This is a genomic window from Pseudomonas sp. PvP089, assembly GCF_017875165.1.
Taxonomy (GTDB): domain Bacteria; phylum Pseudomonadota; class Gammaproteobacteria; order Pseudomonadales; family Pseudomonadaceae; genus Aquipseudomonas; species Aquipseudomonas fortuita.
Window position 1 is genome coordinate 4269392 of sequence record NZ_JAGGME010000001.1, and the last position, 56184, is coordinate 4325575.

55 protein-coding genes and 1 tRNA gene (2 of these 56 only partly in view) are annotated in these 56184 nt (G+C 60.9%); 17 read left to right on the forward strand and 39 right to left on the reverse strand.

The features are described from left to right. Window positions 1-79 carry the 3' end of a 6-carboxytetrahydropterin synthase QueD gene (queD, locus tag J3A71_RS19475; protein WP_012271598.1) on the forward strand. The gene continues 278 nt to the left of window position 1, outside the view, so 79 of the gene's 357 nt are visible here — the last part of the coding sequence; its start codon lies beyond the left edge, outside the window; the stop codon is at window positions 77-79. 10 nt (window positions 80-89) lie between these two features. Here queD and J3A71_RS19480 read toward each other — a convergent pair whose 3' ends face one another. Continuing rightward, complete coding sequence (locus J3A71_RS19480) at window positions 90-572, reverse strand: DUF1289 domain-containing protein (protein ID WP_161775554.1); 483 nt, start codon at window positions 570-572, stop codon at window positions 90-92. A gap of 406 nt (window positions 573-978) precedes the next feature. Here J3A71_RS19480 and acnB point away from each other — a divergent pair, with 406 nt between their 5' ends. Further along, window positions 979-3588: a bifunctional aconitate hydratase 2/2-methylisocitrate dehydratase gene (gene acnB / locus J3A71_RS19485; protein WP_016485917.1), complete on the forward strand. Its 2610-nt coding sequence runs from the start codon at window positions 979-981 to the stop codon at window positions 3586-3588. A gap of 74 nt (window positions 3589-3662) precedes the next feature. Here the strand turns inward: acnB and prpD are convergent, their stop codons facing one another. The 6 genes from prpD to J3A71_RS19515 all read right to left on the reverse strand — a co-directional run bounded on the left by prpD (window position 3663) and on the right by J3A71_RS19515 (window position 12132). Then, window positions 3663-5147 (reverse strand): 2-methylcitrate dehydratase, encoded by a 1485-nt coding sequence (prpD, locus tag J3A71_RS19490; protein ID WP_016485916.1) that lies wholly within the window; start codon window positions 5145-5147, stop codon window positions 3663-3665. A gap of 72 nt (window positions 5148-5219) precedes the next feature. Beyond that, a complete protein-coding gene (gene prpF / locus J3A71_RS19495; protein ID WP_070086792.1) occupies window positions 5220-6410 on the reverse strand; it encodes a 2-methylaconitate cis-trans isomerase PrpF in 1191 nt (396 codons plus the stop codon). 150 nt (window positions 6411-6560) lie between these two features. After that, complete coding sequence (gene acnD / locus J3A71_RS19500; protein WP_016485914.1) at window positions 6561-9149, reverse strand: Fe/S-dependent 2-methylisocitrate dehydratase AcnD; 2589 nt, start codon at window positions 9147-9149, stop codon at window positions 6561-6563. Window positions 9150-9342: 193 nt separating this feature from the next. Next, the gene (prpC, locus tag J3A71_RS19505; RefSeq protein ID WP_016485913.1) at window positions 9343-10470 is read right to left on the reverse strand and encodes a 2-methylcitrate synthase; all 1128 of its coding nucleotides are present in this window, start codon (window positions 10468-10470) and stop codon (window positions 9343-9345) included. Window positions 10471-10528: 58 nt separating this feature from the next. Next, entirely contained in the window at window positions 10529-11419 is an 891-nt protein-coding gene (prpB, locus tag J3A71_RS19510) for a methylisocitrate lyase (protein ID WP_016485912.1), read from the reverse strand. Then, window positions 11416-12132 (reverse strand): GntR family transcriptional regulator, encoded by a 717-nt coding sequence (locus tag J3A71_RS19515; RefSeq protein WP_016485911.1) that lies wholly within the window; start codon window positions 12130-12132, stop codon window positions 11416-11418. Before J3A71_RS19515 ends, prpB begins: the two co-directional genes overlap by 4 nt. Before the next feature lie 306 nt (window positions 12133-12438). On the opposite strand from J3A71_RS19515, the gene J3A71_RS19520 reads away from it, so the two are divergent. The 5 genes from J3A71_RS19520 to J3A71_RS19540 all read left to right on the forward strand — a co-directional run bounded on the left by J3A71_RS19520 (window position 12439) and on the right by J3A71_RS19540 (window position 17862). After that, on the forward strand, window positions 12439-12975 hold the full coding sequence (locus tag J3A71_RS19520; protein WP_209953107.1) for an ATP-dependent zinc protease: 537 nt from the start codon (window positions 12439-12441) through the stop codon (window positions 12973-12975). A 5-nt stretch (window positions 12976-12980) separates the two neighbouring features. Then, window positions 12981-14516 (forward strand): inactive transglutaminase family protein, encoded by a 1536-nt coding sequence (locus tag J3A71_RS19525; protein WP_016485909.1) that lies wholly within the window; start codon window positions 12981-12983, stop codon window positions 14514-14516. Continuing rightward, complete coding sequence (locus J3A71_RS19530) at window positions 14516-15496, forward strand: alpha-L-glutamate ligase-like protein (protein WP_060518838.1); 981 nt, start codon at window positions 14516-14518, stop codon at window positions 15494-15496. The genes J3A71_RS19525 and J3A71_RS19530 overlap by 1 nt, the downstream gene beginning before the upstream one ends. A gap of 208 nt (window positions 15497-15704) precedes the next feature. Beyond that, window positions 15705-17048, forward strand: a complete 1344-nt coding sequence (gene pabB, locus J3A71_RS19535; RefSeq protein WP_016485907.1) for an aminodeoxychorismate synthase component I — start codon at window positions 15705-15707, stop codon at window positions 17046-17048. 79 nt (window positions 17049-17127) lie between these two features. After that, entirely contained in the window at window positions 17128-17862 is a 735-nt protein-coding gene (locus J3A71_RS19540) for a phosphoadenylyl-sulfate reductase (RefSeq protein WP_016500538.1), read from the forward strand. 39 nt (window positions 17863-17901) lie between these two features. Here the strand turns inward: J3A71_RS19540 and cysB are convergent, their stop codons facing one another. From cysB to J3A71_RS19555, 3 genes are all read right to left on the reverse strand, one after another. Then, a complete protein-coding gene (gene cysB, locus J3A71_RS19545; RefSeq protein ID WP_016485905.1) occupies window positions 17902-18876 on the reverse strand; it encodes an HTH-type transcriptional regulator CysB in 975 nt (324 codons plus the stop codon). Between the two features lie 128 nt (window positions 18877-19004). Then, window positions 19005-19502, reverse strand: a complete 498-nt coding sequence (locus J3A71_RS19550; RefSeq protein WP_016485904.1) for a universal stress protein — start codon at window positions 19500-19502, stop codon at window positions 19005-19007. Between the two features lie 135 nt (window positions 19503-19637). Beyond that, window positions 19638-20585: a putative 2-dehydropantoate 2-reductase gene (locus tag J3A71_RS19555; RefSeq protein WP_060518840.1), complete on the reverse strand. Its 948-nt coding sequence runs from the start codon at window positions 20583-20585 to the stop codon at window positions 19638-19640. 233 nt (window positions 20586-20818) lie between these two features. Between J3A71_RS19555 and J3A71_RS19560 the strand changes: the two genes are divergently transcribed. Continuing rightward, on the forward strand, window positions 20819-21895 hold the full coding sequence (locus J3A71_RS19560; protein WP_016485902.1) for a 3-deoxy-7-phosphoheptulonate synthase: 1077 nt from the start codon (window positions 20819-20821) through the stop codon (window positions 21893-21895). Between the two features lie 135 nt (window positions 21896-22030). Here J3A71_RS19560 and J3A71_RS19565 read toward each other — a convergent pair whose 3' ends face one another. Beyond that, window positions 22031-22312: a GNAT family N-acetyltransferase gene (locus J3A71_RS19565; RefSeq protein ID WP_003250290.1), complete on the reverse strand. Its 282-nt coding sequence runs from the start codon at window positions 22310-22312 to the stop codon at window positions 22031-22033. 508 nt (window positions 22313-22820) lie between these two features. Between J3A71_RS19565 and oprI the strand changes: the two genes are divergently transcribed. After that, window positions 22821-23072 carry an outer membrane lipoprotei OprI gene (gene oprI / locus J3A71_RS19570; protein WP_003259780.1) on the forward strand — a complete coding sequence of 84 codons (252 nt, stop codon included), beginning with the start codon at window positions 22821-22823 and terminating at the stop codon, window positions 23070-23072. A 132-nt stretch (window positions 23073-23204) separates the two neighbouring features. Here oprI and J3A71_RS19575 read toward each other — a convergent pair whose 3' ends face one another. The 3 genes from J3A71_RS19575 to J3A71_RS19585 all read right to left on the reverse strand — a co-directional run bounded on the left by J3A71_RS19575 (window position 23205) and on the right by J3A71_RS19585 (window position 25250). Next, window positions 23205-24182, reverse strand: coding sequence for a L,D-transpeptidase family protein (locus tag J3A71_RS19575; RefSeq protein WP_016485901.1), 978 nt, complete (start codon window positions 24180-24182; stop codon window positions 23205-23207). Between the two features lie 113 nt (window positions 24183-24295). After that, complete coding sequence (locus J3A71_RS19580) at window positions 24296-24586, reverse strand: hypothetical protein (RefSeq protein WP_016485900.1); 291 nt, start codon at window positions 24584-24586, stop codon at window positions 24296-24298. 58 nt (window positions 24587-24644) lie between these two features. Then, a complete protein-coding gene (locus J3A71_RS19585; protein ID WP_016485899.1) occupies window positions 24645-25250 on the reverse strand; it encodes an arylesterase in 606 nt (201 codons plus the stop codon). Between the two features lie 10 nt (window positions 25251-25260). Here J3A71_RS19585 and J3A71_RS19590 point away from each other — a divergent pair, with 10 nt between their 5' ends. Continuing rightward, window positions 25261-25944 (forward strand): ABC transporter ATP-binding protein, encoded by a 684-nt coding sequence (locus tag J3A71_RS19590; protein ID WP_016485898.1) that lies wholly within the window; start codon window positions 25261-25263, stop codon window positions 25942-25944. Then, window positions 25944-28451 (forward strand): ABC transporter permease, encoded by a 2508-nt coding sequence (locus J3A71_RS19595; RefSeq protein WP_096425869.1) that lies wholly within the window; start codon window positions 25944-25946, stop codon window positions 28449-28451. Before J3A71_RS19590 ends, J3A71_RS19595 begins: the two co-directional genes overlap by 1 nt. Window positions 28452-28515: 64 nt before the next feature. Here the strand turns inward: J3A71_RS19595 and greB are convergent, their stop codons facing one another. The 3 genes from greB to J3A71_RS19610 form a co-directional block, all read right to left on the reverse strand. Next, on the reverse strand, window positions 28516-28989 hold the full coding sequence (gene greB / locus J3A71_RS19600) for a transcription elongation factor GreB (protein ID WP_096425868.1): 474 nt from the start codon (window positions 28987-28989) through the stop codon (window positions 28516-28518). 11 nt (window positions 28990-29000) lie between these two features. Then, window positions 29001-29309, reverse strand: a complete 309-nt coding sequence (locus tag J3A71_RS19605; protein WP_016485895.1) for a hypothetical protein — start codon at window positions 29307-29309, stop codon at window positions 29001-29003. Between the two features lie 211 nt (window positions 29310-29520). Then, window positions 29521-30927: a transglycosylase SLT domain-containing protein gene (locus J3A71_RS19610; protein ID WP_016485894.1), complete on the reverse strand. Its 1407-nt coding sequence runs from the start codon at window positions 30925-30927 to the stop codon at window positions 29521-29523. A 157-nt stretch (window positions 30928-31084) separates the two neighbouring features. Here J3A71_RS19610 and J3A71_RS19615 point away from each other — a divergent pair, with 157 nt between their 5' ends. From J3A71_RS19615 to J3A71_RS19625, 3 genes are all read left to right on the forward strand, one after another. Then, window positions 31085-31882, forward strand: coding sequence for a TatD family hydrolase (locus tag J3A71_RS19615; protein WP_016485893.1), 798 nt, complete (start codon window positions 31085-31087; stop codon window positions 31880-31882). A 109-nt stretch (window positions 31883-31991) separates the two neighbouring features. Continuing rightward, complete coding sequence (locus J3A71_RS19620) at window positions 31992-33470, forward strand: methyl-accepting chemotaxis protein (RefSeq protein ID WP_016485892.1); 1479 nt, start codon at window positions 31992-31994, stop codon at window positions 33468-33470. Between the two features lie 75 nt (window positions 33471-33545). Next, window positions 33546-33914: an Mpo1-like protein gene (locus tag J3A71_RS19625; RefSeq protein WP_016485891.1), complete on the forward strand. Its 369-nt coding sequence runs from the start codon at window positions 33546-33548 to the stop codon at window positions 33912-33914. A 136-nt stretch (window positions 33915-34050) separates the two neighbouring features. Here J3A71_RS19625 and J3A71_RS19630 read toward each other — a convergent pair whose 3' ends face one another. The 3 genes from J3A71_RS19630 to J3A71_RS19640 form a co-directional block, all read right to left on the reverse strand. After that, window positions 34051-34848, reverse strand: a complete 798-nt coding sequence (locus J3A71_RS19630; protein ID WP_016485890.1) for a thioesterase family protein — start codon at window positions 34846-34848, stop codon at window positions 34051-34053. Between the two features lie 88 nt (window positions 34849-34936). Beyond that, window positions 34937-35704: a CHAD domain-containing protein gene (locus J3A71_RS19635; protein ID WP_024717591.1), complete on the reverse strand. Its 768-nt coding sequence runs from the start codon at window positions 35702-35704 to the stop codon at window positions 34937-34939. A gap of 14 nt (window positions 35705-35718) precedes the next feature. Further along, the gene (locus J3A71_RS19640) at window positions 35719-35997 is read right to left on the reverse strand and encodes a lipoprotein (RefSeq protein ID WP_003250254.1); all 279 of its coding nucleotides are present in this window, start codon (window positions 35995-35997) and stop codon (window positions 35719-35721) included. A gap of 178 nt (window positions 35998-36175) precedes the next feature. Between J3A71_RS19640 and J3A71_RS19645 the strand changes: the two genes are divergently transcribed. Next, entirely contained in the window at window positions 36176-37216 is a 1041-nt protein-coding gene (locus J3A71_RS19645) for a patatin-like phospholipase family protein (RefSeq protein WP_016485889.1), read from the forward strand. 124 nt (window positions 37217-37340) lie between these two features. On the opposite strand, the gene J3A71_RS19650 is transcribed toward J3A71_RS19645, so the two are convergent. From J3A71_RS19650 to J3A71_RS19710, 13 genes are all read right to left on the reverse strand, one after another. Then, on the reverse strand, window positions 37341-39212 hold the full coding sequence (locus J3A71_RS19650) for a SurA N-terminal domain-containing protein (protein ID WP_096425867.1): 1872 nt from the start codon (window positions 39210-39212) through the stop codon (window positions 37341-37343). A 181-nt stretch (window positions 39213-39393) separates the two neighbouring features. After that, window positions 39394-39666 carry an HU family DNA-binding protein gene (locus tag J3A71_RS19655; protein ID WP_016485887.1) on the reverse strand — a complete coding sequence of 91 codons (273 nt, stop codon included), beginning with the start codon at window positions 39664-39666 and terminating at the stop codon, window positions 39394-39396. Window positions 39667-39818: 152 nt separating this feature from the next. After that, window positions 39819-42215, reverse strand: a complete 2397-nt coding sequence (gene lon, locus J3A71_RS19660; protein ID WP_060518931.1) for an endopeptidase La — start codon at window positions 42213-42215, stop codon at window positions 39819-39821. A 163-nt stretch (window positions 42216-42378) separates the two neighbouring features. After that, on the reverse strand, window positions 42379-43662 hold the full coding sequence (gene clpX / locus J3A71_RS19665) for an ATP-dependent Clp protease ATP-binding subunit ClpX (RefSeq protein WP_016485885.1): 1284 nt from the start codon (window positions 43660-43662) through the stop codon (window positions 42379-42381). A gap of 108 nt (window positions 43663-43770) precedes the next feature. Next, window positions 43771-44412, reverse strand: coding sequence for an ATP-dependent Clp endopeptidase proteolytic subunit ClpP (clpP, locus tag J3A71_RS19670; protein ID WP_012271562.1), 642 nt, complete (start codon window positions 44410-44412; stop codon window positions 43771-43773). Window positions 44413-44503: 91 nt separating this feature from the next. Further along, window positions 44504-45817, reverse strand: coding sequence for a trigger factor (tig, locus tag J3A71_RS19675; RefSeq protein WP_016485884.1), 1314 nt, complete (start codon window positions 45815-45817; stop codon window positions 44504-44506). Between the two features lie 248 nt (window positions 45818-46065). Beyond that, window positions 46066-46365 carry a DUF6388 family protein gene (locus J3A71_RS19680; protein WP_016485883.1) on the reverse strand — a complete coding sequence of 100 codons (300 nt, stop codon included), beginning with the start codon at window positions 46363-46365 and terminating at the stop codon, window positions 46066-46068. A 206-nt stretch (window positions 46366-46571) separates the two neighbouring features. Beyond that, window positions 46572-46647, reverse strand: a tRNA-His gene (locus tag J3A71_RS19685). Window positions 46648-46954: 307 nt separating this feature from the next. Beyond that, complete coding sequence (locus J3A71_RS19690; protein WP_245353452.1) at window positions 46955-48037, reverse strand: site-specific integrase; 1083 nt, start codon at window positions 48035-48037, stop codon at window positions 46955-46957. Continuing rightward, window positions 48012-48368, reverse strand: a complete 357-nt coding sequence (locus J3A71_RS19695) for a hypothetical protein (protein ID WP_010953267.1) — start codon at window positions 48366-48368, stop codon at window positions 48012-48014. The genes J3A71_RS19690 and J3A71_RS19695 overlap by 26 nt, the downstream gene beginning before the upstream one ends. 414 nt (window positions 48369-48782) lie before the next feature. Further along, the gene (locus J3A71_RS19700) at window positions 48783-49367 is read right to left on the reverse strand and encodes an antirestriction protein ArdA (protein ID WP_209953109.1); all 585 of its coding nucleotides are present in this window, start codon (window positions 49365-49367) and stop codon (window positions 48783-48785) included. A gap of 245 nt (window positions 49368-49612) precedes the next feature. Continuing rightward, window positions 49613-49945, reverse strand: a complete 333-nt coding sequence (locus J3A71_RS19705; protein WP_209953111.1) for a hypothetical protein — start codon at window positions 49943-49945, stop codon at window positions 49613-49615. A gap of 20 nt (window positions 49946-49965) precedes the next feature. Then, window positions 49966-50163 carry a hypothetical protein gene (locus J3A71_RS19710; RefSeq protein ID WP_126404369.1) on the reverse strand — a complete coding sequence of 66 codons (198 nt, stop codon included), beginning with the start codon at window positions 50161-50163 and terminating at the stop codon, window positions 49966-49968. Window positions 50164-50627: 464 nt separating this feature from the next. On the opposite strand from J3A71_RS19710, the gene J3A71_RS19715 reads away from it, so the two are divergent. Next, the gene (locus tag J3A71_RS19715; RefSeq protein ID WP_209953113.1) at window positions 50628-50996 is read left to right on the forward strand and encodes an HdeA/HdeB family chaperone; all 369 of its coding nucleotides are present in this window, start codon (window positions 50628-50630) and stop codon (window positions 50994-50996) included. A 296-nt stretch (window positions 50997-51292) separates the two neighbouring features. On the opposite strand, the gene J3A71_RS19720 is transcribed toward J3A71_RS19715, so the two are convergent. Next, window positions 51293-51811, reverse strand: coding sequence for an RIP homotypic interaction motif-containing protein (locus J3A71_RS19720; protein WP_209953115.1), 519 nt, complete (start codon window positions 51809-51811; stop codon window positions 51293-51295). Between the two features lie 59 nt (window positions 51812-51870). Next, window positions 51871-53559 carry a phage terminase large subunit gene (gene terL, locus J3A71_RS19725; protein ID WP_209953117.1) on the reverse strand — a complete coding sequence of 563 codons (1689 nt, stop codon included), beginning with the start codon at window positions 53557-53559 and terminating at the stop codon, window positions 51871-51873. A gap of 264 nt (window positions 53560-53823) precedes the next feature. Here terL and J3A71_RS19730 point away from each other — a divergent pair, with 264 nt between their 5' ends. Further along, window positions 53824-54801 carry a hypothetical protein gene (locus J3A71_RS19730; protein ID WP_209953119.1) on the forward strand — a complete coding sequence of 326 codons (978 nt, stop codon included), beginning with the start codon at window positions 53824-53826 and terminating at the stop codon, window positions 54799-54801. Here J3A71_RS19730 and J3A71_RS19735 read toward each other — a convergent pair. The 4 genes in view from J3A71_RS19735 to J3A71_RS19750 are tightly spaced (at most 46 nt apart) and all read right to left on the reverse strand, a layout consistent with a single transcriptional unit that may run on beyond the window. After that, window positions 54793-55080, reverse strand: coding sequence for a hypothetical protein (locus J3A71_RS19735; protein ID WP_182337323.1), 288 nt, complete (start codon window positions 55078-55080; stop codon window positions 54793-54795). The genes J3A71_RS19730 and J3A71_RS19735 overlap by 9 nt on opposite strands. After that, entirely contained in the window at window positions 55067-55303 is a 237-nt protein-coding gene (locus J3A71_RS19740; RefSeq protein WP_009682604.1) for a hypothetical protein, read from the reverse strand. The genes J3A71_RS19735 and J3A71_RS19740 overlap by 14 nt, the downstream gene beginning before the upstream one ends. Window positions 55304-55349: 46 nt before the next feature. Next, window positions 55350-55853 (reverse strand): hypothetical protein, encoded by a 504-nt coding sequence (locus J3A71_RS19745; protein ID WP_209953121.1) that lies wholly within the window; start codon window positions 55851-55853, stop codon window positions 55350-55352. Continuing rightward, window positions 55853-56184 carry the final stretch of a phage tail fiber protein gene (locus J3A71_RS19750; protein ID WP_209953123.1) on the reverse strand. 1309 nt of this gene lie beyond the right edge of the window, so 332 of the gene's 1641 nt are visible here — the last part of the coding sequence; its start codon lies beyond the right edge, outside the window; it ends in the stop codon at window positions 55853-55855. Before J3A71_RS19750 ends, J3A71_RS19745 begins: the two co-directional genes overlap by 1 nt.

Here is a 56184-nt window from a genome sequence, read left to right on the forward strand (position 1 = left end):
CAAGCCGCTGATGCCAGAGCTGTCGAAGGTGCGCATCCACGAAACCTGCACCAGTGGTTGCGAATATACCGGCGACTGATTCGCCCTGCTCACTGGCCCTGCGCGCTGCCCATGGCATCGCGCAGGAAGCTGGGGGCGATGTAGCGCTGGTAATGCGCTTCTGAAAGCAGGAAGAACTCGCGATCGATGGCGTCGCGCAGTTGCGGCAGTTCCCAGCCACGGAACTCCGGCAGCAACACCATGCCGTAGGCCTCCAGGTCACGGATCATCCGCGCCCCGCGGGCTATCAGCTGGTAAGCCCAGCAATATTCCGACTGCTGATCGACAAAGCGGATGGAGCGCTGCTCCAGTTGCTGGCGCAACAGGCTTTTGTCGAACACTTCCAGCTTGGCCATCATCACCTGTACCAGCAACTGCTCAAGGCGCAGCCACACCGCACGCTTCTGCGCGTCGTCGTAGCCGTTCCAGTTGATCACTTCGTGGTGAAAACGCTTGCAGCCACGGCACACCGTGTCTCCGTACACCGTGGAGCACAGGCCGACGCAAGGGGTTTTGATGGACTTGTTGGACATGAAAAACAACAGCTTGGCGGTGGAACACCGGCCCATGTTAGCCCTTTGTCTAACCAGGGTCACTCGTTAAAGTCATGTTCACCGCCTTACCTTCGGGCTTTTTTTGCCGTAGAATCATCCGGCCTTTTCGAAGGCAACAATGTCCGTTGGAAGCTGTTTTCAAAGCGTCACGAGCACAGTTAATCCGGTAGAACGGCGTTGGCCCGGGCCATGCACCCCTCGCATGCCCGTGCCAGCCCTCATCAGCTCCCCGTTCTGCAGGCGTAAAACTTTGAAAGCAGCTTCTGTAAGGATTCTTTGCGACTCTGGCTGGGCGGCCCACAAAGCCGGCGCAGCGCATGGGTGCATTGAATGCTGGATAAGCGTCCCGGACCCCCTTTAGGGACCACTGATGAGGGAAATAACTGTGCTTGAAGCCTACCGCAAACACATCGAAGAGCGTGCCGCCCTGGGTATCGTGCCCCAGCCGCTGAACGCCGAACAAACTGCAGGCCTGGTCGAGCTGCTGAAAAACCCGCCGGCCGGCGAAGAAGCCTTCCTCGTAGACCTGATCACCAACCGCGTACCGCCAGGGGTCGACGAAGCTGCCTACGTCAAGGCCGCTTTCCTCTCTGCTGTTGCCAAGGGCGAAGCCAAGTCGCCACTGATCGACCGCAAGCACGCCACCGAACTGCTGGGCACCATGCAGGGCGGCTACAACATCGAAACGCTGGTCGCACTGCTGGATGACGCCGAACTGGGCGCCGTCGCGGCCGAACAGCTCAAGCACACCCTGCTGATGTTCGATGCCTTCCACGACGTGGCCGAAAAAGCCAAGGCCGGCAACGCTCACGCCAAGGCCGTGCTGGACTCCTGGGCTGCCGGCGAGTGGTTCACCGCCCGCCCGGCCATCGCCGAGAAGTACACCCTGACCGTGTTCAAGGTGCCTGGCGAAACCAACACCGACGACCTGTCGCCTGCTCCGGACGCCTGGTCGCGCCCTGACATCCCGCTGCACGCCCTGGCCATGCTGAAAATGGCCCGCGACGGCATCGAGCCGCAGCAGCCTGGTTCGGTCGGCCCGCTGGCACAGATCGAAGCCGTCAAGGCCAAGGGCTTCCCGGTTGCCTATGTAGGTGACGTGGTCGGTACCGGCTCCTCGCGTAAATCCGCTACCAACTCGGTACTGTGGTTCTTCGGCGACGACATTCCGTACGTGCCGAACAAGCGCGCCGGTGGCTTCTGCTTCGGCACCAAGATCGCCCCGATCTTCTACAACACCATGGAAGACGCCGGCGCCCTGCCGATCGAATTCGACTGCACCAACCTGGGCATGGGCGACGTCATCGACGTTTACCCTTACAAAGGTGAAGTACGCCGTCACGGCAGCGACGAACTGGTCACCAACTTCGAGCTGAAAACCGAAGTGCTGCTGGACGAAGTCCGCGCTGGCGGCCGTATCCCGCTGATCGTTGGCCGTGGCCTGACCGAAAAAGCCCGCGCCGAGCTGGGCCTGGGTGCTTCCGACCTGTTCAAGAAACCCGAGCAGCCTGCCGATTCCGGCAAGGGCTTCACTCTGGCGCAGAAAATGGTCGGCCGTGCCTGTGGCCTGCCAGAAGGCCAGGGCGTGCGCCCAGGTGCTTACTGCGAGCCGAAGATGACCACCGTCGGTTCCCAGGACACCACTGGCCCGATGACCCGCGACGAGCTGAAAGACCTGGCGTGCCTGGGCTTCTCCGCTGACCTGGTCATGCAGTCGTTCTGCCACACCGCAGCCTATCCGAAGCCGATCGACGTCACCACCCACCACACCCTGCCAGACTTCATCCGCACCCGTGGCGGCGTGTCGTTGCGCCCAGGCGACGGTATCATCCACAGCTGGCTGAACCGCATGCTGATGCCTGACACCGTCGGTACCGGCGGCGACTCGCACACCCGCTTCCCGATCGGCATCTCGTTCCCGGCCGGTTCCGGCCTGGTGGCCTTCGCCGCCGCCACCGGCGTCATGCCGCTGGACATGCCAGAGTCGATCCTGGTGCGCTTCAAGGGCAAACTGCAACCCGGCATCACCCTGCGTGACCTGGTGCATGCCATCCCTTACTACGCCATCCAGAAAGGCCTGCTGACCGTCGAGAAGAAAGGCAAGAAAAACGCCTTCTCCGGCCGCATCCTGGAAATCGAAGGCCTGGACGAACTCACCGTCGAGCAAGCCTTCGAGCTGTCCGACGCCTCGGCCGAGCGTTCCGCTGCCGGTTGCACCATCAAGCTGCCAGAGAAGGCCATTGCCGAGTACCTGACGTCCAACATCACCCTGCTGCGCTGGATGATCGGCGAAGGCTACGGCGATGCCCGCACCCTGGAGCGCCGCGCCCAGGCCATGGAAGCCTGGCTGGCCAACCCTGAGCTGCTGTCGGCCGACGCCGATGCCGAGTACGCCGAAATCATCGAAATCGACCTGGCCGACGTCAAAGAGCCCGTGCTCTGCGCGCCGAACGACCCGGACGACGCCCGCCTGCTGTCTTCGGTACAGGGCGAGAAGATCGACGAAGTGTTCATCGGTTCGTGCATGACCAACATCGGCCACTTCCGCGCTGCCGGCAAGCTGCTGGAGAAGGTCAAGGGCGGTATCCCGACCCGCCTGTGGCTGGCTCCGCCAACCAAGATGGATGCTCACCAGCTGACCGAAGAAGGCTACTACGGCATCTACGGCAAGGCCGGTGCGCGCATGGAAATGCCAGGCTGCTCGCTGTGCATGGGTAACCAGGCGCGTGTGCAGACCGGTTCGACCGTGGTCTCCACTTCGACCCGTAACTTCCCGAACCGTCTGGGCGACGCTACCAACGTGTACCTGGCATCGGCCGAGCTGGCTGCTGTCGCTTCGATCATCGGCAAGCTGCCGACCGTCGAAGAGTACATGCAGTACGCGAAAGACATCGACAGCATGGCTGCCGATGTATACCGCTACCTGAGCTTCGACCAGATCGCCGAGTTCCGCGAAGCGGCAGCCAACGCCAAGATCCCGGTGGTTCAGGCCTAAGCTGAGTTACAGGTTGTAAAGAAAGCCCCGGCAGCGATGCCGGGGCTTTTTTGTTTCAGGCTGTACTGGCAACCTCAGATCACAAACAAATCCACAAACCTGTGCACCGCCATCCCCTCCAGCCGCTGCTGGTCCTTGCACACATTCACAATCTGCGCACACCGCTGACGGGCAAATCGCGTCCCCAGGTTTGCCCTGAACTTGGCCTCCAGCAGCGGTATGCCCTCCCCGCGCCGCCGCCGGTGCCCGATCGGGTACTCCACCACGACCTGCGCGGTACTGCTGCCATCCTTGAAAAACACCTGCAGCGCGTTGGCAATCGAGCGCTTGTCCGGCTCCAGATACTCGCGACTGAAGCGCGGGTCTTCGACCACCTCCATCTTCTCGCGCAGGCGGTCGATGCTCGGGTGGTTGGCATGGAAGGCATCCTCATAATGCTCGGCCATCAAATGACCAAAGATCAGCGGTATCGCCACCATGTACTGCAGGCAGTGGTCACGATCGGCAGCATTGGCCAGCGGCCCACTCTTGGAAATGATGCGGATCGCCGACTCCTGAGTGGTGATGACAATACGGTCGATTTCATGCAGGCGGTTGCGCACCAGTGGATGCAGGGTTACCGCCGCCTCGCAGGCGGTCTGGGCGTGGAATTCGGCAGGGAAACTGACCTTGAACAGCACGTTTTCCATCACGTAGCTGCCCAAGGCCTGCGACACACGCAACGCCTGCTGCCCGGCAGGTTTGAGTGCCAGGTCTTTGTTGGTATGGCTGAACAACACGTCGTAGAAGCCCCACTGCGGGGCCGTGAGCACGCTCGGCACGCCCATCTCCCCGCGCAGGGCGATATCGGCCAGGCGCACGCCCCGGCTGGAAGCATCACCAGCGGCCCAGGACTTGCGCGAACCTGCATTGGGCGCGTGGCGATAGGTACGCAGGGCCTGACCGTCGACAAAGGCGTGGGACAAGGCCGAGAGCATCTGCTCGCGATTGGCCCCCATCAGCCTGGCACACACGGCGGTTGAAGCCACCTTCACCAGAATCACATGATCGAGGCCGACGCGGTTGAATGAATTTTCCAGTGCCAGCACACCCTGGATCTCATGCGCCATGACCATGGCCTCAAGCACATCACGCATCAGCAGCGGTGCCTCACCTGCGGCTACATGTTTCTGGGACAGGTGATCAGCAACAGCCAGGATACCGCCAAGGTTATCCGAGGGATGAGCCCATTCAGCGGCCAGCCAGGTGTCGTTGTAGTCCAGCCAGCGCACCGTGCAGCCGATGTCCCAGGCAGCCTTGACCGGGTCCAGACGGTAGGCGGTGCCGGGGACGCGGGCACCATTGGGGACCAGCGTGCCTTCCACCTGAGGGCCGAGGAGCTTGGTGCATTCAGGGAAACGCAGGGCCAGCAGGCCGCAGCCAAGGGTGTCCATCAGGCAATTGCGCGCGGTGTCCAGGGCCTCGAGGGACTCGACCCGGTAGCCGAGGGCGTAGTCGGCCAGGGTTTGCAGCACCCGATCGTAGTCCGGGCGGTCGTTGAGGTCTACGTTGGCGCTCATATCCAGCTCCCTTCAGAATTGCCGGGGCTGCGGTGCAGCCCCAACGAACTAAAGCCGAGCGCCAGTGGTGCTTTAGAAGCTGTCGCCAGGCACGCGAACCCAGCCTTCCATCAGCACGCGAGCACTGCGGCTCATGATTGCCTTGGTTACTGTCCACTCCCCCCCCACCTGCCGCGCCTCGGCCCCGACCCGCAGGGTGCCCGAAGGGTGGCCAAAACGCACAGCGCTACGCTCGCCCCCACCAGCGGCGAGGTTGACCAGCGTGCCCGGAATGGCCGCCGCAGTGCCGATCGCCACCGCCGCCGTACCCATCATGGCATGGTGCAGCTTGCCCATCGACAAGGCCCGCACCAACAGGTCGATATCACTTGCCTGCACCGACTTGCCACTGGACGCAGTGTAGGTGCTCGGTGGCGCAACGAACGCCACTTTTGGTGTGTGCTGACGCCCGGCAGCCTGTTCAACGTTGTCGATCAGCCCCATGCGCACGGCGCCATGGGCGCGAATGGTCTCGAACCGCAGCAGCGCCTGAGGGTCGCCGTTGATGGCGTCCTGCAGTTCGGTACCGGTGTAGCCGAGATCGGCAGCGTTGATAAAAATGGTCGGGATACCAGCATTGATCAAGGTCGCCTTGAAGGTGCCGACACCCGGCACTTCCAGGTCATCAATCAGCTGGCCGGTAGGGAACATGGCGCCGCCGTCGCCGTCTTCATCGGCTGCCGGGTCAAGAAACGCCAGTTGCACCTCGGCGGCCGGGAAGGTCACGCCGTCGAGCTCGAAATCGCCGGTCTCCTGGACTTCACCTTCGGTGATCGGGACGTGGGCGATGATGGTCTTGCCGATATTCGCCTGCCAGATACGCACCGTGGCGATGCCGTTGCGCGGAATGCGCGCCGGGTCGACCAGGCCGCTGCTGATGGCGAACGAACCCACTGCGGCGGACAGGTTGCCGCAGTTGCCGCTCCAGTCGACGAAGGCCTTGTCGATGCTGACCTGGCCGAACAGGTAGTCGACATCGTGCTCAGGCTTGATGCTTTGCGACAGGATCACGGTCTTGCTGGTGCTCGACGTCGCGCCGCCCATGCCGTCGATCTGCTTGCCGTAAGGGTCAGGGCTGCCAATGACCCGCAGCAGCAGTGCGTCGCGCGCGGGGCCGGGGATTTGCGCCTGTTCGGGCAGGTCTTGCAGGCGGAAGAACACGCCCTTGCTGGTGCCGCCACGGATATAGGTAGCGGGGATTTTGATCTGGGGTACATGTGCCATTGTCTTGGGCATCCTGATAGTCCGGTGAAATACCCTGGGGCTGCTATGCAGCCCTTTCGCGACACAAGGCCGCTCCCACAGGTACTGCGCCGCCCGTTGTGGGAGCGGCCTTGTGTCGCGATGGGCCGCAATGCGGCCCCCGATTCATGTTCAGGCGGTCGCTTCGAGGAAGTCCTGGGCAAAGCGCTGCAGCACGCCGCCCGCTTCGTAGATCGACACCTCCTCTGCAGTGTCCAGGCGGCAGGTCACCGGCACTTCCAGGCGCTCGCCAGTGGCGCGGGTAACCACCAACGTCAGGGTCGCCCGTGGCGTACGCGCGCCAATCACGTCATAGGTCTCGCTGCCGTCCAGGCCCAGAGTCTTGCGGTCGGTGCCTGGCTTGAACTCCAGCGGCAATACACCCATGCCCACCAGGTTGGTGCGGTGTATGCGCTCGAAGCCCTCGGCGACAATGGCCTCGACACCCGCCAGGCGCACGCCCTTGGCCGCCCAGTCACGGGACGAACCCTGGCCGTAGTCGGCGCCGGCAACAATGATCAGCGGCTGTTTACGCTGCATGTAGGTCTCGATTGCCTCCCACATGCGGGTGACCTTGCCTTCCGGCTCGATACGCGCCAGCGAGCCCTGCTTCACGCTACCGTCTTCCTTGCGCACCATTTCATTGAACAGCTTGGGGTTGGCGAAAGTGGCACGCTGAGCGGTCAGGTGGTCGCCACGGTGAGTGGCGTAGGAGTTGAAGTCCTCTTCCGGCAAGCCCATCTTCGCCAGGTACTCACCGGCGGCGCTGTCGAGCATGATGGCGTTGGACGGCGACAGGTGGTCGGTGGTGATGTTGTCCGGCAGTACCGCCAGCGGGCGCATGCCGCGCAGGGTACGCTCACCCGCCAATGCGCCTTCCCAATAAGGGGGGCGACGGATGTAGGTGCTCATCGGGCGCCAGTCATACAGCGGCGCTACCTTCGGCCCACGGTCTTCCTCGATGGCGAACATCGGGATATACACCTTGCGGAACTGTTCTGGCTTCACCGCAGCACGCACCACGGCATCAATCTCTTCATCACTCGGCCAGATGTCCTTGAGGCGGATTTCCTTGCCATCGACCACGCCCAGCACATCCTTTTCGATGTCGAAGCGGATGGTACCGGCAATGGCATAGGCCACCACCAGCGGCGGCGAGGCCAGGAAGGCCTGCTTGGCATACGGGTGGATACGCCCGTCGAAGTTGCGGTTGCCCGACAGCACGGCGGTGGCGTACAGGTCGCGGTCGATGATTTCTTGCTGGATCGCCGGGTCCAGGGCACCGGACATCCCGTTGCAGGTGGTGCAGGCGAAGGCGACGATGCCGAAACCGAGTTGCTCCAGCTCCTTCTCCAGCCCCGCTTCTTCCAGGTACAGCTGCACAGCCTTGGAACCTGGCGCCAGCGACGACTTGACCCACGGTTTGCGGGCCAGCCCCAGCCTGTTGGCATTGCGTGCAATCAGGCCAGCGGCGATCACGTTACGCGGGTTGCTGGTGTTGGTGCAGCTGGTGATCGCGGCAATGATTACCGCGCCGTCCGGCATCTGCCCAGGCACCTCTTCCCAGCTACCGGCAATGCCTTTGGCTGCCAGGTCGCTGGTAGCCACGCGAGCGTGCGGGTTGGACGGGCCGGCCATATTGCGCACCACGCTCGCCAGGTCGAAGCGCAGGGTGCGCTCGTAGACGGCGCCGCCCAGGCTGTCAGCCCACAGGCCGGTGGCCTTGGCATAGGTTTCCACCAGCTTGACCTGCTGCTCTTCACGGCCGGTCAGGCGCAGGTAGTCGATGGTCTGCTGGTCGATGGCGAACATCGCTGCGGTGGCGCCGTATTCCGGCGCCATGTTGGAAATGGTGGCGCGGTCGCCCAGGGTCAGGGCCCGGGCACCTTCACCGTGAAACTCCAGATAGGCGCCAACTACCTTCTGTTTGCGCAGGAATTCGGTCAATGCCAGCACCAGGTCGGTGGCGGTGATGTTCGGTGCCAGCTTGCCGGTCAGCTCGACGCCGACGATTTCCGGCAGGCGCATCCAGGAGGCGCGGCCGAGCATCACGTTCTCTGCTTCCAGGCCGCCCACGCCGATGGCGATCACGCCCAAGGCATCAACATGCGGGGTGTGGCTATCGGTGCCGACGCAGGTGTCCGGGTAGGCCACACCGCGGTCGTTGTGGATGACAGGCGACATCTTCTCCAGGTTGATCTGGTGCATGATGCCGTTGCCCGGCTGGATCACGTCGACGTTCTTGAACGCCTTCTTGGTCCAGTTGATGAAGTGAAAGCGGTCTTCGTTGCGGCGGTCTTCAATGGCGCGGTTCTTTTCGAAGGCCTGCGGGTCGAAGCCACCGCACTCCACTGCCAGCGAGTGGTCGACGATCAGTTGCACCGGTACCACCGGGTTGACGGCAGCTGGGTCGCCCCCCTTCTCGGCAATGGCATCGCGCAGGCCGGCGAGGTCGACCAGCGCGGTCTGGCCGAGGATGTCGTGGCACACCACGCGGGCCGGGAACCATGGGAAGTCGAGGTCGCGCTGGCGCTCGATCAGCTGGCCCAGCGAGGCGTCGAGGGTTGCCGGGTCGCAGCGGCGCACCAGGTTCTCGGCGAGCACGCGGGACGTGTAAGGCAGGCCGTCGTAGGCGCCGGGCTTGATCGCCTCCACCGCCGCACGGGCATCGAAGTAGTCCAGGTCGGTGCCTGGCAGGTGCTTGCGAAATGCTGTGTTCATATCGTTATCAGGCTCGGTCACGGTACGGTCGTGGATAGCTTTCTAATTGCTGTCCTGTGTTGGCTGGTCCGGCTTCATCGCCGGCAAGCCAGCTGCTACAGGTGCAGCGCAAGCCTCAAGGGCGGTGCAACACCTGTGGGCGCTGGCTTGCCGGCGATGAGGCCGGACCAGGCCACCCCACAGGTTCGGTCTGTCAGCGCTGCTCGATGGGCACGAACTGACGCTGCTCGACGCCGACATACTCGGCGCTCGGGCGGATGATGCGGTTGTTGGCGCGCTGCTCGAAGACGTGCGCCGCCCAGCCGGTCAGGCGCGAACAGACGAAGATCGGGGTGAACAGCTTGGTCGGAATGCCCATGAAGTGATACGCCGACGCATGGTAGAAGTCAGCGTTGGGGAACAGGCGCTTCTGCTCCCACATGGTCTTGTCGATGGCTTCGGAAACCGGGTACAGCACGGTGTCGCCCACTTCGTCAGCCAACTGCTTCGACCAGCCCTTGATCACCTCGTTGCGCGGGTCGGACTCTTTGTAGATGGCGTGGCCAAAGCCCATGATCTTGTCCTTGCGCTCCAGCATGCGCAGCAGCTCGGCAGTGGCTTCCTGCGGGCTCTGGAAACGCTCGATCAACTCCATCGCTGCCTCGTTGGCCCCCCCGTGCAGCGGGCCGCGCAGCGAACCGATGGCGGCCGTGACGCAGGAGTACAGGTCGGACAAGGTCGACGCGCAGACGCGGGCGGTGAAGGTCGAGGCGTTGAACTCGTGCTCGGCGTAGAGGATCAGCGACACATTCATGACCTTGACGTGCAGCTCGCTCGGCTTCTTGCCGTGCAGCAGATGCAGGAAGTGGCCGCCGAGCGTGTCTTCGTCACTGGTGCAGTCGATGCGTACGCCATGGTGGGTAAAGCGGTACCAGTAGCACATCACTGCCGGGAACAGCGCCAGCAAGCGGTCGGTCTTGTCACGCTGGGCTTCAAAGGTCAGCTCTGGCTCCAGGGTGCCCAACACCGAGCAACCGGTGCGCATCACGTCCATCGGGTGAGCGTCACGCGGGATACGTTCCAGTACTTCTTTCAAGGCTTGCGGCAGGTCACGCAGGCCCTTGAGCTTGCGCTTGTAGTCATCCAGCTCGGCCTGGGAGGGTAGTTCGCCGTACAGCAGCAGGTAAGCGACTTCTTCGAATTCGGCACCTGCTGCCAGGTCACGTACGTCGTAACCGCGATAGGTCAGCCCGGCACCGGCCTGGCCCACGGTCGACAGTGCGGTCTGGCCGGCCACCTGACCGCGCAGACCTGCGCCACTGAGTACTTTCGCTTCGGCCATGGTGTTTCTCCTTTCTTGAACTTGTTATGGATTTGCTCTGGCTAATTCGGGGTGTTGCTCAGCCCTTTTTCTGGGCAAACAGCGCGTCGAGGCTCTGCTCGAAGGCGTGATAACCAATGGCATCGTAGAGCTCCATGCGGGTCTGCATGGTGTCGATCACGTTTTTCTGGGTGCCGTCGCGGCGCAGCGCGGTGTATACGTTCTCGGCCGCCTTGTTCATGGCTCGGAACGCCGACAGCGGGTACAGCACCAGAGACACGTCGACCGAGGCCAGCTCTTCGGTGGTATACAGCGGCGTGGCGCCGAATTCGGTGATATTGGCCAGAATCGGTGCCTTCACCCGATCAGCGAACGTCTTGTACATCTGCAACTCGGTGATGGCCTCCGGGAAGATCATGTCGGCGCCAGCCTCGATGCACGCCTCGGCGCGATCAAGGGCTGCGTTCAGGCCTTCGACGGCCAGGGCATCGGTACGCGCCATGATCACGAAGCTGTCGTCGCTGCGGGCATCGACGGCCGCCTTGATGCGGTCGACCATTTCCTGCTGGCTGACGATTTCCTTGTTCGGGCGGTGGCCACAGCGTTTGGCGCCAACCTGGTCCTCGATATGGATGGCGGCAGCGCCGAACTTGCTCATCGAGCGCACGGTGCGGGCGACGTTGAAAGCCGACGCACCGAAGCCGGTGTCGACATCCACCAGCAACGGCACGTCGCACACGTCGGTAATCCTGCGCACATCGGTGAGCACGTCATCCAGGCCGGTGATGCCCAGGTCCGGCAGGCCCAGCGAGCCTGCGGCCACACCGCCACCGGACAGGTAGATGGCCTTGAAGCCGGCGCGCTTGGCCAGCAGCGCATGGTTGGCGTTGATGGCGCCAACCACCTGCAGTGGATGCTCGGCGGCAACGGCATCGCGAAAACGCTGACCGGGGGTGCTCTTCACAGTCATTTCTCACCTCGTGGGCTGTTGTTGTGGGCGTCCAGATAGTGACGCTCGATGTTGCGCTTGGACGCGCCGATGTGGCGGCGCATCAGGAGTTCGGCCAGCTCGCCGTCACGGTCGGCGATGGCATCGAGTATGCGGTGGTGTTCGGCAAACGCCTGGCGTGGCCGATTGGGCGTGGCAGAGAACTGGATGCGATACATGCGCACCAATTGGTACAGTTCGCCGCACAGCATCTTGACCAGGGTCTGGTTGCCGCTGCCCTGGATGATCCGGTAATGGAAGTCGTAGTCGCCTTCCTGCTGGTAGTAACCCAGGCCGGCCTGAAACGCAGCATCGCGCTCATGGGTATCGAGCACCCGGCGCAGTTCGTCGATGTCGCCTTGGCTCATGCGTTCGGCAGCCAGGCGGCAGGCCATGCCTTCCAGCGACTCGCGAATTTCGTAGAGCTCGATCAGCTCGGCGTGGTTCAACGACACCACGCGCGCCCCAACATGCGGCACGCGCACTAACAGGCGCTGGCCCTCCAGGCGGTGGATGGCCTCGCGCAGCGGCCCGCGACTGATGCCGTAGGTGCGCGCCAGCTCCGGCTCGGAAATCTTGCTGCCGGGGGCGATTTCGCCCTTGACGATGGCCGCCTGAATGCGCCTGAAGACGTTTTCAGACAAGGTTTCCGTTTCGTCTGTCAGCACCGGGCTGGGGGTGGAAAGGTCCTGCATATTGTCGACACCTTGAAAATCTATTCGCCAGAAATTAGCGAACTAAAGCGACCCAGTCAAAGAAAAAATGAATATTGTCGACAATCGTCTAAGAACGAACTAACCCCACCCAGGTGATGTCAGATCGCGCACCGCTGGCGTCAAGACGTCGGCGTGATAGAATGCCGCGCCTCCGTTGGGGTATGGATAGCCTGTCTGTCATACATTCATGCTTGTTGACAGATACAAGAGGAAGGTTGCGCAGTCGTTGCCAGTCGCCTTGACCAGAACCTTGCCTAGAACCTTGCACTGCACCGCGCCAGGATTATGAGACTTACACCCGTTTTATTGCTGCTATGCCTCACCCTGCTGCCGGCCCTTGGCCAAGCTGCGGGCAAGACCGTCTATGGCCTGAACGAATATGCACGGCTGGGCGACCTGGACCTGGAAGTGGCTGCCAAGCTCGACACCGGTGCCAAGACCGCCTCGCTCAGCGCCCGTGACATCAAGCGCTTCAAGCGCAACGGCGAAAGCTGGGTGCGCTTCTACCTGGCCATCGATGCTGCCCATTCGCGCCCGATCGAGCGTCCGCTGGCACGCGTGAGCAAGATCAAGCGCCGGGCCGGCGACTATGATGCCGAATCGGGCAAGGCCTACACGGCACGCCCGGTCATCGAACTTGAAATCTGCATGGGCCAGGCCATGCGCACCATCGAAGTCAACCTCACCGACCGCAGCGCCTTCCAGTTCCCGCTGCTGATCGGCTCCGAGGCGCTCAAGCACTTCGACGCGCTGGTCGACCCAAGCCTTAAATATGCGGCCGGCAAACCTGCCTGTGCCACCGACGCTCCCAAAGCAGAGTAATCCCGATGCGCTCTCTTACCCTCCATCTGAAAGTCCTGATCACCGTACTGGTGCTACTGGGCGTGGCGGTCACGGCCTATCAGATCTTCTTCCTCGGCATTCCGGTGACCGAAGACGAAACCGACGACCTGTGGAACATCGACGCCAAGGTCGAGTTTGTGGCCAGCACCAAGGACCCGGTCAAGGTGCAGATGTTCGTGCCACCACTGAACCGCGACTACGTGAGCCTCAACGAGAGCTTCATCTCCAACAATTACGGGGTGAGCGTCAACCGCGCCGACGGCAACCGCAAGGTCACCTGGTCGGCCCGTCGCGCCAGCGGCAACCAGACCCTCTACTACCGCCTGGTGCTTACCAAGCGCTACAGCAACGAAAAGACCACGGTCAAAGGCCCGACCTTCCGGGACAGCCTGGCTATCGAAGGCCCCGAGAAGATCGCCGCCGAAGCCCTGATGGCGCCGATTCGCCAGCACTCCGCCGACGTCGAGACCTTCGTCAGCGAGACCATCAAGCGGGTCAACAACCTCAATGACGACAACGTCAAGCTGCTGCTGGCCGGCGACACCTCACCGATGAAGAAAGCTCAGGTCATCGACCTGCTGTTGTCGATTGCCCACGTGCCGATGGAAAAGGTGCACACCATCCGCCTGGTGGCTGACACCCCGCAAACCCCGGAGCTATGGCTGCGCAGCTTCAACGGTAACGACTGGCTGTACTTCAACCCCGACACCGGTGAACAAGGCCTGCCCAACGATCGCCTGCTGTGGTGGACCGGTGACGACAACCTGATCACCGTCGATGGCGGCAAGAAGGCCAACGTTACCTTCAGCATGAACAACAGCGAGATGAACGCCATCCGCCTGGCCAAGCTGACCGACGAGAACACCGACGCCGACTTCCTCGAGTATTCGCTGTACGGCCTGCCGTTGCAGACCCAGCAAACCTTCATGATCATGGTAATGATCCCGATCGGCGTGCTGGTGATTCTGGTCCTGCGCAACCTGGTCGGCCTGCAGACCCTGGGTACCTTCACCCCGGTGCTGATCGCCCTGGCGTTCCGCGAAACGCAGCTAGGCTTCGGCATCGTGCTGTTCACGGTGATTACCGCCCTTGGCCTGTCGCTACGCTCGTACCTCGAACACCTCAAGCTGCAAATGCTGCCACGCCTGTCGGTGGTGCTGACCTTCGTCGTGGTGCTGATCGCAGCCATCAGCCTGTTCAGCCACAAGCTCGGCCTTGAGCGCGGGCTGTCGGTGGCGCTGTTCCCGATGGTGATCCTGACCATGACCATCGAGCGCCTGTCGATCACCTGGGAAGAGCGTGGCGGTGGCCATGCCATGAAAGTGGCCATTGGCACCCTGTTTGCCGCCTCGGTGGCGCACCTGCTGATGATGGTGCCCGAGCTGGTGTACTTCGTGTTCACGTTCCCGGCCGTGCTGCTGATCCTGGTGGGCTTCATGCTGGCGATGGGCCGCTACCGTGGCTACCGCCTGACCGAACTTCTCCGCTTCAAGGCATTCCTGAAGAAGGCTGACGCCTGATGTTTGGCCTGATCAAGACGTGGAAAGCCCTGGAGGCCCGGGGCATCATGGGTATCAACCGGCGCAACGCGGACTACGTGTTGAAGTACAACAAGCGCAGCCTGTACCCGATCGTCGACGACAAGATCATCACCAAGGAGCGCGCCCTGGCGGCCGGCATCCATGTGCCGGAAATGTACGGCATCATCGAAACCGAGAAAGAAATCGAGAAGCTCGACCAGATCATTGGCGGGCGCAGTGATTTCGTCATCAAGCCGGCGCAAGGCGCCGGCGGTGATGGCATCCTGGTGATCGCCGACCGCTTCGAGGACCGCTACCGCACGGTATCGGGCAAGATCATCAGCCATGAGGAAATCGAGCACCAGATTTCGAGCATCCTCACTGGCCTGTACTCGCTGGGCGGGCACCGCGACCGGGCGCTGATCGAGTACCGGGTTACCCCCGACCAGATCTTCAAAAGCATCAGTTACGAAGGTGTGCCGGACATCCGCATCATTGTACTGATGGGTTACCCGGTAATGGCCATGCTGCGCCTGCCGACCCGCCAGTCCGGCGGCAAGGCCAACCTGCACCAGGGCGCCATCGGCGTAGGCGTTGACCTGGCCACCGGCGTAACCCTGCGCGGTACCTGGCTGAACAACATCATCAGCAAGCACCCGGATACCACCAACGCAGTGGACGGCGTGCAGTTGCCGAACTGGGACGGTTTCATGAAACTGGCCGCCGGCTGCTATGAACTGTGCGGGCTGGGTTACATCGGTGTGGACATGGTACTGGACCAGGAGAAGGGCCCACTGATTCTGGAGCTCAACGCCCGTCCGGGCCTGAACATCCAGATTGCCAACGACTGCGGCCTGACCCAGCGCACACATGCCATCGAGGCGCACATCGAAGCACTGGCCAAGGACGGCATCAGCGAAGATGCCGAACAGCGGGTTCGGGTAGCTCAGGGTTTGTTCGGGCACGTGCCTAACCGCTGAATTTCCGGGGCTGCCTTGCAGCCCTTTCGCAGCACAAGGCTGCTCCTACAGGTACTGCGCAGGTTTCCAGGGCTGCGTTTCACCTGCAGGAGCAGCCTTGTGCTGCGAATGGGCCAAACACTCTGTTGAATGTCGCGCCCAGTGCTAGGCGCTTTTCCTGCACAGGTCTACAATCGCCCTCCTCGCTTTTACATCGCCGTCCACACTGATGCCGACCTGTACGCTTTACCCCCTGCCCTACCAGCCCGACCCTGCCGCGTATTTCGCCCGCCTGCGCCAGGCCCCTGGGGCGATTCTGCTGGACAGCGCCCGCCCCGGCGCCGAACGCGGCCGCTTCGACCTGCTCAGCGCGTGGCCGCTGCAGCAGCTTCAAGCGCACCCCGGTGAACAAGGCCGCGCCTTCCTCCAACGCTTGCGCGCCGGCCTGGCGCAACTGGGCCATGCGCAACTGCCCGAAGGCAGCGCGCTACCCTTCGCCGGGGGCCTGATCGGCTACCTGAGCTACGATTTCGGCCGCCGTCTGGAACACCTGCCCAGCCTGGCTGTGGACGACCTTGGCCTGCCCGACGCACAACTGGGTCTGTATGCCTGGGCACTGGTCAGTGACCATATGCATGGCACCAGTCAACTGGTGTTCCACCCAAGCCTGGCAGACAGCGAACGTGAACGCCTGATCACGCTTTTCGAAAGCGCCAGCAGCACCGCAATTGGCGACTTCCAGTTGCGCGCGCCGATGGCCGGCGACCTGCAGCCTGAACAGTACCGGGCCGCCTTCGACCAGGTACAACGCTACATCCAGGCCGGCGATTGCTACCAGATCAACCTTACCCAACGCTTCCGCGCACCCTGCCAAGGTGACCCCTGGCGGGCCTATCAGGCCCTGCGGCAAGCCTGCCCGACGCCGTTTTCCGGCTACCAGCAACTGGCCGACGGCAGCGCGTTGCTGAGCTTTTCGCCTGAGCGCTTCATCCGCGTCAGCCAGGGCCAGGTTGAGACCCGACCAATCAAGGGCACGCGCCCACGTGCCCACGACCCGGTTGAAGACAAGCGCAATGCCGAAGAGCTGCTGCACAGCCCCAAAGACCGCTCGGAAAACCTGATGATCGTCGACCTGCTGCGCAACGACCTCGGGCGTACCTGCAAGATCGGTTCGGTGAAGGTACCGGAGCTGTTCAGCCTGGAGAGCTACCCTAACGTCCACCACCTGGTCAGCAGCATCACCGGCCAGTTGGCCAGCGACAAGGATGCCCTGGACCTGATCGGCGACAGCTTCCCCGGCGGCTCGATCACCGGGGCGCCGAAGATTCGCGCCATGCAGATCATCGACGAGCTGGAGCCGGCGCGCCGGGCGCTGTACTGCGGCTCGCTGCTGTATGTGGACGTGCGCGGCGAGATGGACAGCTCGATTGCCATTCGCAGCCTGCTGGTCAAAGACGGCCAGGTCAGTTGCTGGGGCGGCGGTGCCGTGGTGGCCGACTCCGAGTGGCAGGCCGAATATGAAGAGTCGATCGCCAAGGTGCGGGTGCTGATGCAGACCTTGCAGGGCCTGTGAGTCCGTCTAGCCCGCGTTTTTTTGTTACCATCACCTCACTACGAGCGCACAGCGCCACAGCCAAGATGGAAACCGCCTGATGAGCCAACCCTTCGACGTCGCCGCCCTGGCCGCGACCTACGCCAACAAGTCCCCACAGGATATTCTGAAGCTCGCCTTCGAGCATTTTGGTGATGACCTGTGGATTTCCTTCAGCGGCGCCGAGGACGTGGTGCTGGTCGACATGGCCTGGAAGCTGAACAAGCAGGTCAAGGTGTTCAGCCTCGACACCGGCCGCCTGCACCCGGAGACCTACCGGTTCATCGACCAGGTGCGCGAGCAGTACAACCTGCCGATTGAACTGCTCAGCCCCGACCGTGCCAAACTCGACCCGTTCGTCAAGGAAAAGGGCCTGTTCAGCTTCTACAAGGACGGCCACGGCGAGTGCTGCGGTATTCGCAAGATCGAGCCGCTGCGCCGCAAGTTGGCCACCGTGAGCGCCTGGGCTACCGGCCAGCGCCGCGACCAGAGCCCAGGCACCCGCAGCCAGGTGGCGGCACTGGAAATCGACAGCGCTTTCTCCACGCCCGAGCGCACCCTCTACAAATTCAACCCGCTGGCGCAGATGAGCAGTGAAGAAGTGTGGGGTTATATCCGCATGCTTGAGCTGCCATACAACAGCCTGCATGAGCGCGGCTTCATCAGCATCGGCTGCGAGCCATGCACCCGCCCGGTACTGCCAAACCAGCATGAGCGTGAAGGGCGTTGGTGGTGGGAAGAGTCAACGCAGAAGGAATGCGGGTTGCACGCAGGCAACCTGATCAGCAAGGCTTGAGATAGCCGGGGCTGCTTTGCAGCCCCCTGCAATCGTGGATCAGTGCACCGGCAGCTCAACACCGGCAAACAGCTCTTCGAGCTCTTGCTTGTTATGGCACTGAATGGCTTTGGCCATCACTTCGCGAGTCAGGTGCGGGGCAAACTTCTCGATGAAGTCGCACATGAAGCCACGCAGGAAGGTGCCACGGCGGAAGCCGATCTTGGTGATGCTGGCCTCGAACAGCTCGCTGGCATCCAGGGCCACCAGGTCATTGTCGAGTTTGGCGTCCACGGCCATACCCGCGACGATACCCACGCCCAGCCCAAGCCGCACATAGGTCTTGATCACGTCGGCGTCTGCCGCGGTAAACACCACTTTTGGCGTGAGGCCACGGTGGTTGAAGGCTTCGTCCAGCTTCGAGCGCCCGGTGAAACCAAACACGTAGGTCACGATCGGGTATTCGGCAACTGCTTCGAGGGTGAGTTTCGGCAGCTTGGCCAGCGGATGCCCCTGGGGCACCACAACACAGCGGTTCCACTTGTAGCACGGCATCATGATCAGGTCGCCAAACAGCTCCAGCGCCTCGGTGGCGATGGCGAAGTCGACCGTACCGTCCGCAGCCATCTCGGCAATCTGCATGGGCGAACCCTGGTGCATGTGCAGCGACACTTCCGGGTATTGCTTGATGAAACTGCTGATCACCGGCGGCAAGGCATAGCGCGCCTGGGTGTGGGTGGTGGCGATGGACAGCGTCCCCTTCTTCTCGTTAGAGAATTCCTGGGCGATCTGCTTGATGCTCTCGACCTTGCGCAGGATTTCGCCGGCGGTATTGATGATGCGCTCACCGGCCGGCGTGACACGGGTCAGGTGCTTGCCGCTGCGAGCAAAGACTTCAACACCCAGTTCGTCTTCGAGCAGGCGGATCTGCTTGCTGATACCAGGCTGGGAGGTATACAGGCTCTGCGCCGTCGCGGAGACGTTGAGGTCATGGTGCGCCACTTCCCAGATGTAGCGCAGTTGTTGAAGCTTCATAGGTTCCCCTCGGTTCAGCGATGAGTCCGCGGCAGCAGGCAGCGACGATATATAACTATATTAGTGGTTCTGGAAATAAATCTAGAACTATTTTGTTACATGCCCCCGCAAACAGCCTACGGCCATCTTCACACTTTCCTACGCCCCAGATGCTGCGCCAACGGCACCATGTACACCGGCACCGGCGACAGCTGCAGCAGCCGCACCGCCGTACGCCCCAAGGGCACATCCACACCGGCACCGGCGCTGTGGCTGCCGAAAATCAACAGGTCAACGCTCAACCGCTGCGCCTGGTCAAGGATCACCTGCGCGGGGTCACCTTGGCGTACCCGCACCGCTTTGATCACTGCCAGGTCGGCCTCCTCGCCCAGCTCATCGCGGAAGCTCTCCAGCACGCGCTGCTCAATGTTGGCCATCACCGTGCTCACCCCCTGGCTGTGCAACTGGTCAAGCGTCTGCTCATCGAGATAGCTTTGCAGCAGGGATTCGGCGAATTGCCCCATTGGCTCCACCGCATGGATCACATACAGCTCGGCATTGAACGTGCGCGCCAAGGCCAGCGCGTGCTGCATCACAAAAGGGGCGTAGACACCGAGGTCGGTGGCGTACAGCATGGAGCGGATCATTCGACCTCCTCGACTGCCGCAGCGGCAGAGCAAGCTTCAGCTTAGCAGCGCACCGGACACACGCTTTGCCGTCCGGCGCGCTACCGGCACGGGCTGGAGGCCCCGCAAAATCGCGCCATCGGGGTCAAAGCCAGCTCAGCGGGGTCGATCGCTGTCGTCGAGAAAACTCAGTGCCTGGTACAACATTTCGGTGCGTGGCAAGCTGCAGCCTGCCGCACGTGCACGCGCCAGCGGTTCAGCATAGATAGCCTGCAGTTCCAACGGGCGCATGAGGGCATAGTCGTGATACATACTTGGCCAGTAGTCGGGCATGCGCTCAGTCATCTGGAACAGGTGCTCGGCATAGCCCTCGGGCAATACGTGCCCGCAGGCGCCAGCGCCTTGCACCACCTCAGCCATCAAGGCCTGTATCAGGGCACGGCTGTGGCTGCTTGCCATCAGCCCGGTGGTGCCTTCACCCAGCAGCACCGACAGGCCGTTATAAGGCACGTTCCATACAAGCTTCTGCCAGCGCGCCAAGTCCAGGTTCGGCATGGCCTGCGAATCGATGCCCGCCGCCTGAAACAACCCGGCACCTTCCCTGACAACTGCGGCACCACCCTCACGGGCCGGCCCACTGTGATAGCCCAGGTTGACCGCCCCCAGGGCCTGGTGACGAATTACACCCGGCGCGTGGCGGTTGACGCAGATGAAGCACAGGCCGCCGAGCAGGTGCATGTCGCCACGTAATGCCGGACGCAGCTGCTCTTCCACACCCAGGCCGTTTTGCAGCAGTAAAACCTTGGCGCCCGGCGCAGCAGCCTGCACGATCACAGGCGCCAGCTGGTCATTGCTGGTGGCCTTGGCACCGACCAGTAACCAGTCGCAAGCCGGCATATCTGCGGCATTGGCATAGGCCTGCACCTTCATCAGCAGCTTGCCGTGCACCGCACTGTCCAGCGCCAACCCCTGTTCGCGTACAACCTGATACTCGCTGCGCAGCAGAAAATGCACGTCGAAACCCGCGCGAGCCAGCATCACACCATAGAAGCCACCGATAGCCCCACTGCCAATGATGCCAATGCGTGGTGTGTGCGGATGCATGCGGACCTCCCGGGAAATATCAGCCTTCTTTTTACACCGCTTGCGCACTGTCAGGTAGCCCATCGACACCAGCGCGCTAAAGGAGCAGGTAAAACAGCACGCTGACGGGACTTGCGCCCATTGTCGCGCCACCCGTAACGCGCTAAGGTTCGGCTCCCCGCTGCGATTATTCTTGCTGCTGGGCCGCACGGGGATAGTTGGCGGCCGGCACCCGTGACCTGACGAGTAACACGATGGCTGATTTACCGATCGATGACTTGAACGTTGCCTCCAACGAGACCCTGATCACCCCCGATCAGCTCAAGAAGGAAATCCCCCTCAGCGCCAAGGCCCTGCAGACCGTGACTGCCGGCCGTGAAGTGGTGCGCAATATTCTCGACGGCAAGGACCATCGCCTGTTCGTCGTGGTCGGCCCTTGCTCCATCCACGACATCAAGGCCGCCCACGAATACGCCGAGCGCCTGAAGGTACTGGCCGAAGAAGTGTCCGATACGCTGTACCTGGTCATGCGTGTGTACTTCGAAAAGCCGCGCACCACCGTCGGCTGGAAAGGCCTGATCAACGACCCGTACCTGGATGACTCGTTCAAGATCCAGGATGGCCTGCACATCGGCCGTCAGTTGCTGCTGGACCTGGCCGAAATGGGCCTGCCGACCGCTACCGAAGCACTGGACCCGATTTCCCCGCAATACCTGCAAGACCTGATCAGCTGGTCGGCCATCGGCGCCCGCACCACCGAATCGCAGACCCACCGCGAAATGGCCTCAGGCCTGTCCTCGGCGGTCGGCTTCAAGAACGGCACTGATGGCGGCCTGACCGTTGCCATCAATGCCCTGCAGTCGGTGTCCAAGCCACACCGCTTCCTCGGCATCAACCAGGAAGGCGGCGTGTCGATCGTCACCACCAAGGGTAATCCGTATGGCCACGTGGTACTGCGCGGCGGTAACGGCAAGCCTAACTACGACTCGGTCAGCGTCGCCCTGTGCGAGCAGGACCTGGCCAAGGCCAAGATCAAGGCCAACATCATGGTCGATTGCAGCCACGCCAACTCCAACAAGGACCCGGCCCTGCAACCACTGGTAATGGAGAACGTTGCCAACCAGATTCTGGAAGGCAACCAGTCGATCATCGGCCTGATGGTCGAAAGCCACCTGAACTGGGGCTGCCAGTCGATTCCGAAAGATTTGAACGAATTGCAGTACGGCGTCTCGATTACCGACTCGTGCATCGACTGGTCGGCGACCGAGAAGACCCTGCGCAGCATGCACGCCAAGCTCAAGGATGTGCTGCCGCAGCGTAAGCGTGGCTGAGTGATGTAGAAAAAGCGGGGCCGCTTCGCGCCCCATCGCGGCACAAGGCCGCTCCCACAGGTCTATGCGATTTCCTGTAGGAGCGGCCTTGTGCCGCGATGGGGCGCGAAGCGGCCCCGCTTTTTTAGGGGTGCGTCAGGCCTTGCTCGAGTGCCGCTGCTGGCGCTCCATGTAGCGTTCCACGTATGAGCAGGACGGGATCACCGTGTAGCCCATCTGTTCAGCGTACTCCAGAGCCCGCTCGGTCAGTGCGGCAGCAATGCCGCGGCCCCGCAAGGCGTTGGGCACGAAGGTGCGATAGATGTCCAGCGTCTGCTTGCCCAGATCCATGTACGTAAGATAGGCACGATGACCGTCCACGTTGGTCTCGAACTGATGACCGGCCTGGTCATGGTGGATGGTCAGCGCTTCGCTCATCACTACTCCTCGCAGGTCTTCTCGGCAGACCCATACCTTAACCGATGGTGGTTTATCCGGCGCAAAATCCTCGACGCCACCTGTTGCCCCTTCGACCTCTGGACGATTGTAATCGTTCGAAGCCTCTGGCACTCACAAGATAGTAGGCGCCGCGAATGGGATTGCTCAAGGTGGCGGTGGCTAAAAAAGGGTGAAAATGCTGAGAGAGCGACTCTTCCCTGTACGCTCAATAGCCGCCGGATGTTGTAGGGCTTAAGACGTCCAAAGACAGTTAAAGTCACCGTTAGTTCAACAAAAAAGTTCCTGTACTACAACAGCTTGGGAACCGTGCACGTTTTTTTCACGTGCGCGTCGCAAATCTTGTCGGGACGGCGTCTAGCCACATTTTTTTTGCAGTTCTTGCGCTCAGTCAGTTTACTTACTACAAGTAATGGGTACTATGTACGCCGGCCAGTTTCTCTTTCCTGAGAGATGGCTCTTTAATAGAAAGTCCTTGAAGGGGAACACGATGAACAACGTTCTGAAATTCTCTGCTCTGGCTCTGGCCGCAGTTCTGGCTACCGGTTGCAGCAGCGTATCCAAAGAAACCGAAGCTCGTCTGACTGCGACTGAAGACGCAGCAGCTCGCGCTCAAGCTCGTGCTGACGAAGCCTACCGTAAGGCTGACGACGCACTGGCAGCCGCTCAGAAGGCTCAGCAGACCGCTGACGAAGCCAACGAGCGCGCTCTGCGTATGCTGGACAAAGCCAGCCGCAAGTAATAATCCTCACGGATTGTTAAGAAGCCGACCCACTTGTGGGTCGGCTTTTTTATTGCCTGCCAGCCAGGCAAACACGCCCGACATTCACGAAAAGGCCCGCACTTAGGCGGGCCGTGATGTGTCGCAATTACCTTACTGCAGTTCAGGCGGAATGCTCGACACCATTGGCGCGCCACCCTGGGTCTCGACCGGCACGGCAATTTCTACCGGCATGCCATCTTCTGCAGCCACCACGTCACGCACCATGTCCCAGTTCATGCGCAGGTTATTGGCCAAGTCTTCACGCTTGAGCAGCGCATTGATAACTGCGGTGTGTTTGTCGACCACCGAAGGGTTACCCTGATCGTCCAGCGGCGTGTGCGCCTCCAGATAGACCTTGCCGCCGCTGATACCGAACTTGTAAGGCTCATTGATGATGCGCACCGGAGTGCCCACAGGCACCATCTTCGACAGTTCCAGCACGTTGTTGTTGAGCATCCGGAAGCAGCCGTGGCTGGTACGCATGCCAATGCCGAACTTCTTGTTCGATCCATGGATCAAGTAGCCCGGCACGCCCAAGGTAAACTTGAACGGCCCCAGCGGGTTATCAGGGCCAGCCGGTACCACAGTCGGCAGGATGTCACCGTCCGCCGCGTGCTCTTTGCGGATCGAAGCGGGTGGCGTCCAGGTCGGATTTGGCGTCTTGGCGGTGATCTTGGTGTTGGCGATCGGCGAACCCCAACCCTCACGGCCAATGCCCAGCGGGAAGGTATGCACCACGTTCTGCCCTTTCGGGTAGTAGTACAGGCGGTACTCGGCCAGGTTGATGACAATACCTTCACGCGGGCCCGGCGGCAGGACGTAGCGGGTCGGCAGGATGATCTCGGTACCGGCGCCCGGCAGCCAAGGGTCGACACCCGGGTTGGCGGCAATCATTTCCAGGTAGCCGAGGTCGTTGGCGGTGCCGATGTCGGCGAACGTATCCTCGTACTTTGCCTTGATCACATGCACCTGGCCGACGATGTCTTCACCGGGCGGTGGCAGTGGCAGCTCCAGCGCAGCAGCGGGGCCCGCTACCAGCAGGGCGGCCAGGGACAGGCTACGGGTGACGGCAGGAAAGCGCGGCAACATCCGGTAAATCCTTCGAAAGGTGGGTCAAGAGGATCGATTGTACACCCGCACCGATGCAAGCGGGAGGCATTGGCGCGATGCAAGCGTTTCAGATGATGAAAGGTGCGTGCCGTTCAGCTGGCTTGCAGCTCTGGCCAGACCGGGCGCATGCCGCGCCGTTGAGCGTCGAGGATGGCACGGCACAAGTCACACAGGCGGCTGTCGCGGTAGATCGCGCGCGGCACCCCTGACCAACGCGGCTGCGCTGGCAGCAGGCCGCCGCACAAGGTACGGTCTACCGGCACGCCCAGCTCAAGCTGGCGGGCCACCAGGTGGACACGGATTTCCTGGCAGGCGAACAGGTCGAGCTGCTCGTCGGGCTCGATCAGTTGATAGGCATACAAGGACCAGGCAGGGCGCGGCATCGGGTGCACTCGAAACGGGGGGCGCAACATTAGCCGAAAGCCCGCCCCGTTTAAAGCATCACAGCAAGGGTTTTATCGCCGGCCAGGCATTTTCCAGCAGGCGCTGCTGGGCACCCTGGGCCGGGTGGATGCCATCGGCCTGCATCAATTCGGGCACCCCTCCTACCCCTTCGAGGAAAAACGGCACCAACGGCACCTGCATGTCCGCGGCCAGCTGCTCATACACCTTGGCAAAAGCGGTGGTATAGCGCACGCCGTAATTGGGTGGCAGGCGCATGCCCAGCAGCAGCACCTTGGCGCCGGCCTGCCGCGCGCTCCCGATCATCGAGGCAAGATTTTGTTGCAATTGCGCGGGCGGCTGCCCCCGCAGGCCATCGTTGCCGCCCAGCTCCAGCACCACCAGGTCCGGTTTATGCGCGGCAAGCAGCGCCGGGAGCCGCGCCTGGCCACCTGCGCTGGTGTCGCCACTGATTGACGCATTGATCACTTTGTCGTCGAAACCTTCGTCCTTGAGACGGGTCTGCAACAGGGTGACCCAACCCTGGCGGGTATCCAGGCCAAAACCGGCGCTGATACTATCGCCAACAACCAGCAGTGTTCCCGCCGCCGCGCTCTGGGCCAGGCAATACAGGGCCAGACCGGCACTCAACCACCACACTCGCATCGGATTCTCCATGGGCCCCAACATACTCGTTGCGCAGAACCTTAGCAAAGTGGTCCCCAGCGCGGAAGGTGACCTTACCATCCTCCACGCACTCTCCCTCGAGCTGGCCAAAGGCGACAGCCTGGCCATCGTCGGCGCCTCGGGCTCGGGCAAGTCGACCCTGCTCGGCCTACTCGCCGGCCTCGACCAGCCCAGCGCGGGCAAAGTCCTCCTCGCCGGCACCGACCTGGGGCCACTGGATGAAGACCAGCGCGCCCGGGTACGTGCCGAACATGTGGGCTTTGTGTTCCAGTCATTCCAGCTGCTCGACAGCCTGAATGCGCTGGAGAACGTGATGCTGCCACTGGAACTGGACGGCCGCCGCGACGCCCGCGAACAGGCGCGCAGCCTGCTGGAACGGGTCGGCCTGGGCAAGCGCCTGAGCCACACCCCGCGCCAACTGTCGGGCGGCGAACAGCAGCGGGTAGCCATCGCCCGCGCCTTCGCCGCGCAGCCTGCGGTGTTGTTTGCCGACGAACCCACCGGCAACCTCGACAGCCACACAGGCGAGCGCATCAGCGACTTGTTGTTTGAACTGAACAAAGAGCGCGGTACTACCCTGGTGCTGGTCACCCATGACGAACGCCTGGCCCGACGCTGCCGCCGCCAGATCCGCCTGGATGCGGGGCGCTTGGTGGCCCCGGTGGAGGCTTGATGAAACATATGCCGTTGTCCCGCCTGTACGGCCTGGCCCTGCGCCAGTTGCTACGCGACCTTCGCGCCAGCGAAGTACGCGTGCTGTTCTTCGCCCTGCTGGTGGCGGTGGCAGCCAGCACCGCCATCGGCTACTTCGGTGCACGCCTGAATGGCGCCATGCAACTGCGCGCCAGCGAATTCCTGGGCGCCGACCTGGTGCTGCAGGGCAGTGCCCCCGCTCGCGAGCAACAGATCGCTACCGGCACGGCACTTGGCTTGCGCCACGCGCAGGTGATCGAGTTCACCAGTGTGGTGGGCGGCGACAACGGCATCCAGTTGTCCAGCGTCAAGGCCGCCGACGCTGCCTACCCATTGCGCGGGCAGGTACGCAGCGCACCGGCGCCCTATGCAGAGGAAATACCTGGTGGCGGCCCGGCACCTGGCGAGGCGTGGGTCGAGCCCCGCCTGTTGGCGGCGCTGGGGCTGGCGATTGGCGACAGCATCGACGTAGGCATGAAAACCCTGCGCATGAGCCGTGTGCTTACTTACGAACCGGACCGCGCCAACAACTTCTACAGCCTTACCCCAAGGGTGATGATGAACCTGGCCGACCTGGAAGCCACCGGTGTTATCCAGCCTGGCAGCCGGGTTACCTACCGCGACCTGTGGCGCGGCGATGCCGAGGCACTGACCCAATACCGCCAGGCCGTGGAAAAAGACCTGGCCGCCAACCAGCGCTTGCGCGACACACGCGATGGCAACCAGCAGATCGGTGGCGCCTTGGGCAAGGCCGAACGCTACCTGAACATGGCGAGTCTGGTGGCGGTGCTGCTGGCCGGGGTCGCCGTGGCCCTGTCGGCCAGCCGTTATGCCGCTCGGCGCCTGGATGCCAGCGCGCTGCTGCGCTGCCTGGGGCTCTCACGCCGCCAGGCACTGGGCCTGTATTGCCTGCAGTTGGCCATGCTCGGCCTGGTCGCCGCCTTTGCCGGCGCCCTGCTCGGCTGGCTGGCACAGCTGGGCCTGTTCCGCTTGCTGCACGGCCTGCTGCCGAGCGTGGTGCCGGCCGGCGGCATCGTCCCTGCCCTGGCTGGCATCGGCACCGGGCTGGTTGCACTGGCCGGCTTCGCCCTGCCGCCGATTGCTGCCTTGGGCCAAGTCCCGCCACTGCGGGTGCTGCGCCGTGATCTGTTGCCGATACCACCGAGCAGCTGGTTGGTGTACGGCGCCGCACTGTTTGCCTTGGGCCTGATCATGTGGCGCCTGAGCCTTGACCTGCTGCTCACCTTCGCCCTGCTCGGTGGCGGGCTGGTCGCCGCGCTACTGCTCGGTGGCTTGCTTTTGCTCGGTTTGCGCAGCCTGCGCCGGCTGTTGGCCGGCGCACCACTGGCCTGGCGCCTGGGGCTGGGCCAGTTGCTGCGCCACCCCACGGCAGCCGCCGGCCAGGCCTTGGCCTTCGGCCTGATCCTGCTCGCCATGGGGTTGGTCGCCCTGCTACGCGCAGAACTGCTCGACACCTGGCAAGCTCAGTTGCCAAAGGATGCCCCCAACCATTTCGCCCTGAACATCCTGCCGGATGACCGTGAACCGTTCGCTGAACGGCTGCATCAGGTCAATGCCACTTCAGCACCGCTATACCCGGTAACGCCCGGGCGCCTGGTGCAAATCAACCAGCAACCGGTACAGCAAATCGTCAGCAAGGATTCGGCGGGTGAGCGCGCCGTGCAGCGCGACCTCAGCCTGACCTGGGCCGCCGAGCTGCCCGAAGGCAATGCACTGACCGCCGGCAACTGGTGGCAAGCCTTGCCCGCCGACGACGAGACCCCTGGCGTTTCGGTGGAGGCCGAGCTGGCCAGCAGCCTGAAGCTTAAAATGGGCGACCTGCTGACCTTCGACATCGGCGGCCAGCAGCGCCAAGCGCGGGTCAGCAGCCTTCGCAGCGTGCACTGGGACAGCTTCCAGCCAAACTTCTACATGATCTTCCAGCCCGGCACGCTGCAGGGGCTACCGACCACCTACCTGACCAGCTTCTATCTGGCGCCGGGCCACGACCTGGACGTGGTGGCGCTGTCACGGGCATTCCCGGCAGTGACCATCTTGCAGGTGGATGCCTTGCTCGACCAACTGCGCAGCATCCTCGCCCAGGTGACCCTGGCAGTGGAGTATGTACTGGTCTTTGTGCTGGCTGCCGGGCTGGCGGTGCTGTTTGCCGGTTTGCAGGCAACGCTGGATGAACGCATTCGCCAGGGTGCCTTGCTCCGTGCGCTGGGGGCCGGGCGGCCATTGCTGGTCAAGGCACGGCGTATCGAGTTCGGCTTGCTGGGGGCAACCAGCGGATTGTTGGCCGCAGTGGGCTGTGAACTGATTACCCTGGTGCTGTACCGCTATGCCTTCGACTTGCAGTGGAGCCCGCACCCGTGGCTGCTGGCGTTGCCGCTGGCGGGGGCGCTGCTGGTGGGCGGTGCCGGAGTACTGGGCACGCGGCGGGCGTTGAATGCCAGCCCGTTGACGGTGTTGCGCGAGGGTTGAGGGTTACCTGCACCGGCCCCTTCGCGGGCGTGCCCGCGAAGGGGCCGGTGCAGGTAACATCAATTTATTGGCCGTAACTGATACTGTTGACATACCAGGTCGCTTCACCGGTAGGCGTGTGCACCACTACCTCATCGCCCTCCTCCTTCTTGAGCAAGGCGCGCGCCATGGGCGAGTCGATCGAGATGTAATCGTTGCGCCCGTAGATCTCGTCATAGCCGACAATGCGAAATTTCATGGTCTCGCCATCGTCATTCTCGACTTCGACCCAGGCACCGAAAAATACCTTGCCTTCCTGCTGAGATGAGTAGGCCACCACTTTTACATCTTCAAGACGCTTGCGCAGGTAACGCACCCGGCGGTCGATTTCGCGCAACAGCTTCTTGTTGTACTGATAGTCGGCATTCTCGCTGCGGTCGCCCAGCGACGCGGCCCAGGCAACCTTCTGGGTGATCTCCGGGCGATATACCCGCCACAGGTGGTCCAGTTCTTTCTTCAGCGCCTCATGGCCTTGCGTGGTGATGATGTTGGTACTCAACAGCGCACTCCTCAGCGGCGGGTAATAAGGCCTTGGCGCGCGATGCGGGTGAGGTGGCCAATGACTTCTGCGGCCTCGCCCGGCGCCGGGGCCTGAATTACGGCCAGGTCGAAACGGTCATTGCCGTATTGCGCCAGGTGGCAGCCGATTTCAGCGAACTGGATCAGAAAGGCACGCGCCTGGCCCTTGCGCCGGGACAGGCCTTCGAGATGACGCAAAAGGGTGGGCTGATGCTGACCACCGAGCAGAATGCGCGGTGTGCGGGTGGCCTGGCTGGCAGGCAAAGGGCTCAAACAGACACTGGTACGTGGACAACTCATGGAGCTTCTCTCCGCCTCGCGAATCCCGCTGGGCAGCGGTGGGAGGCGTCACCGAACCAGCGCTTTAGCGGTATTTCGGATGGCCCGGAGGTGGGGCTTTCCTGCGCCCCGCAAGTAGCTGTTTAAATCGGCGCAGGCGGTATGCTAGAGCGATGAGCTACAAGTTGCAAGCTGCAAGCTGCAAGCAAAAGCACGCCAGCAAAATCATTTATCAACGCTTCGCTACGCGCTCCAGCACGGCCCGCTCGCGGTTGAATGCCAAAAAGTACTTGTTGACACTGTTGACGAAGTTGACCGGCCCCATGCCTACCTGCTCCATGGCGATGCGTTCGGTCTGGAAGAACCACTGATTGCCGTTAAGGCCGCGCCGCCGGGCTTCGGCGCGCATGGCCTGAACGCGCTCGGGGCCGAGGTTGTAAGCCGCCAGCACAAAGGCCATGCGCTCACGCTCGTTGATTCTGGGGCTGGCAAAGAACTTACGCCGAATCAGGGCCAGGTAGCGTGCGCTGGCCTGTACATTGCCATCTACCGTGGCGGTGTTGCTTACCCCCACGCGCTGGGCCGCCGAAGGGGTAATCTGCATCAGGCCATGGGCACCGCCCGTGCCGCGTGCGGCCGGGTTGAGCGTCGATTCCTTGAAAGCCAGCGCCGCCAGGTTGAGCCAGTCGATCTGCTGCGCCTGACCATGCTTCTGCAGCACTGCCCGCACCGAGGCCAGCCGCTGGCGGTCCTTGCTGGCCAATGGGTTGTGCACCCGGTACTGGCGCCGGTAGATGCGCTCGAACGCGGCATCCTGATTGTCTGGCGCGCGGTAACCTCGCAGAAAGTGATCGACCGTGGCCAACAGCTGCGGCGCATCGCGCCCCACATACCAGCGCATGGCTTGCGGTGGCCCCAGGCGCACACGGCTGTCCAGCCGCAGGCGCGGCATAACCCGCGCCCAGCGCCGGGCAATCGGCTGTTCGACAACGGTAAGGTGGTAGATGCCTGCCTGCACCATTTCCAGTACATCCTCCACCGCCAACGTGGAGTCAACCCACTCCACCTTGATCGGCGGCCGCTTGCGCAGCGCCAGTTGCTGGTTGACCTGCTGGATCAGCGGGCCGGCGGCACTCGCGCTGGTCAAGGCCACGGTACGCCCGGACAGCTGTTCGACCTTGCTGAAGCTTCGCTCGCCTTTGCGCCCCACCAGCGTCAACGGCACCTGGTCGAGTATCGGCGCAGTGCTGCTGACCCCGCGTACCGTGCCAGGGTCGAGCAGCTCGCCCGGCGCAGCCAGGTCACCCTCCCCGCGGGCCAGAGCGCCCAGCAACTGCTCCTTGGCACGTGGGATGAGCTTTAGCTGGATCTGCTGGTCGTCCGCGTTGCGGGCATTGAGGTAATGCTCCAGGGCACGCAGGCGATAGTACTCGATGCCAACTGGCTCGCCCTTGACCTCGCCAGAGCTGTTACGGCTCTGGTTGACCAGCACCCGCAGCACTTTGCTGGTGCGAACCTGCTGCAAGTCACGCACCTTGGCGGGTGGTATGTTCTGCTGCGGCCCCGGCGCGCGCGCCTGGGCCGGGCCGGTCAGGGTCAGGCCCAGCGTCAGCAGAAAAACAAGCCAGCATCGCAGCATGCCAAAACGTGTCCGTGGTGGTTGGGCGGTATCCATGGGTTGAACCGCCAAGTGAGAAATGACGGTAAAAGACCACGGCAACAGCATGAAGTTCTTGGTTTTTTCAGAAAAACGCGGATTTTGCTATGCTGGCCGCCCCGCGGCACGAGATAGCACCATGCAACTGATCGATATCGGCGTCAACCTGACGAACAGCAGTTTCCACGACCAGCAGGCGGCAATCGTCGAGCGCGCCCTTGAGGCCGGGGTCACACAAATGGTGCTGACAGGCACCAGCCTGGCAGTCAGTGAACAGGCGCTGGAGCTGTGCCAGCAGTTGGATGCAAGCGGTGCGCACCTGTTCGCCACAGCGGGCGTGCACCCCCACGATGCCAAGTCCTGGGATGCCGGCAGCGAGCGCCAGTTACGCCAGTTGTTGAATGAGCCGCGCGTGCGCGCCGTGGGCGAATGCGGCCTGGATTTCAACCGCGACTTCTCCCCTCGCCCACTGCAGGAACAAGCCCTGGAAGCCCAGTTGGCGCTGGCCGCAGAGCTGCGCCTGCCGGTGTTCCTGCACGAGCGCGACGCCAGCGAGCGCTTGCTTTCGATCCTCAAGCATTACCGCGACCACCTGAGCGGCGCGGTGGTGCACTGCTTTACCGGCGAGCGCGAGGCGCTGTTCGCCTATCTGGACATGGACCTGCACATTGGCATTACCGGCTGGATCTGCGATGAACGCCGTGGCACCCACCTGCATCCACTGGTAGGCAACATTGCCGAAGGGCGGCTGATGCTGGAGAGCGATGCCCCCTACCTGCTGCCACGCAGCCTGCGGCCCAAGCCGAAGAATGGGCGCAACGAGCCAGCATTTCTGCCGGAGGTGTTGCGCGAAGTGGCGCTGCATCGGGGCGAATCGGTCGAGCACACGGCGGCGCATACCACCGCAACGGCGCGGGCGTTTTTCCGGCTCCCCTGAGCCCTGTGCGCGGGCTGTTGATATGGGTCAACATCTGGCTGAGTAGATGCAGGCACAATGATGGCACCTTGCGAATACTGTTTCCGCTCAACTCAGAGAAGACCTGCCCATGGGTGCCTGGCTTAGCAATGTTTCCCTGAAGTACAAATTCTGGGCCGTCAATGCGGTGGCCTTTGTCACGACCCTGCTGCTGGTGCTCTACGCCGTACACCTTGAGCAACGCGCCCGCGCCGAAGCGGCGCAGGCGCAGGCGGCAGCGCAAGCCCAGCTGCTGGCTGCCTGGCCTGCCGGGCAAGCATTGCCACGCACGGCCAACGTCATCAGCTGGTCGGCCGGGCAGACGCCGATTTTCGCCGGTGAAGCGCTCGATAGCCTGCGCAGCGGCCAAGGTTGGGTCGAGCTGCCGAGCGCCTGGATCCTCGGCGAAAACCCGTTGCGCGGTGCGCAGGTCTTGCGCAACGGCGACCAGCAGGTGGCCGTACTGGCGCAGTCGCCAAGCCTGCGTCAGGTATTTTTCGACCGCTTCAGCAACTACGCGGTGTGCGTCCTGATCCTGATGCTGGCCATGCTCGGCGCCTCGCAGTTGCTGATCCGCTTCCTGCTCAGCCAGCTCAATACGTTGAAGGATGTGATGCTGCACGTGGAAAAGACCGGCGACCTTGCTGCCCGTGTGCCGCTGGCCTGCGGCGACGAGGTCGGCCAGATGGCCGGCGCCTTCAATGCCATGCAGGCCACCTACCACCGCGTGGTCAGCACCGTCGCCCACACTGCGGCACAGCTGGACTCGGGCGCCGCACGCCTGGCCGCCAGCATGAGCAACGTCCGCCACGGCATGCTCGGCCAGCAGAGCGAGACTGATCAGGCCGCCACCGCCATCAACGAAATGTCGGCGACGGTGCACCATATTGCCCAGCATGCCGGTGCCACCCGTGACCTGTCACAAACCGCCGACACCTTGGCCGGCAGCGGCCAAGAGGTGGTCAGCCGGGTGCAGGATTCGATTTCCGGGCTTTCCAGCGGTGTTCAGCAAACCGCTGAAATGATTCGCCAACTGGCTGACGACAGCCAGAAAATCAACAGCGTGGTCGGTGTGATCCACAGCATCGCCGAGCAGACCAACCTGTTGGCGCTCAACGCGGCCATCGAAGCGGCGCGCGCCGGGGATCTGGGCCGCGGCTTTGCTGTGGTGGCCGATGAGGTACGTAACCTGGCCAAGCGCGTGCAAACCTCAACCGACGAAATCACCACCATGGTCTCTGCCCTGCAATCAGGCACCCGCGATGCCGTGGAATTCATGCAGGAAAGCTCGTTCAAGGCAGACGATTGCGTGCGCCAGGCCCAGGAGGCCGGCGAAGCACTGGCCGAGATTACCGGAGCTGTGGCGCAAATGCGCGAAAGCAATACCCAGATTGCCGTGGCGGCCGAGCAGCAAAGCCAGGTGGCCGAGGAAATGAACCGGGCGGTGGTGAGCATCCGCGATGTCACCGAACAGACCGTGCAGCAGACGGTGGGCTCGGCGAATACCAGTAGCGAATTGGCGACCCTGGCCGGCGAACTGAACAGGGCCATTGGCCAGCTCAAGCTATAGTCGCCATAGCCTGCCTCGATTGGCCTGCGCCCGGCATCCGCACTAGACTTTGGGCATGACCGAGAGGAATTGCCCATGAGCAAACGCCTGCCCAACCTGCCCGCCTGGCAATGGCGCGGCTATCACAATAACCACCGTCACCCCGCCAATCTGGTGCTGCACCTGATTGCGGTGCCGCTGTTCATACTGGGCGCCCTGCTGATTTTGTCGGGCCTCTTCGCCCTGGACCTGGGCCAGATCGCCGTTGGCGTGATCGCCCTGATTGCCGGCCTTGGCTTACAGCGCCATGGCCACCGCCTGGAGGTAGAGCAGCCCGAACCCTTTGCCAACCGCCAGGATGCCGTGCAGCGCCTGCTGACAGAGCAGTTCATTACCTTTCCGCGCTTTGTGCTGAGCGGGGCCTGGTGGAAGGCCTGGCGGGAGCGGCACAAACACCGCCATTGATGCCATGGGGCTGCTTTGCAGCCCAATCGCGACGCAAGGCCGCTCCCACAGGAATCACGCGCAATCTGAAAATTGCGAGATCCTTGAGGGAGCGGCCTTGTGTCGCGAAAGGAGCGCGCAGCGCTCCCAAGATTGATCAGGCAAACACGGTCACAGTCTGTCGGCTGAGGGCAAGCAATTCGCCTTCCGCCGTCCACAACGCCGCCGCAGCATGCCCATAACCCTCCCGCGCATGCTCGGTCTCCACGCAGTAGCGGCACCAGTCCAGGGTCGACAGCTTCGCCGTGGGCTGAATGAACTCGATGGTCCAGGTCAGGGTGCTGCCTGCTGCGGGCTGTTTGAGAAAGGGCATCAGGCTGGGTGGCCAGGCATCGACCAACGCCAGCAAATGCGCCTCATTGACCTGTTCTTCAGCCACATCGCGCAAGCGCACCCAACCGCCCATCTTGCGCGACTGATTGCCACTGAATGGCAACCCACCCACTGCCCAGCGCAAGGCCACGTGCCGCATGAACTCCGGAGTAACGCCTTTGATATACGGCAACTCGGGCGCTGCGTCATCGAGTGCTGGCATTTCCATCGCCGGTAACGCTGGCACCTCGACCACCGAAGGCCGGCCTGCACCGAAATTACCCTGCACCAGGGTCACCACCTGGCCATCCTGCACGGCGCGGCCGAGCAATGTGCTGACCGCCTTGCCTTCGCGCAGCACCTCCACTTCGAAACGGATTGGCACATCGGCAGCAGCAGGCGCGACGAAACTGATGGCCAGCGAGCGCACAGGGCGGCTGTCGGACAGTTTCAGGCACATGGCCTCATAAACCATGGCCGCCATGAGGCCGCCAAAGGCGGCGCGACCCTGGGCCCAGCCAGGCGGGATACTGACGGCATCCGGATTGGCCCGCACGGCGTCAAGCAGTTGGTTGAAGTTCATTGGCTGGCTCCTGCCCACAGCGATAAGGTCTGCCCATCGTAGCCAGCAAACTCCAGGCGATCAGCCCGCATATCGGTCAATGTTCGGGCTAGCGACGCGCCAGCGCGCGCAGCAGGGCATCCAGCGTCACATCCGCCGTGCGTTCCGCCTCGTGCAGTTCCTGCTCCCACGCGGCCTTGCAAGGGGCCAGGTCAGCATGGTCGCGTGCCTGCAGCAACCACTGCAGGCGGTCATGCCAGCCGCCCAGGTCTGCCTGTGCCTTTTTCAGCAGGCGCTGCAGTTTTTTCCCGGCATGGTCGAGCTGCGGGTAGGCTTCGTCGCCATAGCGCGCACGCTTGATCAGCAAGCGCAGGCGGTGGCGGTCGTGAGCAGGGTCTTGCAGGGCTTCGTGCAGCCTACGCCACTGCTTGACCAGGCGCTTGTCAATGCGCTTGTCCAGCGACTTGACCAGCCCCTCACGGCCTGCCGCCCGCAAGAACAACGGAAACGCGTCCACAATCGCCAGCACCCGGGTCAGTTGTGGGCTGGCAGCCACACTGGCAAAGGTCCTGCCACGCCCTTCCAGGCGCCGCTGCCCTGCTGCAGTATGGCCGCGCCCGATCAGTTCCGCTGCCAGCACCTCGCGGTCACGCAATGGCGTGGTCAGGGTACCCAACGCGCTGGCGGCCTCCTCCAACTGCTCCACACCAGGCAGCCCGCGCAGGGGCCTCAGCAGGCTGCGCAAGCGCCGCAGGCTGATGCGCAGGTCGTGCAAGGCCTCGCTGTCAGTATCAGCGGCCAGGCGTTCCCGGCAAGCCAGCAGCCGCACCTGCACCGCCAGGGTCTGTGCAACGACATGGTCTAGCATGGCAGACATACGACGCTCCTCGGTCAGCGCCCAGCGCGCGACTCACGAATGTAGAAGCGCGCCTTTTCGGCTTTGCGCGTGCAGCTTTCATAACCTTCGAACTGCTGCTGGGTCTTGGCCCCGGTCAACAGCGACAAAGCCTTGGAGTAACTGACAGCACCGGCAAAGCCTTCGGCCTTGGCCAGGTCCAATTCCTTCCAGGCGGCATCCAGCTGGGTCGCGCAGCTGTCACGGTAGGCCGTCTTGCCTGCGCAGCCAGCAAGGGCCAAGGCAATCAGTGGAAGGCAGATCCAGGCTTTCATCAGTAATACCTCAATGGAAAAAACAGTGGCTGTTCGACGCCCCGGCAGCTGAAAAGTGCCCTGCCCGACCAACTGTGCCTGGCCGGTTTTATTACAGTAGCTCAGCGCGATCGACATTGAAGCACAGCCTGTGATGGGTGCATTGTAGGACCATGGTTGCACTGGACGGGGAATATTCATGAGCAAACGCGTGGCACTGGTACTGGGCTCAGGCGGAGCCCGGGGGTATGCACACATCGGTGTGATTGAAGAAATCGAGCGGCGCGGCTACGACATTGCCTGCATTGCCGGCTGCTCCATGGGTGCAGTGGTTGGCGGCATCTATGCCGCCGGCAAGCTGAGCGACTATCGCAACTGGATCGAGAGCCTCGATTACCTGGATGTACTGCGCCTGGTCGACGTCAGCTTTCGCCTCGGTGCCATTCGTGGCGACAAGGTGTTCGGGCAAATCCGCAAGATCGTCGGCGAAATCAACATCGAGCAATTGCGCATCCCCTATACAGCGGTTGCAACCGACCTCACCAACCAACAGGAAATCTGGTTCCAGGAAGGCTGCCTGCACCAGGCCATGCGCGCCTCGGCGGCCATCCCAAGCCTGTTCACCCCTGTGATGCAGGGCAACCGTATGCTGGTCGACGGGGGCATCCTCAACCCGCTGCCGATTGTGCCTGTGGTATCCAGCCACTGCGACCTGATCATCGCGGTCAACCTCAACGCCACCAATCAGAAGCAATACCAGTTACCGGTGATTGAGCGCCCTGCGGCGTTCAAGATGCGTTTTGACTCCTTGCTGAGCTCATTGGGCTCTCGCCTGCCATTCCGGCGCAAGCCGGCGGAAGAGCTGATGCGTATCGAACAGGAGATCGCTGCCGATGGCCTGGCACCGCCAAACCCTTGGCTGGCAGATGCCGCCGACCCGGAAGGCCAACAACCGGCGGCGGCACCGGAACGCGAGGGCGCGCCAAAATCGGCGACCGGCTCGTTCATCATCGACAACGTGGGGCCTGCTTCGCTGCTGGACCTGATCAACCAGAGCTTCGAGGTCATGCAGACTTCGCTGGCGCAATACAAGATCGCCGGCTACCCACCGGACGTGCTGATCAACGTGCCCAAACGGGTGTGCCGATTCTTCGAGTTCTACAAGGCGCCCGAGCTGATTGCCCTGGGACGGGAAATTGCGCGGGATACGCTGGATAACCACGAAGGGGTGAAGCGCTAAGCGCTATAGCACCTGTGCCGCTCTCTTCGCGGTAGCCCGCCCCCATAGGTACTGCGCCGGGCTCACTGCGACAGAAACGAAACAGGCCGCACGAGGCGGCCTGTTTCTTCATGCAGCAACCACCTCAGTAACGGGTGATGTCAGCATTGGCTTCCAGCTGCTTGCGGTACGCCGCGAAGTCCTGCTGACCAGCACGCGATGCGAGGTAGCGGCGGATCTGCTGCTTCTCTTCGTCGGTGGCGGTAGCGCCTTCGTTGACACCCTTGAGCTGCAGCACCACCAGGCTACCGTCACGCAGCACTACGCTGCCATACACCGGCTTGTCCTTGGCTTGCGGCTTGCCCAGGCGGAACAGCGCCTGCAGTTCGGCCGGATCAATACCGTCCTCGCCACGGGTGACTGCTTCATAGGCCTTCCAGCCTTGCCCGTCGTGCACGCTGCCTGCGGCAATGGAGCCATCACGCAGGCCGGCAATCAGCTTGTCCGCCTTGGCCTTCAGCTCGGCAGTCGCCTTCTCTTTGGCCAGGTGTTCGCGGATGTTGCTGGCCACCGCTTCCAGCGGCAGTTGCTCCGGCTTGCGGTGCTCCTTGACGCGCAATACCACGGTGGTCTCCGGGTCGAGCTCGATCGCGGTGCTGTTGGCAGCCTCCTCCAGCACTTCTTCGGAGAACGCAGCCTGCACCACCGAACGGTTGGCGGTAATGCCTTCACCACCCTCGCGCCCAAAGGCTGCAGAGGTCTGCACCTTGAGGTTCAGGTCCTGAGCCGGCTGGGCCAGGTCGGAAGCCTCGTAGGCAGCATCCTGCAGCTGCTTGCTGGCATCGACGTAACGCTGCTCGACCAGCGGGATTTTCAGGTCACGGGTCAGTTTGTCCTTCAAGCTGGCGAAGCTCGGCACCTCTGGCGCCTGCACACCCAGCAGCTTGATCAGGTGGTAGCCAAACTCGGTGCGCACTGGCGCCGAGACCTGGCCGTCCTGCAGCTTGTACAGCGCGTCCTCGAACGCCGGGTCGTAGACACCCGGGCCGGCAAAGCCGAGGTCACCACCGCTGCTGGCCGAACCCGGGTCCTGGGAGAACTCCTTGGCCAACGCGGCAAAGCTTTCACCCTTGGCCAGGCGCTGCTCGATCTCTTCGGCACGGGCCTTGGCCTGGGCGTCGGTGACCTTGTCGTTGACCTCGATGAGGATGTGCGCGGCATGGCGTTGCTCGGCCAGGTTGGCGATTTCCTTCTCGTACTGGGCCTTGAGCTCTTCGTCGGTCACCTTGACCTGGTCGAAGAACGCCGACTTCTTCAGTTCGATGTAGTCGATCACCACCTGGTCAGGCGACATAAACTCCTTGGCGTGCTGCTCATAATGCGCCTTGACCTCTTCGTCGCTGACCTTGACCGCAGCCGGGTCGGCCTTGAAGGTCAGGGAGGCGAAGTCACGGGTCTGCTTCTCCAGGCGAGCGAAGGCATCGACCTGCTGGTCGGTGACAAAACTGCTGCCGGCCAGGCCGGTGCGCAGCTGGCCGATGAGCATTTCCTCGGCGAGCATGTCGCGGAACTGCATGCGGCCGTAGCCCATTTGGCGGATGACCTGGTCGAAGCGGTCAGCACTGAACTTGCCGTCCACCTGGAACTCCGGGGTTTGCAGGATCACCTGATCCAGCGCAGCCTCGGAGAAGGCAAACTTGGCATCTTCGGCGCCTTGCAGCAGCAACTTGCGGCTGATCAGGCCCTTGAGCGCCTCTTCACGCAGCAATTTGTCATCCAGCAGCGCTGGGTCGAAATCCTTGCCCAACTGTTGCATCAACTGACGGCGCTGCATGTCGGCAGCCTGCCCCAGCTCGTTCTGGCTGATGGTCTGGCCGTTCACCTTGGCGGCGTCCTGGCTATGGGTGGCGGCCTGGAAAATGGCTTCGAAACCGGTCAACGCCATCAAGACGACGATAAGGCCGATGATGGTCTTGGCAATCCAACCTTGTGAATTGTCCCTGATATTTTGCAGCATGCGTCCCCCAGAAACGGCTGTACCACTGCGTCGACAACCGCGGAGCGTGGGTAGAATCCTGATAAAAGAAAGGCGCATCCGAGGATGCGCCTTTTCTTAGCAAACGTGTCAGGCGGGAACGTTTGCGCCCCGCCTTCAGCGTGCTCGGACCCGGCAAGGCCGGGGCCGGCTGAAAGACGACTTAGTTGACGGCGTCTTTCAGGCCTTTGCCAGCCTTGAAACCTGGAACCTTGGCGGCTTCGATCTTGATGGCCTTACCGGTTTGAGGGTTGCGGCCAGTACGTTCGGCGCGGTCCTTGACCGAGAAGGTACCGAAGCCAACCAGAACGACGTCGTCGCCTGCTTTCAGGGCACCGGTTACGGAGTCGATCACAGCGTCCAAAGCCTTACCTGCGGTAGCTTTGGAAATGTCAGCCGATGCAGCGATAGCGTCAATCAGTTCCGACTTGTTCACTCTAAGTCCCCTTATTTCTCTAATGAGTTTGTTTCTAAGTATGTAATGAAAAGCTTATGAAACGTGCGCTGGGTGGCTTGATGACAATAGCGTGCCGCTTTATAGCAAGGGCCCGAAAAAACTGTCAAGGAAAGCCCCCCAGCCAAAAACTACTAATGCGTGCTGATTCTTTCCTTAGCATCGCCGTCGCGCTTTTCATCTTTCGCGACAATCTCAGGAGCCACATCTGGCAAGGGCTCCGGGGCGTATTGCAGCGCAATTTGCAGGACTTCGTCAATCCATTTGACCGGTTTGATCTGAAGATCCTGTTTGATATTTTCCGGAATCTCCTTCAGATCGCGAACATTCTCCTCTGGAATGATCACCGTCTTGATGCCGCCACGGTGTGCCGCCAGCAGTTTTTCCTTCAACCCGCCAATGGCCAGTACCTGGCCACGCAGGGTGATTTCGCCGGTCATGGCCACGTCGGCACGTACCGGAATCTGCGTCAGCGCCGACACCAGTGCAGTGCACATGCCGATACCCGCGCTTGGGCCGTCCTTGGGCGTGGCGCCTTCCGGCATGTGAATGTGCACGTCGCGCTTCTCGTGGAAGTCGGCGGCAATCCCCAGGCTGCGGGCGCGGCTGCGCACCACGGTCTGTGCGGCGGTGATCGACTCGACCATCACATCGCCCAGCGAGCCGGTCTTGATCAGTTGGCCCTTGCCAGGAATGACCACGGCCTCGATGGTCAGCAGTTCGCCACCCACCTGGGTCCAGGCCAGGCCGGTGACCTGACCGATCTGGTCCTGCTGCTCGGCCAGGCCGTAACGGAACTTGCGCACACCCAGCAGGTGCTCCAGCTGCTCGCTGGCCACCTTGACCTTGACCAGCTTCTGCCCGGTATGTTCCTTGACGACCTTGCGGCAGACCTTGGCAATTTGCCGCTCCAGCCCACGCACACCGGCTTCGCGGGTGTAGTAGCGGATGATGTCGCGGATCGCCGAGACATCGACCTCCAGCTCGTCCTTCTTCAGGCCGTTGGCCTTGACCTGCTTGGGCACCAGGTATTTGACCGCGATGTTGATCTTCTCGTCTTCGGTGTAGCCCGGCAGGCGGATGACTTCCATCCGGTCGAGCAGCGCCGGCGGGATATTCATCGAGTTCGAGGTGCACAGGAACATCACGTCCGAGAGGTCGTAGTCGACTTCCAGGTAGTGGTCGTTGAAATTGTGGTTCTGCTCAGGGTCGAGCACTTCAAGCAGTGCCGAGGCCGGGTCGCCACGCATGTCGCTGCCCATCTTGTCGATTTCGTCGAGCAGGAACAGCGGGTTGCGCACCCCCACCTTGGTCATCTTCTGGATCAGACGGCCAGGCATGGAGCCGATGTAGGTACGGCGGTGGCCACGGATCTCTGCCTCGTCACGCACGCCACCGAGGGCCATGCGCACGAACTTGCGGTTGGTGGCAGCAGCGATCGATTCAGCCAGCGAGGTCTTGCCGACGCCAGGCGGGCCAACAAGGCAGAGCACCGGGCCGCGGATTTTCTTGACGCGCTTCTGCACGGCAAGGTACTCGAGAATGCGTTCCTTGACCTCTTCCAGGCCGTAGTGGTCGGCATCGAGGATTTCCTCGGCCTTTGTCAGGTCCAGACGCACCTTGCTCTGGGCTTTCCAAGGCACCTGCACGAGCCAGTCGAGGTACGAGCGCACCACAGTGGCCTCGGCCGACATTGGCGACATCTGCTTGAGCTTGTTCAGCTCTGCCTGGGCCTTGGCCAGGGCATCCTTGGGCAGGCCAGCGGCTTCGATGCGCTTTTTCAGCTCTTCGACTTCGTTGTGGCCTTCATCGCCATCACCGAGCTCTTTCTGAATGGCCTTCATCTGCTCATTCAGGTAGTACTCGCGCTGGCTGCGCTCCATCTGCTTCTTGACCCGGCCGCGGATGCGCTTTTCAACCTGCAGCAGGTCGATTTCAGCATCCAGCAGCGCCAATACGTGCTCGACACGGGTAGTCAGATCGACAATTTCGAGAATTTCCTGCTTCTGCTCGATCTTCAGGGCCATGTGGGCGGCCATGGTATCGACCAGACGCCCTGGCTCCTCGATGCTGTTCAGCGAAGACAGCACTTCGGCAGGGACTTTCTTACCCAGTTGCACGTACTGCTCGAATTGCGACAGCAAGGTGCGCACGAACACTTCCGACTCGCGCTCGGCGGCGTCGGTTTCGTCGATCAGGGAGACTTCGGCACGGATGTGCCCTTCTACTTCGGTGAAACGTTCGACGGCGCCGCGCTGCTCGCCCTCGACCAGCACCTTGACGGTGCCATCAGGCAGTTTCAGCAGTTGGAGTACGGTGGCAACGGTACCGACACGATACAGGGCGTCCTCGCCCGGGTCGTCGTCGGCCGGGTTTTTCTGGGCAAGCAGGAGGATCTGCTTTTCGCCCGTCATCGCTGCCTCGAGGGCTTCGATGGACTTTTCGCGCCCCACGAACAGCGGGATAACCATGTGCGGGTAAACAACGACATCGCGCAATGGCAAAAGAGGCAAGTCGAGGGTTGTCTTCATGATTTCGCCTCTACAGCGGCCTTATGGCCGGAAACCGGTGGAAATGATGCTTGGACCTAATGTGGGGGCATGCCTGGGAAATTACAAGCGCTAGCGCAGGAAAAGCAGAAAGGGGCCCGTAGGCCCCCTTCTTGCTTGCAACCGCCACCGGCCATTGCCTGAATCAGGCGTCTGGCGCGGCCTTGGCTTGCGGCTCGCTGTTTTCGTAGATCATCAGCGGCTGCGAGGTGCCTTCGATGACGCTCTCGTCGATCACCACCTTGCTGACATCCTTTTTGGAAGGGATCTCGTACATGGTGTCGAGCAGCACGCCTTCGAGGATCGAACGCAGGCCACGGGCGCCAGTCTTGCGCTCCAGGGCCTTGCGGGCAACGGCCTTGAGCGCATCGCTGCGGAACTCGAGGTCGACGCTTTCCATCTCGAACAGCTTGGCATACTGCTTGGTCAGAGCATTCTTCGGCTCGGTGAGGATCTGCATCAATGCAGCCTCGTCCAGCTCGTCGAGGGTAGCCAGCACCGGCAGACGGCCGACGAATTCCGGAATCAGGCCAAACTTGACCAGATCGTCCGGCTCGACCTCACGCAGGGACTCGCCAACCTTCTTGCCCTCTTCCTTGCTGCGCACTTCTGCGCCAAAACCGATGCCACCCTTGGTGGAGCGGCCCTGGATGACTTTTTCCAGACCCGAGAACGCGCCACCGCAAATGAACAGGATATTGCGGGTATCAACCTGCAGGAATTCCTGTTGCGGGTGTTTACGCCCGCCTTGCGGCGGCACCGAGGCCACAGTGCCCTCGATCAGTTTCAACAGCGCCTGCTGCACGCCCTCGCCCGAGACGTCACGGGTGATGGACGGGTTGTCCGACTTGCGCGAGATCTTGTCGATTTCGTCAATGTAGACAATGCCCATCTGGGCCTTTTCCACATCGTAGTCGCACTTCTGCAACAGCTTCTGAATGATGTTCTCGACGTCCTCACCCACATAACCGGCCTCGGTCAGGGTGGTGGCGTCAGCAATGGTGAACGGTACGTTCAACAGGCGTGCCAGGGTTTCGGCGAGCAGGGTCTTGCCCGAGCCGGTCGGCCCGATGAGCAGGATGTTGCTCTTGCCCAGTTCGACTTCGTCACCCTTCTTGTCACGCTGGTTCAGGCGCTTGTAGTGGTTATACACCGCTACGGCAAGCACCTTCTTCGCGCGCTCCTGACCAATCACATACTGGTCAAGGATGCCGCTGATTTCTTTCGGCGAAGGCAATTTGTGCGCGCTGCTCTCGGCCTGGGCTTCCTGCACCTCCTCACGGATGATGTCGTTGCACAGGTCGACGCACTCGTCGCAGATAAATACCGAGGGCCCGGCAATCAATTTGCGCACTTCATGCTGGCTTTTGCCGCAGAAGGAGCAATAGAGCAATTTGCCGCTGTCCTCGCCGTTACGGGTGTCAGTCATTCGATCGATCCAATCCGGTAGGCTTGCAACACAAGATGAAGGCAATTGCGGGCTTTTTCAAGTCCGCAGGCAGGCGGTTTGCGCGCCTGCCTGCTCTGGCGCCCCGGTTCAGGAGGCCAGTTGCCGCTTGTCGTAGACCGAGTCGATCAGGCCGTACTCGGCCGCGCGCGAGGCGCTCATGAAGTTGTCACGCTCAGTGTCACGCTGGATGGTCTCGAGGTCCTGGCCGGTGTGATAGGCCAGCAGCTCGTTGAGACGCGCCTTGATGCTGAGGATTTCCTGGGCGTGGATCTGGATGTCGGTAGCCTGGCCCTGGAAGCCGCCCAGCGGCTGGTGAATCATCACCCGCGAGTTAGGCAGGCAATGACGCTTGCCCTTGGCACCGGCGGTCAACAGGAAGGCACCCATGCTGCAGGCCTGGCCGATGCAGATGGTCGAGACATCCGGCTTGATGAATTGCATGGTGTCGTAGATCGACATGCCAGCAGTCACCGAGCCGCCTGGGGAGTTGATGTAAAGATGGATATCCTTGTCCGGGTTTTCCGCTTCCAGGAACAGCATCTGCGCCACTACCAGGTTGGCCATGTAGTCTTCTACAGGACCGACCAGGAAGATCACTCGCTCCTTCAACAGGCGCGAGTAAATGTCGTAGGCACGTTCGCCACGGGCGGACTGCTCGATAACCATCGGGACCAGGCCGCCTGCGGCCTGGATGTCAGAGCTCTGCTGAATATAAGAATTGCGGGACATGTCCTGCGCTCACTCCCAAATAGTCATGGCTTGAATACGCACAAGCCAGCTCGAAGGCTGGCTTGTGGGGGTTTCCTACGAGAGAAGCCCGTTACTCAGCAGCGGCAGGTGCCTCAGCTGGTTTTACGGCTTCTTCGTACGAGACCGACTTGTCGGTCACAGTCGCTTTCTGCAGGACAGTATCTACAACTTGCTCTTCCAGCACAACCGAACGGACTTCGTTCATCTGCTGGTCGTTCTTGTAGTACCAGGCGATGACCTGCTCAGGCTCTTGGTAAGCCGAAGCCATTTCTTCGATCATCTCGCGAACCTTGGCGTCATCCGGCTTCAGCTCGAACTGCTTGACCACTTCGGCCACGATCAGGCCCAGCACTACGCGGCGCTTGGCTTGCTCTTCGAACAGCTCAACTGGCAGCTGCTCAGGCTTGATGTTGCCACCGAACTGCTGAACGGCCTGCACGCGCAGACGGTTGACTTCGTTTTCCAGCAAAGCCTTTGGCACTTCGATCGGGTTGGCGGCCAGCAGACCGTCCATGACCTGGTTCTTCACCTTGGTCTTGATCGCTTGGCGCAGTTCACGCTCCATGTTCTTGCGAACTTCGGTGCGGAAGCCTTCCAGGGTCGACTCTTTGATACCGAACTGGGCGAAGAACTCTTCGTTCAGCTCTGGCAGCACAGGGGCGGCAACACTGTTGACGGTGATGGTGAACTCGGCAGCCTTGCCAGCCAGGTCCAGGTTCTGATAGTCCTCTGGGAAGGTCACGTTGACAACGCGCTCTTCGCCAGCCTTGGCGCCAACCAGGCCTTCTTCGAAGCCCGGGATCATGCGGCCGGAACCCAGCACCAGCGGAGTGCCCTTGGCCGAACCACCCGCGAACACTTCACCGTCGACCTTGCCGACGAAGTCGATGTTGACCTGGTCGTCGTTCTGCGCGGCGCGCTCGACAGCCTCGAAACGGGTGTTCTGCTTGCGCAGCACTTCCAGCATGTTGTCCAGGTCGGCGTCAGCCACTTCGGCGCTCAGGCGCTCGACACTGATCGACTCGAGGCCGGCAACGGTGAACTCAGGGAACACTTCGAAGATGGCGACGAATTCCAGGTCCTTGCCCTTTTCGAAGGACTTCGGCTCTACAGCGGGGGCGCCGGCCGGGTTCAGCTTCTGCTCGACGATGGCTTCGTAGAAGGATGCCTGGACCAGGTCACCGAAAGCCTCTTGACGGGCGTCAGCTTCGAAACGCTGACGGATCACGTTCATCGGCACTTTACCAGGACGGAAGCCCGCAATCTTGGCGCGCTTGGCAGTCTGCTGCAGACGCTTGTTGACTTCGTTCTCGACGCGCTCGGCCGGAACGGCGATGGTCATGCGGCGCTCGAGAGCGGAAGTGTTTTCAACAGAAACTTGCATGGATATTCCTCGTTGCACAGACGTTAGCCGGCGTTAGCCCGACTCCAGAATCAAGGGCAAGCATTCTAGTGAGTCGCGCAGCAGAAGTCACCCCACTCGGGACGACGGGAAACCACGCCGGTCGATTAACTTTCATGGCCCGCACGGCATACCGCCAGGCCTGCTTCCAATAGGGGCCGCACGGCGCCCGTAGCGCCCTGTAGCCGAAATACCTTGTCAAACAACTGCCAGTGGCGAAATCGCTGCCTTTATTCAGGTTCAATTTCGTTGAACTGGCAATATTCTTCCCACTCCATCCCCAGCGCCTCGGCCACCTCGCGGTGCGTCTCCAGGCGCATGGCCTGCAGCTGCTCCGGGGTTTCGGCAATCAATTGCAGCGCCAATTCCCAGGGCTGAACGCCCTGCTCCTCGGCCGCGTCCTCGAACGCCCACTCGATTTGCTGGGCCTGCTCGCGCGCATCCAGCTCGCGGATCTCCTCGAGCAACTGCGGGTTGGCCTCTGCGAAGCGCTGTAGCGCCAGGGCCTGACGGGATTCTTTTGCGATCATTCGGCTGTTCCTCTGCCGGCCAAAAGACCGGTGTTTCAACCGGCTGAAATCTAACAGCTTTTATTGGGATGCCACTAGAGGATTGCAAGGGGGCGGATGTGAATTGGCGGTGAGGGCGTTCGCCACGACATTTTCAGCGCATGGAAGGCCGAGCGCCAAAACAAAAAGGCGCCCGATCTCACGATCAAGGCGCCTTTTCTGAAATATGGGGTGGACGATGGGAATCGAACCCACGACAACTGGAATCACAATCCAGCGCTCTACCAACTGAGCTACGCCCACCATATTGCGGTCTTGCGATGTTGCGGTACAGCTTTACAGAAGCATGGTGCGGACGAAGAGACTCGAACTCTTACAGCTTGCGCCGCTGGAACCTAAATCTGGTGCCAGAGCTTGGTCAATTCGCGAAACCCTTTAGATACAAGGGCTTGGCGCGCATCTTACACAGGTGGGACACACTATGCAACGCTAAATTCGTGTCCCAAGTGTCCCCATGTGTCCCGGTGTGTCCCGCCCCGTTTTGGGTGGGCCCACGGTCGCCGCTCAGGGCCTACTCTGCCCGAGCCACGAATCAGAAAATGTGTCCCAACTAGGCCGTTGTAGCCTCACCATAGTTGAAGAACGTGTCGCGCTCTACCGACTCAAAAGCGGTCGGCTGTGCCGGTGCTGCCTCTAGCGCATTGCGCGCCTGCATCAGATTTTCCGGTGCCAGATGCGCGTACCGGAGTGTCGTGTTGATGTTCTTGTGGCCCATCCAATGCTGGACGGAGGCCAATGGGACGCCGCGCTGTACCAGGCGCGAAGCGCAGGTGTGGCGAAGCATGTGAACGATGAACTGCGGGTCTTCTTCCATGCCCATGTAGGCGCGCAGAGTGGCCCACTGGTGACGCAAAGACGAAACGGTGAGCCCTTCAAAGGTAGTCAGGTTCATCCGCCTGCGGTGCAGGATGCGCGCCACGCGACTGGTAGCCGGGATGGCACGGGCGTCTCCGTTCTTGGTCTGTCCGGCGTACAGGTGAATCATCCCTTCCTGGAAGTCAGGAGCACTGAGCCCGAGGAGTTCAGCACGGCGGAACCCTGTATCGACCGCCACAATGATGAAGTCGTGAAGGCAGTTGAGCCCCAGGTGCTGGCACGCCTTTAGGACGTTGCCCTCCTCCTCCGTGTTCATCCAGCGGATACGGTGCTTGCCCTCTTTACGGCGGATCATACGTGGCACGCTGAGGAGCCAGTTGTGGTTCACAGCGGTCTTGAGGACCATAGAAAGAAGCGACAGCTTGCGGTTCACGGTCGAACCAGAGTTGCCCAAGTCCTCAAACTCCAGGACCATTTCGGTGATGGCCTCGGTCTTGATATCGCTCAGCAGCGTGTCGGCCCCAAGTGCTTTCAGCACGTTGCCGCCATTGAGTGTCATCGTTTTTTCAGACTTGCCACCCTTCCACTCCAGGCGGAATGTCAGGTCGTAGGCTTCTTGAAGGGTCTTGCGGGATTTCAGCGGGGAGATGGTGCCGGTGCCTTCGCCACGTACCGCCTTGGGTAGCGTGGCCCTCCTTGCTAGCTCTCTAGCCTCATCGGCCTTCGCCTCTTCCTCTGTGGCGAACGTTTGTCTGTAGCGGTCGTTGCGTGACCCGAGTGAAACTAGGTATCTATTTCCCTTCCTGTATATGGGCATTTTTGTCCTCTGATTCGAACAAGCTTTCAATGAATTTGCGCCCGGCGTCAGTGAACACCAGTTGCTTCTTACGCCAATCGTTCGGGTCTTCCTTAGCGACCAGGAAGCCCAAACCAGCGTCCGTGCGCCCACCACGCCCATAGCTCGCAGCGTAGCGGGATGCGACAGCTACACCTACCCCAACCAAGTCGGCCATTTCTGAGATGCCCACAGGCTCTTTTTGCTGGGCAAGAGTGAGCAAATAGATGACTTGCCGAATCGGCATTTTGGGGTCCAGGTCGTGGAACTTCTCAAGTGCCGTGACCAGGCTTGTGATCTGTGCGCTGTCCATGTTTCTTATCTACCACCTTGTTGAAAACCAAGTGAAGGCCCAGGAGCCAGATATGATTCTCACAGATGGAAAAGTAATAGTCAAGGAACATTCCCGAACGCGAATATGTTTCGAGGAAGAATTCCCATCCGAACAATGTCAAAAACACGCCTTTGAATCCTTTTAGTGAGCCTGTGACGGATAATTGTCACAAATGGAAAGGTATTGTTCAAGCGACATTTGCCTGGCTAACGACTTCTCTTAGAAGATACTTTATCAGAGACAAAATCGAAAAATCCGGGGAGTCTACGCCTCAACACCCTGATGCGAAACCGCTACACTGTAAATTCATACAGTGCTTTTCGTCGACGATAGAAAAAGCCCCCGGTAGTTCCCGAGGGCAGCGCTGAAACGATTTTGAGGAGTTCGTCACAATTACCAGGAGCTATGGAACACGTAGCCGTCCTGATAGACGAATGTGTGGGACAGATCGCAGTCCCAAGCCTGCTGCCAGTCGATCCAGTTAAAGAAAGATTCATCTCCTTTCAGGCCGTGAAGCTCGCAGCACCACTCCTCTGCGAAGGCTTTTTCGCTGTCGTAATGGCCACGGTAGGCGGCCTGGAAGTCATCTTCTGTAACAGAATCGCCATGATAGGCAGTGAAGGCAGCCCAGGCTTCGCCGTGCATCTCGACCATCTCCACATGGTTCAAGACACGCTGTAGGTCCGGGTATTCGCCAAAGGTCGCCAAGCCCTCACCATCCCAATCGTGTGCAGCCCATTCCTCTGCCGAAGCCACCTGGCCGGTCTTATCGCAGCACCTGCAGAAGAACTGCTCGGGCTTCTTACCGCTGCACGCTGGGCAGGTAACGGTGACGTTAGGGTATGGGCTGGTGCGCAGGACGTAGACCGCAATGGCCTGTTTCAGCTCGTCCGCGTCCGCGTAGTCCTCCAGGTCGAACCAACGGCCGTGCAGGTGGCCGTTGCTGTAGGAGGCCAGGCAGGCTGCGTACATCTTCATTGTGTCGCTCCAGGTAGTGCGTGTGTTCGTAGTCATTTCCGACCGTGTGAATATATCGTATGTGGTAACGACACCCCATGCAAGTGATTTATTTCCATCTGTGGAAATGACGTGTTTTCGTAATTTTGGCGCGCTTCTACGCGGATTCTGTCGGGCTTAGCCCCTGCGAATTCTCCAGAATCGACGTACAGACGCGAAAAAGGGCCCGATTGGGCCCCTTGAGGTGTGATTGCGTATGACTTGCGTCAGCGCTTCCTCACGAACTTGGTGTAGGTGTAGAAGGCTCGACCACTCGGAGAAAGGAAGGTGACCGCGTACTCATTCTGTTGGAACACCTCCACACGCATCCCCGAACTGACGTGGCAGCGACCCTGGCTCACAAGCCGGTCAGCGCCCGCTTGATCGCCGTCCTGGGCAACGGCCCCGAACGCGTCAAGGTCGCTCTGCTTGTTGCAGTAAACATAGTCTGCGGGACTGACGCCGTTGTAACTTACGTCTCGCCATTGCGCCCAAGCACCAGAAGGGAGGGTGAGCGCTACAGCACCGACCGCAATAAATCCTTTCCAATCGACAGCCATGACTCGCCTCCAGGGACCATTCACTTGGTCTGCTTCTCGCCGTTTTCTTCCATAAACTCTGCGAACGCTTCGAGACGTACGCCATACCAGCCTTTGCCGTTTTTAGGAGACCAAAGCACGCCGCTTGGCTTTACGCGGATGTGGCCGACCACTCGGCCCTCAGGATCGACGATTTCATGATCTTCATATTTGCGCGGACGAAACGAATTAACTGCCATAACTTCCCCTGTCTCCGGCTCTCTGCCGCTAGCGATACGTTGGCAGCATTTTGCCATCACGATTGGAGCTGTGTGTAGCCCTCTGCGCAAAAACAGATAGCCGAACGTCCACACGCTTAGGATTTGCCGCTGAGGGCCCAAAAAAGCCCCACAAAGGGCCGAAGATGGCCGCCTGTGAGGCTGGAAAGGTGGAGCGCGGGATTCTTAATCTGGTGACAGGCCCTGTGTTTACTGGGGTTTCCGGCCATGTGGGACACATTCCGGGACACATTGGGCTGCCGCTGGGCCGCTTGGGGCCTGCCCGGAGGGTTCTCAGAGGGCGGATTCTGGCCGCTCGCTGGGGGCACCGGGGGTAGTCGCGGCCCATCAGTTTCGAGGTGGGCTCTCAAATTTTTGCAGCAAAATCATTTGGCTCCCCTCGCTGGTACTATGGTGGCTTTTAGGAACCACTCAGAGGGACGCAATTGAGATTTGTAGCGCTGGCTTTGCTTTTATGTGTAGGGGCCGCAGATGCCCAGGCCGCAGTGAACGGGCGGTTTAGGCAACTGGGTATTGGCACGATGGGGTGCGGGGAATTTGTCCGTGCGGCTAACGACAACATCATCCAGGACGGTGTAGGGATATGGCTAAGTGGTTACTTCACGGCCTACAACAATGTGAAGGACGGCAACGATGATGTGACCAAAAAGACTGGCCCCGATGACTGGACCCTCTGGATACAGCGCTGGTGCAAACAGAATCCACTGAACAACGTAGGCAGTGGCGCTGAGGCTTTGCTGATGACCTTGAGGGCTGATGCGACCCATCTACCTTCTGCTCATAAAGGAAGGTGATGGTGATGGTCTTCTATTAAGGACCACTATAGATGAATCAGTGACTGCATCTCCATGATAGACCATTAGGAAACCTCAGTTAGCCCCCCTACCCCCCATAAAGAGAGTGGAGAGGTAAGGTTCCCAATGGTCATCATCATCAGCAGTCAAGCCATGACGGACACACTGAGGTTTCCCTACAGTCCGAACAGTGTCCGGCACCACATAAGCCGTGATGTAGCCCCCGGATGAACGTCTCCGTCATCCTATTGTGGTCCCTTGGGGACTTGGGGGCGAACGTGCAGGGAACGTGCAACTTATCCGATAAGTCCCAAAGCAGCGGGCAAGCCAGCCCCCACAGCGGCACTCACCAGGGGGTGCTCAAGGAATTTGCTGAGTAGACCCTTTGCTTCCTCCTTCTCATCCTTACTGGCATGTGCCTTCTCGATAGCGGCAAGGACTTCCTTGATGGCGGCCTCTAAATGCTGGACGTTGTGGTCGCCGATTTGGATGCCAGTAGAGTTAGAGATGTTGAAGTTGTTAGTGGTTGCGCTGCGGGGCTGCTGCTGGATGGCCGTGTCCTTGGACAAATTGAGGGTGTAGTGCGCGGGTATATGGCCGCCCATTCCATGGCTGTAGCCAACCTCCCGCACCGTGTAGACCTGCTCTTTCCCATGCAGAACGCGGATGAGCTTGTCACCTTCCTCAATGTCCAGCTCCTTGTACCAAAGGCTCATCTTAGGGCTGGCAAAGCGGCATTTGTATGGGCCCTGGCGATCACCATTGCGATCAATGTAAATGACATCCTGGCCTGCATTGGGAGAGAACAAGTTCATTCTAGGGGCGTCCATGATTACGGGAATGAGGGGCACTATAGCGCGGGCAGTGTGGAAGATCACCGGGCCCCCGCATTACCTCCCATCCAGCCTTTGTTGCGCTGAGAGCGGCCCAGTACGTGGCCCATGAATTTCTTCAATTCGGCATCCATGTTCTTGGTCCGCATCTCCTGGACAGCCTTGTCGTTGTCCCGAGCCATATGGTCTACCCAGTACGCCACGGCCATCGCCAGGGCATCGAGCCGGTCATCATGAGACAAGGCCCCACGGTCGCGCGTGAGGCGCGTGAGCTGGTAGAACAAGCTGTACTTGATGTCTGCCTGGGCCGACTCAAAGTCCCGCTCAATCAGCTTCTGGTCCACGATGAGACGGTGCTGCGTGAGGACGGGTTCCAGGGTGTCGATGATGCGCTGCTCTTTCTGCTGCGAGTGCTTCACCTCTTCGACCAGGCAGCGGTGATGCTTCTGCAGGATCGGCTGGAAGAGCTTGGTGTACATGCCGTCACCGAAGTTGGCTTCGATGATGATGTGGTTTGCTTGGTGCGCCTTGGCAATCTTGGCGAGCGTCTCCAGTGTTTCATCGGAGTAGCCACCACGGAGGCCCCCAGCGGCCACCAGGAACAGGTTGCCCATGAGGACTTTCACCACGGCATAGCCGGTTTCGTCTTGACCACGGCCCGAGGGGTCAATAGCCATCACGCATCCGGTGTACTCGCTCATCTCGCTGGCGTGCCACATAGGCCGGTAGAAGCGGTCCCCGGTGAGCGCAACCGTGGGCATATCGTTGATGCAGAGTTCAGGCGATGCAGCCCAGGCCAACTTGACGTGAGCCATGATCGGGTTGAGGTTCATCACCATCAGGTCTTGGACCTTGAGCGGGAACTTGTCACCGTCACTGAGGCTGGTGTCCAGCATGAACTGGAGGGCGAAGCCAGCGCGGCCATACGACGCCATACGCTCCATCAGGTCTTTCTCATCGAACCTTCGCGGGTCCGTTGGCTTGCCTGATAGTGTTGGGTCAGCTTCCATCGCTTGCGTGATAAATGGGGCCAGGCTGCCCTTGTAGTGCGGCACCTTCTGGAGTGTCGGGTACAGCGCGGGCCACACACGGATTTCATAGCCTCGTTCGGGGAGCCGGTTGTACAAGGACATCTCACACTGAGGTGTGCCCAGGTAGATGATGCGTGCCGTCTGGAGCGGCTTGAGGATCGCATCGAATTCCTTCACGGCCTCGGACAGCTTGTCCCGCATCATCTGCGTGGCAGAGTTGTTCGGGATTTCGATGTCGTCCGCAATGATGATGTCAGCACGGGAACCAGTGATCTGACCCATGATGCCCACGGATTTAACCGAGGGGGACTGGTCAGGCAGCGCGGGGGCAACCTCAAACGCTACCATCTTGTCGATCTGATCCGGCCCCGGCTTGAGGTGCTGGAGCAACGGCATTTCGTGGATGAGGCGTTTGACGAAGGTGGAGAACGCATCGGCGCGCGCGCTAGAGGCGGACACTACCAAGATGCGGAGTTGGGGATTTCGCCACAGGAGCCAGCACACGAATGCGGCTGTGACCCATGACTTGCCCACTCCTCGGAAGGCTTCAATGACGCATCGCCGGGGACCGTGTTGCAGGTATCGGGCGATGTCGTATTGGACGGGGGTGGGTTCGGGGAGGTTGAGGTGTTTCCATACCAGGTAGATAAACTTTCGAAAGTCTTCCTGGGCGGGGTGAACTTTAATGCGGTCAGCCATACGGCAAAGGGACTCCTTGGGCCCAAGCAGGAACGAGCCAAGGCAAAACCGTAAGGCAGCCCAGGACGCGCCTGGGGGCACCTGTTATTGTTTTATGGATTGGTTAGAAATAAAATCTGAGCTTACGCCCATCAACTACATAGCAGGGATGAAATGAACGCTCGCTTAAAGGAACAAAACACTCAACTCCCGCCCGTATTTCACTCTAGCTATGAAGCTTGTTTCACCGCACACGACATCGCTGTACAAATGCTAAAGTCAGGCATGGAGCAAAGAATATTTGACATCCCGATTGACAATGGATACCTCCGAGCGCACGAAGTCCCGGTAGAAGACATTTCAACTTGGCTAGACAGCATTGCAGACAAGTCAAAAATCCCAGACCTACTCATAAGCAGGATGTTCCCAGCTATCCTTTCCGACATGCTTCATTATGTATTTGAAGCACTAGAAGCTTCACGCAAAGGGAAGCTCGCCGTAGCCTACACACTACTGCGCAAACCGTTGCAGGATAATTTATTTGTTCTAGAAGCAATTGTTGATGACCGCGACTCATTTGCTGAAAAATTCTCATATTCCCCGCCGAAGCTCGACCACGGTAAGAATGGTGGCCTTGATGGACACAGGGCGAGAATCCAGAGAGTACTCGACAAGGTGGGTAAGGCCGATGTATTCAATGCGGAATTCCTTACCCAGTTGAGATACGATAAAAGCAACTCTGATAGCTTTGACGGCTTTTGCAACAAAGCCACGCACCTGTTTACAACAAAAACAGCAATCGTAACCAAACCCTATCAAGCGAATTTCATTTTCTCTTCTTATCGAGATACGGTTAGCCAGTGGTCCTACCTTTACAGCAGATTGCCTTACGTCCTTCTGTACTTCATATCAATCCTAGAACACATATCTGGAAGATTCGCACTCACCCCAGCAGACTACTCAAATGATATGGATAGAAGACTGAGCGCTGGCTACATATTGAGCCTCACCGCTATTAGCGATGAATTTAAATCAGACCATCTATACGCCCTCGCAGAGTCAAAACTTGGCTGGCTTTACAAGCACTGTGAAGAATCTGAATTCCCCTTTGATGACACTGAAAGCATAGATATAGAAGCTCTGATTAGGATGGCGGAAACGGGGGCTTTTCCTGGCGAATCAGAAGAGAGAGTCCAAATACGCGATACCTTTTATCGCGAGTTAAGCGAAGCACTCAAAGCTGAATATGAGAAGCTAGCGTGACAACGTAACTACATTGTCATCGTCAAACACTGGGAGGTCGCTAAGGTCTCCCATTGTGGTTCCCTTAGGGGCCAGGGATTCAATCTTGTTGTCTTTCAGAAACTGGCGGATGACGTTGAGATAGGCCGGTGCAGGTGGCGAACGCACCAGCTTTCCCTCCTCCATCACCCCTTCGCCGTCGATGGTCACGGGGACGCCACGCATGATTTCTAGACACCACACGGCGAACTCGTTGTGGACTACTGCAAGTTCCTTTTCGGTTGCTCTATCCGAGGACATGGTGGACCACCATTTCGAGTGCTTTAGGGAAGCCGAGGTAGTTCACGGCCATGGTTATAGCTACGCCCAAGGCGAGCCATTTGATTTGAGTGAGGTTGTCCTGGATGTTGGTCAGGGCCTCATTCAAGGCTTCGGTCATCTTCTGGACCACGCCCAGTTCTTTTTCTTGCGCCTCCACGCGGACCTCAAGACGAGTCACGCGGCGGTCGATTGTTTCGCTCATTGTTGTTTTCCAAGTGGTGGCCCCCGGTCTGCCGAGGGCGAATCAATTAAGAGGTTGTGGTGGTCTGGACCCATAGGGCCGTTTGGGCTTCCCCGGAGAGCCTGAGCGCCTCCTGGAGTTCGGCCTTAGTGGCCTGGATGGTGCTGTTGTCCGCAAGTACCCAAGTGATGGTGTCGGTGTCGCCCAGGGCAACAATGGAGCGAGCCATGCGGTTCTGGCTGGCCTCATCGCCATTGAAGGTATTACCTGCGGTGGTGGTTACTGTGATGGCTGCAACGGCATCGGCGCGGCTCAGAACGAACTCCATCCGTGTGGTGGAGCTGGAGACCGCAAAGTCCCCTACGGTCCCGAAGTCCCCTGCTACTGCGCGGGTGAATAGCTCGCGCCCGTAGTCGTGAGTGTCATCCTGGCTGGCCGTGAATGGGGCCTTACCAATCCCCGTGAAGGTGACAGTGAGGGTCACGGCGGTTTTGTCAGCGTTGGCATAGGCCGGGCCCGAAGCCGTGGTGTACACCGCTGGAGTGGTGCTGGTGGTGCTGGTATCAGTCATTACGCTACTCGCAACATAACGGTGGCCTTGTAGCCGGAGGAAAGGTATCCACACACCATCCATGTGCCGGATGCCGTGACGGAAGATTGGTAGTTGTAGGAGCCGTAGTAGATGGCAGAGCCAGCCAGGAGCGTGCCTGGGGCGTAGTTGCCGTTCGCCCACATGAAGGCATAGGTGCCGACCGCGCCCACTGCGAGCTGGCCGGTGTACGCCCCCAAGTTGCCCGTATGGATGATTGGGTAAGACACGTCCCCCATGGACCAGCCACCGACTTTGAACACGTTGTCCGTGTCGATGCCCAGGTAGCAGGCGTACTGCCCATCGCGAATGA

Coding starts and splice junctions, on each gene's coding strand:
- J3A71_RS19480 (WP_161775554.1), bottom strand. CDS start 572: ATGTCCAACAAGTCCATCAAAACCCCTTGCGTCGGCCTGTGCTCCACG.
- prpD (WP_016485916.1), bottom strand. CDS start 5,147: ATGAGCGCCAACGTAGACCTCAACGACCGCCCGGACTACGATCGGGTG.
- prpF (WP_070086792.1), bottom strand. CDS start 6,410: ATGGCACATGTACCCCAGATCAAAATCCCCGCTACCTATATCCGTGGC.
- acnD (WP_016485914.1), bottom strand. CDS start 9,149: ATGAACACAGCATTTCGCAAGCACCTGCCAGGCACCGACCTGGACTAC.
- prpC (WP_016485913.1), bottom strand. CDS start 10,470: ATGGCCGAAGCGAAAGTACTCAGTGGCGCAGGTCTGCGCGGTCAGGTG.
- prpB (WP_016485912.1), bottom strand. CDS start 11,419: ATGACTGTGAAGAGCACCCCCGGTCAGCGTTTTCGCGATGCCGTTGCC.
- J3A71_RS19515 (WP_016485911.1), bottom strand. CDS start 12,132: ATGCAGGACCTTTCCACCCCCAGCCCGGTGCTGACAGACGAAACGGAA.
- J3A71_RS19520 (WP_209953107.1), top strand. CDS start 12,439: ATGAGACTTACACCCGTTTTATTGCTGCTATGCCTCACCCTGCTGCCG.
- J3A71_RS19525 (WP_016485909.1), top strand. CDS start 12,981: ATGCGCTCTCTTACCCTCCATCTGAAAGTCCTGATCACCGTACTGGTG.
- J3A71_RS19530 (WP_060518838.1), top strand. CDS start 14,516: ATGTTTGGCCTGATCAAGACGTGGAAAGCCCTGGAGGCCCGGGGCATC.
- pabB (WP_016485907.1), top strand. CDS start 15,705: ATGCCGACCTGTACGCTTTACCCCCTGCCCTACCAGCCCGACCCTGCC.
- J3A71_RS19540 (WP_016500538.1), top strand. CDS start 17,128: ATGAGCCAACCCTTCGACGTCGCCGCCCTGGCCGCGACCTACGCCAAC.
- cysB (WP_016485905.1), bottom strand. CDS start 18,876: ATGAAGCTTCAACAACTGCGCTACATCTGGGAAGTGGCGCACCATGAC.
- J3A71_RS19550 (WP_016485904.1), bottom strand. CDS start 19,502: ATGATCCGCTCCATGCTGTACGCCACCGACCTCGGTGTCTACGCCCCT.
- J3A71_RS19555 (WP_060518840.1), bottom strand. CDS start 20,585: ATGCATCCGCACACACCACGCATTGGCATCATTGGCAGTGGGGCTATC.
- J3A71_RS19560 (WP_016485902.1), top strand. CDS start 20,819: ATGGCTGATTTACCGATCGATGACTTGAACGTTGCCTCCAACGAGACC.
- J3A71_RS19565 (WP_003250290.1), bottom strand. CDS start 22,312: ATGAGCGAAGCGCTGACCATCCACCATGACCAGGCCGGTCATCAGTTC.
- oprI (WP_003259780.1), top strand. CDS start 22,821: ATGAACAACGTTCTGAAATTCTCTGCTCTGGCTCTGGCCGCAGTTCTG.
- J3A71_RS19575 (WP_016485901.1), bottom strand. CDS start 24,182: ATGTTGCCGCGCTTTCCTGCCGTCACCCGTAGCCTGTCCCTGGCCGCC.
- J3A71_RS19580 (WP_016485900.1), bottom strand. CDS start 24,586: ATGCCGCGCCCTGCCTGGTCCTTGTATGCCTATCAACTGATCGAGCCC.
- J3A71_RS19585 (WP_016485899.1), bottom strand. CDS start 25,250: ATGCGAGTGTGGTGGTTGAGTGCCGGTCTGGCCCTGTATTGCCTGGCC.
- J3A71_RS19590 (WP_016485898.1), top strand. CDS start 25,261: ATGGGCCCCAACATACTCGTTGCGCAGAACCTTAGCAAAGTGGTCCCC.
- J3A71_RS19595 (WP_096425869.1), top strand. CDS start 25,944: ATGAAACATATGCCGTTGTCCCGCCTGTACGGCCTGGCCCTGCGCCAG.
- J3A71_RS19605 (WP_016485895.1), bottom strand. CDS start 29,309: ATGAGTTGTCCACGTACCAGTGTCTGTTTGAGCCCTTTGCCTGCCAGC.
- J3A71_RS19610 (WP_016485894.1), bottom strand. CDS start 30,927: ATGCTGCGATGCTGGCTTGTTTTTCTGCTGACGCTGGGCCTGACCCTG.
- J3A71_RS19615 (WP_016485893.1), top strand. CDS start 31,085: ATGCAACTGATCGATATCGGCGTCAACCTGACGAACAGCAGTTTCCAC.
- J3A71_RS19620 (WP_016485892.1), top strand. CDS start 31,992: ATGGGTGCCTGGCTTAGCAATGTTTCCCTGAAGTACAAATTCTGGGCC.
- J3A71_RS19625 (WP_016485891.1), top strand. CDS start 33,546: ATGAGCAAACGCCTGCCCAACCTGCCCGCCTGGCAATGGCGCGGCTAT.
- J3A71_RS19630 (WP_016485890.1), bottom strand. CDS start 34,848: ATGAACTTCAACCAACTGCTTGACGCCGTGCGGGCCAATCCGGATGCC.
- J3A71_RS19635 (WP_024717591.1), bottom strand. CDS start 35,704: ATGTCTGCCATGCTAGACCATGTCGTTGCACAGACCCTGGCGGTGCAG.
- J3A71_RS19640 (WP_003250254.1), bottom strand. CDS start 35,997: ATGAAAGCCTGGATCTGCCTTCCACTGATTGCCTTGGCCCTTGCTGGC.
- J3A71_RS19645 (WP_016485889.1), top strand. CDS start 36,176: ATGAGCAAACGCGTGGCACTGGTACTGGGCTCAGGCGGAGCCCGGGGG.
- J3A71_RS19650 (WP_096425867.1), bottom strand. CDS start 39,212: ATGCTGCAAAATATCAGGGACAATTCACAAGGTTGGATTGCCAAGACC.
- lon (WP_060518931.1), bottom strand. CDS start 42,215: ATGAAGACAACCCTCGACTTGCCTCTTTTGCCATTGCGCGATGTCGTT.
- clpX (WP_016485885.1), bottom strand. CDS start 43,662: ATGACTGACACCCGTAACGGCGAGGACAGCGGCAAATTGCTCTATTGC.
- clpP (WP_012271562.1), bottom strand. CDS start 44,412: ATGTCCCGCAATTCTTATATTCAGCAGAGCTCTGACATCCAGGCCGCA.
- tig (WP_016485884.1), bottom strand. CDS start 45,817: ATGCAAGTTTCTGTTGAAAACACTTCCGCTCTCGAGCGCCGCATGACC.
- J3A71_RS19680 (WP_016485883.1), bottom strand. CDS start 46,365: ATGATCGCAAAAGAATCCCGTCAGGCCCTGGCGCTACAGCGCTTCGCA.
- J3A71_RS19690 (WP_245353452.1), bottom strand. CDS start 48,037: ATGCCCATATACAGGAAGGGAAATAGATACCTAGTTTCACTCGGGTCA.
- J3A71_RS19695 (WP_010953267.1), bottom strand. CDS start 48,368: ATGGACAGCGCACAGATCACAAGCCTGGTCACGGCACTTGAGAAGTTC.
- J3A71_RS19700 (WP_209953109.1), bottom strand. CDS start 49,367: ATGAAGATGTACGCAGCCTGCCTGGCCTCCTACAGCAACGGCCACCTG.
- J3A71_RS19705 (WP_209953111.1), bottom strand. CDS start 49,945: ATGGCTGTCGATTGGAAAGGATTTATTGCGGTCGGTGCTGTAGCGCTC.
- J3A71_RS19710 (WP_126404369.1), bottom strand. CDS start 50,163: ATGGCAGTTAATTCGTTTCGTCCGCGCAAATATGAAGATCATGAAATC.
- J3A71_RS19720 (WP_209953115.1), bottom strand. CDS start 51,811: ATGAACTTGTTCTCTCCCAATGCAGGCCAGGATGTCATTTACATTGAT.
- terL (WP_209953117.1), bottom strand. CDS start 53,559: ATGGCTGACCGCATTAAAGTTCACCCCGCCCAGGAAGACTTTCGAAAG.
- J3A71_RS19730 (WP_209953119.1), top strand. CDS start 53,824: ATGGAGCAAAGAATATTTGACATCCCGATTGACAATGGATACCTCCGA.
- J3A71_RS19735 (WP_182337323.1), bottom strand. CDS start 55,080: ATGTCCTCGGATAGAGCAACCGAAAAGGAACTTGCAGTAGTCCACAAC.
- J3A71_RS19740 (WP_009682604.1), bottom strand. CDS start 55,303: ATGAGCGAAACAATCGACCGCCGCGTGACTCGTCTTGAGGTCCGCGTG.
- J3A71_RS19745 (WP_209953121.1), bottom strand. CDS start 55,853: ATGACTGATACCAGCACCACCAGCACCACTCCAGCGGTGTACACCACG.